Origin of the sequence: Arthrobacter sp. Soil763, from assembly GCF_001428365.1 — a bacterium.
Taxonomy (GTDB): Bacteria; Actinomycetota; Actinomycetes; order Actinomycetales; family Micrococcaceae; genus Arthrobacter.
Window position 1 is genome coordinate 288,357 of the sequence record NZ_LMSH01000004.1, and the last position, 56,482, is coordinate 344,838.

Consider the following 56,482-nt stretch of genomic DNA (forward strand, 5'->3'; position numbering starts at 1 on the left):
CCAAGGCCGAACTTAAGCGCAAGGGCGTCCAGTTCGGCGTCGCAGCGGCGTTCCTGGCTGTGGCCCTGATTTTCGTCGTCTTCCTGGTCATCGGCCTGATCGTCGCCGCCATCATGGGCCTGGCCACCATCATGCCGGCCTGGCTTGCGGCCCTGCTGGTCTGCGCCGCGTTCCTGGTGATTGCGCTGATCGTCGGCCTGATCGGCTACGGCCGGCTGAAGAAGGCCATGCCGCTGCTGCCGGAAGAGACCATCCGCGGCCTGAAGCACGACCTCGGCATCGCCAAGGAAGGTTCCTCGTTCGACCCCGCCGTGCTCGACCCCGCATCCCCGCAGGCGAAGGCCGCGAAGGCCGCGAAGGCGGCCAAGGACGAAGCCGCGGCCAAGGCCAAAGCCGAGAAGGCGGCCAAGAAGGCAGCGGAAACGCCCGACCTCGGCCCGGCCCCGACCGAGGCCGAACTCCGGCGCCGGCTCAACCAGCGCCGTGAGCACCTCACCGGTGTCCGCGATGACCTCGGACAGGAACTCGACGTCAAGACCCAGGCCCAGGCCCTGCTGGCCGCCACCGGGCAGCGGCTGGCCGAAGGCAAGGAGGCGGCGGACGCCGGTTTCCGCAGCCGTTCCGCCGCCGCCGGCTCCGCTGACCGTTCCGGAACCGCCAAAGGATCCGCCGCCGCGTCCGAGCTCGGCAAGCGCTGGAAGCCGCTGACCGCCCTGGCCGCCTCGGCCGCCGCCTTCGTGTTCCTGCTGCGCCGCCTGCTCCAAGGCTAGGTCCGCCCTGGACACCGACACCCACTCGTTGCCGGCTGAGGAAAGGGGGAGCGAATGAAGTTCATCGGCGCCGGAGCACGCCCCGGCCAGCCCCAAGTCCACTCCGACGTGGTCTTCACCGTGCCCAACCTCCTGACAGTCGTCCGGTTCCTGGGTGTCCCGCTTTTCATCTGGCTGGTCCTTGCCAAGCAGGAATACGGCACCGCCGCCCTGGTCCTGGCCATCATGGGCAGCACCGACTGGGTCGACGGCTACATCGCCCGCCGCTTCAACCAGCTCTCCAACCTGGGCCGGATCATGGATCCGGTCGCGGACCGGCTGTCCCTGATCGCCGTCGCGGTCACCCTCGTCATCGCCGGCGTCGTCGAATGGTGGTACCTGACCGCGCTGCTGGTACCTGACCTGGTGCTGCTGTGCCTGTCGCTGTACTACTTCCACAGCCACCCCGACCTGCCCGTCAGCCGGGTCGGCAAGATCCGCACGGCGCTGCTGCTGGTGGGTACTCCGCTGCTGGTGCTCTCCAAACTCCCCGTGGCGGGGACCGAGGTCTATTTCATCGCGGCCTGGCTCTTCCTGGGGCTCGGCCTCATCGGCCACTGGATCGCGGCCTACAACTACTTCTGGGCCATCATCCGCAAGGGCCGCGAGCACCGGGCCGGCCGCGCGGCCGCCGGCGCCACAGGCACAGGGGCCAACGACGACGACGGCGGTCCCCGCTGATGGTTTGGCTGGCAGTAGTTCTGGCGGTGCTCGGCGCCTTCTTCCTGGCGTTCGGCGCCCAGCGCCAGGGCAGCGCGGTCAAAGCGGACACGGGAGGCCTGGCCCTGAGTTCGCACGGGCTGCTCCGGCTGATCCGCAATCCGCGCTGGGTCCTGGGCCTTCTGCTGCTCGCCGCCGGTACCGCGATGAACGCCGTCGCCCTGGTCTCCGCTCCGCTGACCGTCGTGCAGCCGATCGGCGCGATCGCCCTGGTCATCACCACGATCATCAACGCCAAGGACCAGGGGCTGAGCATGAACCGGGCGACCGTGGTGGCCATTAGCGCCTGCGTCACCGGCTCGGCCCTGTTCGTGATCCTCGCCGTCAACGTCACGCAGGAGAACCACCACGTCAGCGCCGAGGACGAGCTCACGATCGTGCTCCTGCTGGCCCTGGCGGTAAGCCTCTTCGGCTCCCTGGCGCTGCTCTTCAAACACCGGATGAGCGCCTTCATCTACATCCTGGGAGCCGGCGTGCTCTTCGGCTTCGTGGCCGTCCTGACCCGCATCATCGGCAAGCACCTGCTCGATCCGAACGGCCAGTTCCTGCTCAACGTCCAGTGGTACACGCTCGTCGCGATCGCCGCGGCCGGCGGCCTCGGCTCCTGGTTCGTGCAGAGCGCCTACTCCGGGGGACCGCCCGACCTGGTGATCGCGGGACTGACGGTCATCGACCCGATCATCGGCATCGCGATCGGCATTCTGATCCTGGGCGAGCTGCGCCCCGACGTCCACGCCGTGACGGCGATTGCCATGGGCGCGGCCGGTTCGCTTGCTATCGTGGGAGTGATCGCCCTATCCAGGCACCACCCCGAGGTCACCAAGCGCAAGAAGGACGCGCGGAAGGCCGCTGGGCGGTTGTCGTAGGGCGGAGCCAGACTTCCGGCGCAGGCCAGGCGCCTGCACCGACGGCCAGCCGGCCACCATCAGCCCGCTGCCCGCACCGTGACCACCAGGAGCCATCCCCGTGACCATGCCCCAGAACGACAAACCCCTGACCATCCTGATCGCGGCGGACACTTACCCGCCGGATGTCAACGGTGCCGCCCAGTTCGGCTACCGCCTGGCCAAGGGGATGACCGGGCGCGGACACGACGTCCACGTCCTGGCCTGCCGTCCGAGCAAGGGCAAGAGCTTCAGCGAGTTCCGCGACGAGGCCACCGTCCACCGCCTCCGCTCGCACTCGGTGCCCACCCACGAGTACTTCCGGATCACCTTCCCCTGGGAGATCAAAAAAGAGATCGGCCTCCTGTTCGACCGGATCCAGCCCGACGTCGTGCACATCCAGAGCCACTACATGATCGGCGAGCACGTCCTGTACGAGGCGGTGAAGCGCGGCATCCGGATCGTCGCCACCAACCACTTCATGCCCGAAAACCTCAACCCGTTCCTGCCGTTCCCGCAGTGGTTCAAGGACATCGTCGGCCGGGTGTCATGGCGTGACATGGGCAAGGTCATGGGCCAGGCCGACGTCGTCACCACCCCCACGCCGCTGGCCGCCAAGGCGATGCACGAGCACGCGTTCCTGCGCAAGGTCCTGCCCCTGTCCAACGGCATCGACTCGGCAGCCTACGAACCGAAACCCGGCGAGGAGGTCGAGCGCCATGCCAGCCCCACGGTGCTGTTCGTCGGCCGGCTCGCCGAGGAGAAGCACATCGACGTGCTGATCGACGCCGTATCCCGGACGCCGGCCGCGCTGGACGTGCACCTGGAAATCGTCGGCGGGGGAGAAGTGCGTCCCTCGCTCGAGGCGCAGGTCGAACGCCTCGGCCTGCAGGACCGCGTCAAGTTCCTTGGCCTGGCCAGCGACGAGGAACTGCGCCGGGCGTACCTTGGCGCGGACCTGTTCTGCATGCCCGGCACGGCCGAACTTCAGTCCCTCGTGACGCTGGAAGCGATGTCCGCTTCGACCCCGGTGGTGCTGGCCGACGCCATGGCGCTGCCGCACCTGGTGCGCGACGGCGAGAACGGCTTCCTGTTCACTCCGAACGACAGCGCGGACCTGGCGGAGAAGATCGCCCGAGTGCTCTCGCTCCCGGCGGACGAGCGGGCAGCGATGGGCAAGGCGAGCCGCAGCATGGTGGAAAGCCACGGCATCGAACGGACGCTGCAGACCTTCGAGGACATCTACCGCGGCGCCAGCTACGACGACCTCGTCGTCTAGGGCCCTCGGGCCGGGCGCCACCGGAAGGGCGCGGGCGAGTACTATTGCTAGAGTGTGTTTTTGCCCGGGACGCGCCGGCCGGTCCCGGCCGGCCGCCCGGGCCATGGGGCTATAGCTCAGCTGGTTAGAGCGCGGGACTCATAATCCTAAGGTCCTCGGTTCAAGTCCGAGTAGCCCTACTCCACCGCGGAATTTCCTGGACAGCCGCCGTCCGAAGGGGCCGCAGCAGGCGTCGATACGCCGGCTGCGGCCCCTTTTGCGTGTCCGGGACCGCGTGGCCGCCATCACTTGCCACCGCCCCGGCACTGCGATATGTTACTGACGAGTAACATCTTTGCGGTGCGACGTCCCGCACCCTTTTGGTCGCTGCTGATCACGAGTGAAGGAACACCATGCCCAAGGCTGACACCGACATCAACAACCTGCCCTACGCCGACGGCGACTTCTTCGCCTTCGAGCAGCTGCTCAGCGCCAAGGAGCGGGACCGGCTCGCCGAGGTCCGCGAGTTCCTCGCCCGCGAGGTCAAGCCGATCGCCGTCGACTGCTGGAACCGCGGCGAGTTCCCGATGGACCTGATCCCGAAGCTGGCCGAAATCGATCTGGTCAGCCCGGTCAAGCGGCAGGGCTACTCGAACCTCTTCGCGGGAATCCTGCACGCCGAGGCCACCCGCGCCGACACCTCGATCGCGACCTTCATGGGCGTGCACGACGGACTGTTCACCGGCTCGATCGAAGCGCTCGCGTCGCAGGAGCAACAGGACGCCTGGCTGCCGGACATTTACTCCCTGAAGAAGATCGGCGCCTTCGGCCTGACCGAACCGCTCGGCGGCTCAGACGTTGCCGGCGGCACCCGCACCACGGCCCGGCGCGACGGGGACAACTGGATCCTCAACGGCGCCAAGCGCTGGATCGGCAACGCCACGTTCTCCGACTGGGTAGTCATCTACGCCCGCGACGTCGCCGACAACCAGGTCAAAGGCTTCCTGGTGGACACGAAGACGGAGGGCTACAGCGCCGCCAAGATCGAGAACAAAATCTCGCTGCGCACCGTGCAGAACGCGGACATCACCCTTGAGAACGTCGTCGTGCCGGACTTCTTCAAGCTCGCGAACGCCAACAGCTTCCGCGACACCAACAAGGTTCTCAAGGTCACCCGGCTGGCCGTCGCCTGGCAGGCGGTGGGGCAGCAGCTCGCCGCGTTCGACGTCGCCCGGCGCTACGCCGTCGAGCGCAGCCAGTTCGGCCGCCCGATCGCCTCGTTCCAGCTGGTCCAGCACCAGCTCGTCCAGATGCTCGGCAACGCCGTCAGCTCGATGGGCATGATGGTGCGGCTTTCCCAGCTTGAGGATGCCGGCGAGGCCAAGGACGAGCAGTCCGCGCTGGCCAAGGCGTTCACCACCGCACGGATGCGCGAGAGCGTCGCCATTGGCCGCAGCCTGCTCGGCGGGAACGGCATCGTCACGGACTACGAGATGGCCAAGGTCTTCTCCGACGCCGAAGCGATCTACTCCTACGAGGGCACCCACGAAATCAACACCCTGGTCACCGGCCGGGCCATCACCGGAATCTCGGCGATCGTCTAGGCGGACCCCGTCCCGGCGGCCGGCCGGATCCCGGCGCAGTCCCGCGGCCCTTCATCCTGGACCACCCCTTCCCGACCCGGGACGCAACGGTGGAAGCAGAACGGAGGGCCGCAGGTCTATCAGAAACCCCAGCGGATTGACGTAGTCCCTGCCCCGGCGGACGCCCCAGTGAAGGCACGGCGCCCGGCCGCAGTGCCCCGGGAGCACCCGACCCAGCACCGCACCCCGGGCTACGGCGGCGCCCGTCCGCAAGGTGCTGGCCACCGGCTCAAAACTGCTCCGCAGGCCGTTGCCATGGTCGATGGTGATCACCGGCCGGTCGACGACGACGCCGGCGAAGCTGACGGTCCCTGCCGCCGGCGCAGTCACCGGAACCCCAGCGGACGCGGCCGCCAGGTCCACCCCGCGGTGGCCGCTCAGCCAGGGCCGGGCCGGCGGATCGAAGGCGCGCAGCACCCTCGGCCTGGGGGAGAGCGGCCAACCCCACCGGCCGCCGTCGCGCGCCGGTGATGCCAGCCTCGCCTGCGTCTCCCGCCCGCCGGCGCCCGGCGGACCCGGCGCCCCGGCAGCGCCGGACGCGGGAGCCGCGCAAACCATCGCGGCCGTGATGACGGGAACCACTATGCGGAGCGCTGCACGAAAGCCTGCGCGGGCGGCACGAATAGCGGTACGAACGGCAGCCGAAACCGCAGCATCAAAGGTGGCGTGCACAGTGGCCCGAAGGGCGGCACCAGGCGGCGCGAGGGACATCATGCATCCACCCTGCGAGCGGCGTGCGGCGCGGGGAAGGCACCGGTCCGGCTATGTGGACAACGCACCGCCCGGGGCCGGCCCCGGTCCGGCCATGTGGACAACGCACCGCCCGGGGCCGGCCCCGGTCCGGCCATGTGGACAACGCACCGCCCGGGGCCGGCCCCCGGCATGGAGAAGACGGCCCCCAGGCCACCCCTGGGGCTCCAACAATCCGGTCACCGGCGCGGGTCTGCTGTAGTACACTTGGTGGAGCAGTTTGCTGTGCCCTCACGCCCAAAACCTGTCCCTGCCCCTGGCCGGACCAGGCCAGCGGGCAGCACGTCTCATTCAGGAGTGCGGGAGCAGCGGCTGACTACGCGTATCCAGCCCTCCCTGTCCGAAGCCCGGCTTCCGGGCGCGGAGGACTGCGCCCCTTTCGGTCCGGCCCACCAGCCGGTGGAGGAGCGCAGTGGATGCCAGGAGGAACGCCCGCCTTGGGTGTTGCTAAACAACCGTCAACTATTGGCAGGGTAAGAGAGCCCACGGCTTTCTCATGAATGACCTGCCGGAAGGAGCGTCGGCATGCCCGTCGTAACCATGCGCCAGCTGCTTGACAGCGGCGTCCACTTTGGACACCAGACCCGTCGTTGGAACCCGAAGATGAAGCGTTTCATCTTCACGGAGCGCAACGGCATCTACATCATTGACCTGCAGCAGTCGCTGTCCTACATCGACCGTGCCTACGAGTTCGTGAAGGCCACCGTTGCACACGGCGGCACCGTCCTCTTCGTCGGCACCAAGAAGCAGGCGCAGGAAGCCATCGCCGAGCAGGCCACCCGCGTCGGCCAGCCCTACGTCAACCAGCGTTGGCTCGGCGGTATGCTGACCAACTTCCAGACGGTTTCCAAGCGCATCCAGCGCATGAAGGAACTCGAAGAGATCGACTTCGACGACGTCGCCGGTTCCGCTTACACCAAGAAGGAACTGCTGCTCCTGCGTCGCGAGCTGACCAAGCTGGAGACCAACCTCGGCGGTATCCGCAACCTGACCAAGGCGCCTTCGCTCCTCTGGGTTGTCGACACCAAGAAGGAACACCTCGCCGTTGACGAGGCCAAGAAGCTGAACATCCCGGTTGTTGCCATCCTGGACACCAACTGCGATCCGGACGAAGTCGACTTCCCGATCCCGGGCAACGACGACGCCATCCGCTCCGTCAACCTGCTGACCCGCGTTGTCGCCGACGCCGTGGCTGAGGGCCTGATCGCCCGCAACCAGCGCGCCACCGGCACCACGGAAGCTCCGGAAGAGCCGCTGGCCGAGTGGGAGCGCGAACTCCTCGAGGGCAGCAAGGCTGAAGCCGCCGCCGAAGCTCCGGCTGCCGAGGCTGCTCCGGCCGCCGAAGCCGCTCCGGCTGAGGACGCTGCTCCGGCCGCCGACGAAGCCAAGTAGTCAGACAAATAAATCTGGATTTCCCCGGGCGCTGCATGCAGCGCCAGGGGTACCGACAGGATGGTTGCCCGCTTTGGCGGGCGACCGTCCTGTCGGTCCGTACACCACACAATTTCTAGACAGAGGGGTTCACATGGCGAACTACACTGCTGCTGATATCAAGGCTCTGCGTGAGCGCACCGGCGCCGGCATGATGGATGTCAAGAAGGCTCTCGACGAAGCCAACGGTGACGCCGAGAAGGCCATCGAAATCATCCGCATCAAGGGCCTCAAGGGCGCTACCAAGCGTGAAGGCCGCTCCACCGCGGAAGGCCTGGTTGCTGCCAAGGTCGACGGCGGCGTCGGCGTGATGATCGAGGTCAACTGCGAGACCGACTTCGTCGCCAAGGCTGACAAGTTCATCCAGCTCGCCGACAAGGTGCTGGCCGTTGCTGTTGAGTCCGGCGCTGCCGACCTCGACACCCTGCTGGCCACCGACGTTGACGGCAAGCCGCTGTCCGAGGTCGTCATCGAAGAGGGCGCCGTGCTGGGCGAGAAAGTTGTCGTCCGCCGCATTGCCCGCATCGAGGCCCCGACGGTCGACGCGTACCTGCACAAGACCTCCAAGGACCTCCCGGCCCAGGTCGGCGTGCTGTTCGCCGTCGACGGTGAAGGCGAAGCCGCTACCACCGCCGCCCACGACGTCGCCGTGCACATCGCCGCGATGGCCCCGAACTACCTGACCCGCGAGGACGTCCCGTCCGAGCTGGTCGAGTCCGAGCGCCGCATCGCCGAGGAAACCGCCAAGGCCGAGGGCAAGCCCGAAGCTGCGATGACCAAGATCGTCGAAGGCCGCGTCACCGGCTTCTACAAGGGCGAGGTCCTCGTCGACCAGGCATTCGCGAAGGATGCCAAGAAGTCCGTCGCGCAGGTCCTCGAAGAGGCCGGAGTCAAGGCAACCGCTTTCACGCGCTTCCGCGTCGGTTCCTAACTAAGTCACGCGAAGGGGGTGGTCACTGCGGTGGCCACCCCTTTCGCATGCATCCGGCCCGTCGGCCGAATGCGGCCTTTGGTCCACGGCACGATAATCTTTTCAAAGCTCACCAACGGGAAGGCACCATGGATACCGTCAACAACTCCGCCCAGCCAACAAAGACCCGGCGCCGCGTGCTCCTGAAGCTCTCCGGCGAGGTCTTCGGCGGCGGGAAACTGGGCGTTGACCCGGATACCGTCCGCGGCGTGGCCAAGCAGATCGCCGCCGCCGTTCCCGACGTCGAAGTCGCCATCGTGGTCGGCGGCGGAAACTTCTTCCGCGGCGCCGAACTTTCCCAAAGCGGCATGGACCGCTCCCGCGCCGACTACATGGGCATGCTCGGCACCGTGATGAACTGCCTGGCCCTTCAGGACTTCCTGGAGCAGGCCGGTGTGGAAACCCGCGTCCAGAGCGCCATCACCATGGGCCAGGTGGCCGAGGCCTACATTCCGCGCCGCGCCATCCGCCACATGGAGAAGGGCCGCGTCGTGATCTTCGGCGCCGGCGCCGGCCTGCCGTACTTCTCGACCGACACCGTCGCCGCGCAGCGCGCCATGGAGGTGCACGCCGACGTCGTCCTCATGGCCAAGAGCGGGGTCGACGGCGTCTACACCGCGGACCCGAAGAAGGACCCCACCGCCGAGAAGCTGCACACCCTCAGCTACGACGAGGCCCTCCGCCGCGACATCCGGGTCATGGACCAGACCGCGATGACCATGTGCAAGGACAACAACCTCACCATGGTCGTCTTCGGCATGGAAGGCGAGGGCAATGTCACCCGCGCCATCCGCGGCGAGGAACTGGGCACCGTAGTCACCCCCTAGCTCCGGCTAGGATGTTTTTTAGGACAGATCCGCTCCCCGGGCAATGGGGTGCGCACAAATTCTGAGGAGTGAACGTGATCGAAGAAACCTTGCTCGAAGCCGGGGACAAGATGGACAAGGCCGTTGAGGTAGCCAAGGAAGATTTCGCCTCGATCCGCACCGGCCGCGCCACCCCGGGCCTGTACAACAAGGTCATGGTGGACTACTACGGTTCGCCCACCCCGCTGCAGCAGCTGGCCTCCTTCGCTGTTCCGGACGCACGCACCATCCTGATCACGCCCTTCGACAAGACCGCGCTGCGGGACATCGAACGTGCGCTCAGCGACTCCGAGGTCGGGGCCAACCCGTCCAACGACGGCAACGTCATCCGGATCACCATCCCGGAGCTGACGAAGGAACGCCGCAAGGAATACGTCAAGATCGTCAAGTCCAAGGGCGAGGACGCCAAGGTGTCCATCCGCAACATCCGCCGCAAGGCCAAGGAGACCCTGGACCGCCTGGTCAAGGACGGCGAAGCCGGCGAGGACGAAGGCGCCCGCGGCGAGAAGGAACTGGACGCCCTGACCAAGGCGCACGTCGACGGCATCGACGAGCTGCTCAAGCGCAAGGAAGCTGAGCTGCTCGAGGTCTGATGGTGGCCGACGAACGGGTGCCCGGACCCAGCGTCCGGGCACGGGGGAAAGAACGGCGCAACCCGACGCCGAAGGCCGGCAGGAACCTCCCTGCGGCGACGGCGGTCGGGCTCGCCATGCTCTTTGCCGTGCTCGGCGGGCTGCTGTTCCTTCCTCTGGCGTTCGTCCTGACCGTCACGGCCTTTGCCGTGTTCGGTGTGTGGGAGGTGTTCCGGGCGCTGGAGGCCTCCGGCACCCGCCTGCCAATCGTGCCGGCCATGACCGGCACGGTCGCCATGCCCCTGGCGGCCTACTTCGGCGGTCCGGAGAGCCTGCTGTTCGCGCTGCTGGTCAGCAGCGTTGCTGTGCTGCTCTGGCGCTCCCTGGAGGGGGCAGCAGGGTCGGCGCGCAGCATCTTCGCCGGCGTGTTCACCCTGGCCTGGGTCCCCTTCCTGATCAGCTTTGCCGTGCTGCCGCTGCACGCCTCCGGCGGCGTCACCCCGATCGGCCTCTGGCCCGGCGGGGTGGTGCCCATCGGGGCGTGGCAGATCGGCACGCTCCTGCTGCTCGTGGTCTCCAATGACACCTTTGGCTACCTCGTCGGTGCCTCGCTCGGCAAGCATCCCATGGCCCCGAAAATCAGCCCGAAGAAATCCTGGGAGGGATTCGGTGGGTCGATCGCCGGCGCCGTCCTGGTGGGCGTCCTGGCCAGCATCTACGTGCTGGGGGAGCCGTGGTGGTTCGGCGCCGCCCTGGCGGTGGGCATGGTGGCGGCCGCCACCGCAGGCGACCTGGCCGAGTCCATGGTCAAGCGCGAACTAGGGATCAAGGACATGGGCAACAGCCTGCCGGGCCACGGCGGCGTGATGGACCGGCTGGACTCCATCGTTTTCGCCTCACCGGTGGCCTTCATGATTTTCTCCGCCGGTGCCGGCGGCTAAGGCGACGCCCCGCCACCTCCCGGTGCCTAGAATGGTGCCGGTAAACCAGCCCGTACCCGGCGCGTGCCGCGCCGGACGGCATCGAAGGAAACAAAGAAACAGTGGACATTCAACGGCAGATCCCCGCCTCTTTTGACCGCGTGCAGCGGAACCAGTACGGCTACAACGCCAAGCAGGTGGACCAGTTCCTGCAGCGCGCACGGGTGTCATTCGAAACGCCGCACGCCGCCTCACGCTCGGTCAAGAGCGCCGACGTCCGCGCAGTGTCCTTTGACCCGGTCAAGGGCGGCTACTCGGCGGCGGGCGTCGACGCCGCACTGGACCGACTGGAGGATGCCCTGGCCCGCCGCGAACGGGACGAACTCGTCGAGGAACGCGGCGAGGAAGCCTGGCTGCGCGAGATCGGCCGCCTCGCCGGCCTGCTCCGCGGCCGGTTGCACCGCCCGGACGGAGAGCGCTTCCGGCGCCCCGCCAAGGCAAAGGCGCGCAGCTACAACACCGCCGACGTCGACGACCTCTGCCACGACCTGATCGGTTACCTCGAGGAAGACCAGCCCTTGAGCGTGGACAACGTCCGCCGCGCCGTCTTCCGCCCGGCCGTCGGCCGCGAGGGATACGAGGAAAACCAGGTCGACGCCTTCCTGGACCGCGTCGTCGAACTGATGGCCGCGATCGACTAAGCCGCCGGCACCCCGACGTCCTTCAACACCGGGCCCACCCTCCCGGCCGGCGGGCCGGGGGCTTGCCGGGCCGGTTGGGTCAGCGCTCGGTCGCGAGCGGCCGCTCCGGGGTGTGCAGCCTCGTCATCAGCCGGGTGATCGTCCGCGGCACCCGGCCACGGGTGGCCCGCGACACCGCAACCATCACCGCGAAGGCCGCCGGCACCGTCCAGGCGGCCGGCTGGGCCAGCCAGGGCGGGGTCCCGGCGCCGCCAAGGACGGCGCCGGCCAGCATCGAGCCGCCGCAGAGCACCGCCCCGGTCAGCATCCCGGCGATGGCGCCGGCGTCGGTGAGGCCCCGCCACCAGATGCCCAGCAGCAGCACCGGGCAGATCGTCGAGGCCGTGAAGGCAAAGACCAGGCCCACGCTCCCGGCCAGGGCGGTGGAGTCGGTCATGCTCGCAATGCCCAGCGGCACCACCGCGGAGATGACGGCGGCGAGCCTGAACCCGCGGACACTGCCGCCGAGCACGTCCTGGCTGATGACCCCGGCCAGCGACACCACCAGGCCCGAGGTGGTGGACAGGAACGCGGCGAAGGCGCCCGCCACGACCAGGGCGGACAGCATGTCCCCGGCGGGCCCGCCGACCAGCCGGCCCGGAAGGAGCAGCACCAGGGCGTCGGCCTGGCCGCTCTTGGCCAGTCCCGGCGCGAAGACGCGCCCGATCAGCCCGTACGCCGTCGGGAACAGATAGAAGACGGACAGCAGCCCCAGCACGATCAGCGTGGTCCGCCGGGCCGACTGGCCGTCCGGGTTGGTGTAGAACCGGACCAGCACGTGCGGCAGGCCGAGCGTGCCGAACAGCAGGGCCACCAGCAGCGAGATGTTCTGGTACGGCCCGGCAGGCGCCAGGGCCGTCGGATTGACGGCCGCCCCGGCAGCGGCGGGCGCGCCGGCGCCCGCGAGCGAAAACAGGATGAACAACGCAGGTACGGCCAGCGCCGTCAGTTTCAGCCAGTACTGGAACGCCTGGACGAAGGTGATGGACCGCATCCCGCCGGACACCACGGTCACGCAGACGACGGCGACCACGGCCGCCTGTCCCACCCAGGCCGGCAGGCCGGTGGTGATCCGGATCGCCAGCGCCGCGCCGTGGAGCTGCGGGACGATGTAGAGCCACCCGACCACGACCACTACGAAGCTCGTCACCCGGCGGACCGCCCGCGAGTCCAGCCGGGCCTCGGTGAAATCCGGGATGGTGTACGCGCCGGAGCGCCGCAGCGGGGCGGCAACGAACAACAGCAGCATCAGGTATCCGGCGGTGTAGCCGACCGGAAACCACAACGCGTCGGTGCCCGAGAGCAGGATGAGGCCGGCGACGCCGAGGAAACTCGCGGCGGAAAGGTATTCGCCGCCGATGGCCGAGGCGTTCCACCACGGGCGCACCGTGCGGGAGGCGACGTAGAAGTCGCCGGTGGTCCGCGAAATCCGCAGGCCGTAAAAACCGATTACGGCGGTGGCCAGCGAGACAGCAACGAAGGCGGCGACGCCGACGACGGGATTCACGCCCCGCTCACCGGTCCCCGGCCAGGTCCCGGTAGCGGGACTCGTTCCGCGCCGCCGTCCGCACGTACAGCCACGCGCTGAGCCCGATCACCGGGTAAATGCCGGCGCCCAGCAACACCCAATCGAAGGGCAGCCCGGCGATCCGCAGCTCGGCCAGCCCCGGCACCACCCCCAGCAACAGCGCGAAGGCCAGCAGAATCAGCAGGAACCCCGCGGCCACGACGATCCCGAGACGCAGCTGGGAGCGGATCAGGGCCTGGACGAACACCTGCCCGGCGTCGGATTCCTCGGCGGCCTCACGCGCGTCGACGGCCGTGCGCAGCCCGGCGCCGCTGCCCGCGGCAGCCCCGCCTGCGGCAGCCCCGCCTGCGGGAACGCTGCCGGCCGGGGGATGTCCGGTGACCCCGGCTGCCTGGGCCCCTCCTGCGGGGCGGCCGCGCGGGGCCGTGACGCGGACGCGGGTCATGCCTGCGGCCGGATCCGGGTGGCGCCGAGTTTCTCCCGGACCGGAGGCAGGTGCCGCCGGCTGATCGGCAGTTCGGCCCCGGCGACGGTGACGCTGGGACGGGCCGCGGCCAGTTTGAGGTGGCCCACGTGGTTCAGGGCGATCAGGTACGACCGGTGGATCCGCAGGAAACCGGCGTCGGCCCACTGCTGTTCGAGGTCCGCCAGGGGCACCCGGATCAGGTAGCTCGCATCCGCCGTGTGCAGGCGGGCGTAGTCGCCCTGAGCCTGGACGTAGGTGACGTCATCCCGCCGGATCATCTTGGTGGTTCCGCCCAGGTCCACAGTGATCATCTCCGGCGCCGGCGCGCCCTCCCGGATCAGCTCGCTGATCCGGCCGATCGATCTGGCCAGCCGCTCCGCGCGGACCGGCTTGAGCAGGTAGTCAACGGCGGCCAGTTCGAAGGCCTCCAGGGCGCAGTCCTCGTCGGCCGTGACGAAGACGACGGCGGGCGGCTTCGGGCTGCGGGAAATGACCCGGGCGATGTCCAGCCCGGAGAGGGCCGGCATGTGGATGTCGAGGAAGACCGCGTCGATGTCCTCCGCTTCGAGCGTACGCAGCGCCTCGGCGCCGGAGGACGCGCGGTGGATGGCCCCGATCCGCTCATCCCGGCCGAGCAGGAAGGCCAGCTCTTCGACAGCGGGCAGCTCGTCATCGGCGACGAGGACGTTAATCATGGTTCTAGGGTACTGCCGGGTAGGGGCGGGGCCGCTCAGGCGTCGTGCATCGGCTGGGACTTGGGCACCCGCAGGGTGATCAGCGTGCCCTCGCCGGGGGCCGTCTCGATGACCAGGCCGTTGTCCTCGCCGTAGACCTGCCGCAGCCGGGCATCCACGTTCCGCAGGCCGACGTGGTCGCCGTCGCCGTGTCCGGCCAGCATGGCCCGCAGTTTCTCCGGATCCATGCCGACGCCGTCGTCCTCGATCGTGACCTCGGCGAAGGCCCCGGAGTCGTTGGCGGTAATCGTGATGTGCCCCGGGCCTTCCTTGGCCTCGAGGCCGTGCCGGACCGCGTTTTCCACCAGCGGCTGCAGGCTCAGGAACGGGATCACCGTGCTGAGTACCTCGGGCGCGATCCGCAGGCTCACCTGCACCCGGTCGCCGAACCGGGCCCGCTCCAGCAGCAGGTAGCGGTCGATGCAGCGCAGCTCCTCAGCCAGGGTCGTGAAGTCCCCGTGCCGGCGGAACGAATAGCGGGTGAAATCGGCGAACTCGACCACCAGTTCCCGCGCGCGGACCGGGTCGGTGTTGATGAAGGAAGCAATCGCGTTCAGCGAGTTGTAGATGAAGTGCGGGCTGATCTGGGCCCGGAGTGCCCGGACTTCGGCCTCCATCAGCAGGGTCCGGGAGGCGTCCAGCTCGGCCAGCTCCACCTGCGTCGCCACCCAGTCGGCCACCTCGCTGGTCGCGCGCACCAGCCCGGACCCGGCGGCCGGGGCAAACGCCGCCACCACCCCCACCACCCGGGTTCCGGCCTTGATCGGGGCGATCACAACGGCGCGCTCCGCCCCGGGGGCGGTCGGTGCCGCCTTTCCATTGGCGAGCAGCTGCAGCTCGCCGGCCGGGATGACGGCGGTGTGGCCGCCCTCGAGCACCCGGGCGGCCAGGCCCATCAGGGCAGGCTTCAACTCCTCGGCCGAGCCGTCCCAGGCCAGCACCCCGGCGGTGTCGGTGATGGCCAGCGCGTCGCAGCCGAGCAGGCTGCGCAGCTGCCGGCTGGCCTTCGCGGCGCCGGCCGGGTTGAGGCCGGTGCGCAGGTACTGGCCCGCCCGCGAGGCGGCGTGCAGGGTCTTGTACGTCGCCCGTTCCGCGTCGGTGCCCAGCTCCCGGAAGGAACGCAGGACCTTGAGTCCGACAGCGACGACGACGGCGATCGCCAGGGCGATCACGGCGATCGCGGCGGCGGTGAAGAGGGGGGAGTCCGGCATGCTGCCAGCGTAGCGCCCGGACGCGGCGCGGCGCCGTTGGGCGCAGCAGGGCGACCGTTGAGCGACAGGAAACGCGGCGGTGCTGGAATGTAATGCACGTCACGGTGCACAGTGATTGCTGTCACATCGTGCCGGAAGTCTCTTTCCCGGAGCCCGGGCAGCCGGGGTGGCGCGCCAGTCTCAATGAGGAGGAACAATGGGTCACGACGCCCAGGGAACGGACGCAGCGGCGTCCGTGGACTTCAAGGAAGTCCAGTCGACGGAGCAGTTCCAGGAACTGCGCAAACGTCACCGCAGCTTTGTCTTTCCGATGGCCATCGCATTCCTGCTGTGGTACTTCGCCTACGTCCTGCTCGCTGACTACGCGGTGGGCTTCATGTCCACAAAGGTCTGGGGCAACATCAACATCGGCCTGATCCTGGGGCTGCTGCAGTTCGTCTCCACCTTCGCCATCACCGGCTGGTACGTCAGCTACTCCAACCGGAAGCTGGATCCGATCGCCTCGGAGATCCGCCACGGGATCGAAGGCCACGAGTTCGACAAGCACGGCAACCCAGTGAGCGGAACGGCAAAATGACACTTATGGTACCTGCGGTCAACGTTGCCGCCCTCAAAGACACCACCCTGCTGAACATGGGCATCTTCGCCCTGTTCGTCGCGGTCACCATGGTGATCGTGTTCCGTGCCAGCCGCAACAACAAGACGGCGGCCGACTACTACGCCGCCGGCCGCTCGTTCACCGGCTCGCAAAACGGCACTGCCATCGCCGGCGACTACCTGTCCGCGGCGTCGTTCCTGGGCATCACGGGCGCCATCGCGATCAACGGCTACGACGGCTTCATGTACTCCATCGGCTTCCTCGTCGCCTGGCTCGTCGCCCTGCTGCTGGTCGCGGAACTGCTCCGCAACACCGGCAAGTTCACCATGGCCGACGTCCTGTCCTTCCGGCTGAAGCAGCGTCCGGTCCGGATCGCCGCCGCCATCTCCACCCTGGCGGTGTGCTTCTTCTACCTGCTGGCGCAGATGGCCGGTGCGGGCAGCCTCATCTCGCTGCTGCTGGGCATCAGCGACTGGGGCGGCCAGGCCCTGGTGATTATCGTCGTCGGCGCCCTGATGATCATGTACGTCCTGATCGGCGGCATGAAGGGCACCACCTGGGTCCAGATCATCAAGGCGATGCTGCTGATCGCGGGCGCTGCGGTCATGACCTTCTGGGTCCTGGCGATCTACGGCTTCAACCTCTCCGACCTGCTCGGCGGTGCGGCGGAAACGGCCAAGAACCCGGCCGTGCTGAACCCGGGCCTGCAGTACGGCAAGTCCGACACGACCAAGCTGGACTTCATGTCCCTGGGCCTGGCCCTGGTGCTCGGCACCGCGGCACTGCCGCACGTGCTGATGCGCTTCTACACGGTCCCGACCGCCAAGGAAGCCCGCAAGTCCGTGGTCTGGTCCATTTGGCTGATCGGCCTGTTCTATCTGTTCACCCTGGTGCTGGGCTACGGCGCCGCGGCCCTCGTCGGCGCGGACACCATCAAGGGCGCCCCGGGCGGGGTCAACTCGGCCGCTCCGCTGCTGGCCTTCCACCTCGGCGGCCCGCTGCTGCTGGGCTTCATCTCGGCGGTGGCCTTCGCGACCATCCTCGCCGTCGTTGCCGGCCTGACCATCACGGCGGCGGCGTCCTTCGCCCATGACATCTACGCCAACGTCCTGGCCAAGGGCAACGCGGACCCGGACACCGAGGTACGGGTGGCCCGCCGCACGGTGATCGTGATCGGCATCCTGGCGATCGTCGGCGGCATCTTCGCCAACGGCCAGAACGTGGCCTTCCTGGTCGCGCTGGCCTTCGCCGTCGCGGCGTCCGCGAACCTGCCGACGATCATCTACTCGCTGTTCTGGCGCAAGTTCACCACGCAGGGCGCCATCTGGAGCATGTACGGCGGGCTCGCGTCCGCGATCATCCTGATCGCCCTCTCGCCGGTGGTCTCCGGCGCGAAGACGTCGATGATTCCCGGGGCCAACTTTGCGATCTTCCCGCTCAGCAACCCCGGCATCGTCTCCATCCCGCTCGCGTTCTTCCTGGGCTGGCTGGGTACGGTGCTGGACAAGAAGACCGAAGACACCACCAAGCAGGCCGAGATGGAAGTCCGCTCCCTGACCGGTGTGGGCGCCGAAAAGGCCACCAACCACTAAACGGCCCTGCCGTCGAAAAGAGAACCCCCGCGCCACGGCGCGGGGGTTCTTTTTTGTCCTGCGGGCTGATTGGGCCGTGCCGGCTGTGCCTGTGCCCCCGGCTACGCCTCCGCAGCCGGGCCGCGCTCGAGCAACGGCTGGATCCGGAAGGGGATCAGTTCGCCCATGGCGAGGGCGGTGTCGGTGCGGTCGACGCCGTCGCACCCCAGGATCTTGCCGTTGATCCGGAACAGATCCTCGGCGTCGAGCGCCACCACCCGCAGCAGCAGGTCCGCCGAGCCGGTGAGGCCGTAGCCTTCCAGGATCTCCGGGATTCCGGCCAGTTCCTCCGCCAGGGTGCCCAGCTTCTGCTGCTGGACGTGCACGGAGATGAAAGCCATCAGCGGGTAGCCGAGGGCCGCCGGGTTGATCCGGCGCTCGAAGGAGAGGAAGGCGTGCTTCTTCTCCAGCCGGGCCATCCGGGCCTGCACCGTGTTCCGGGACAAGCCCAGCTTCTGCGCCAGCGCCACGACGGTGCGGCCGGGATCACGGGCCATGGCCGAAAGCAGGCGGGTGTCCGTGCCATCCAAAGCTTGCATAATGCGCAAGATTAGCACGGTCCAGGAGGACTCAGGCGTGCACAATGCTCAACTTCTTCCGGGGTGGTTGTACCCTCTGGCACTTGTGAGTAGGGTCACAATTATCCGGGGCAACGGCGCCCGGGTGGCCTTCGCGCGCTGGGATCACGAGTTCCGCGGGCCGGGTCAGACGACGTCAGAAGGTTGCGGACAAACTGTGTTTACCGACGACGCGGGCAAGGGCGGCATGGCCGCCGGCGGGCCCGGGAACAGTGCAGATTCAAACAGGCGCTCGGGCGGGGATCTCGTCCAGCTCATCACCCCGGGGGGTGAACGCGTCAGCCACCCTGAGTTCGACACCTGGGTCCAGGACATCAGCGACGAACAGCTCGCGTCCCTCTACGAAGACATGGCGGTCATCCGCCGCATCGACGCGGAAGCCACCGCCCTGCAGCGCCAGGGCGAGCTCGCCCTCTGGCCGCCGCTGCTGGGCCAGGAAGCTTCGCAGATCGGCTCGGTGCGGGCACTCCGCGACGACGACTTCGTCTTCCCCAGCTACCGGGACAACGGCGTTGCCTACTGCCGCGGCGTCAAGCCCTCGGACATCGTCAAGGCCTGGCGCGGCAATGCCCTGGCCGGCTGGGACCCCTACACGGTGAACGTCGCGACCCAGCAAATCATCATCGGCGCCCAGTCGCTGCACGCCACCGGTTACGCCATGGGGATCCAGAACGACGGCGCCGACTCGGTGGCCGTGGCCTACTTCGGCGACGGCGCCACGAGCGAAGGCGACGTCAACGAGGCCATGGTCTTCGCGGCGAGCTTCCAGGCCCCGGTGGTGTTCTTCTGCCAGAACAACCACTGGGCCATCTCCGAACCCGTCCGTTTGCAGTCCCACATCCAGATCGCGGACCGCGCCTCCGGCTTCGGCATCCCGAGCATGCGGGTGGACGGCAACGACGTGCTCGCCGTCATGGCCGCCACCCGGATCGCCCTCGACCGGGCCCGCCGCGGCGGCGGACCCAGCTTCATCGAAGCCGTCACCTACCGGATGGGGCCGCACACGACGGCGGATGACCCCACCCGCTACCGCGACGCCAACGAACTCGAGGACTGGGCCGCCAAGGACCCGATCAGCAGGCTCAAGGCACTGCTCGAGCGCAAGGGCCTGCTCACCGAAGAGCTCGAGGCCGCCGTCGCCGCGAAGGCCGACGCCGTCGCGAAGGAACTGCGCGCCGGCACCATCAACATGCCCGGACCGCAGCCGCTGGACATCTTCAAACACGTCTACAGCACCCCCAACTCCTGGCTGGACCGCCAGGAGGACCACTACACCCGTTACCTGGCTTCCTTCGGCGATCCCGCAGGTGCCGCTTCCGAAGAAGGTGCACGCTGATGACGCAGATGACCTTTGCCCGGGCCATTAATTCGGGCCTGCGCAAGTCCCTTGAAAACGATCCCAAGGTGATTCTCATGGGTGAGGACATCGGAACCCTCGGCGGCGTCTTCCGCGTCACCGACGGACTGCAGAAGGACTTCGGTAAGCACCGGGTCGTGGACACCCCGCTGGCCGAATCCGGCATCCTGGGCACCGCCGTCGGCCTGGCCTACCGCGGCTACCGCCCGGTCGTGGAGATCCAGTTCGATGGCTTCATCTACCCGGCCTTCGACCAGATCGTGAGCCAGGTCGCCAAGATGCACTACCGCACCCAGGGTGCGGTGAAGATGCCGATCACCATCCGCGTACCCTTCGGCGGCGGCATCGGCTCGCCGGAGCACCACTCCGAATCACCCGAGGCCTACTTCACCCACACCTCGGGCCTGCGCGTGGTCAGCGTCTCCAACCCGCAGGATGCGTACACGATCATCCAGCAGGCCATCGCCTCGGACGATCCGGTGCTGTACTTCGAACCCAAGCGCCGCTATCACGACAAGGGCGAGGTCGATGAGTCGCTCGTGCCCGGCGCAGCCCAGTCCATGGAGCAGGCGCGCGTCGTCACCGAGGGCACCGACGTCACCCTGGTCGCCTACGGCCCGCTGGTGAAGACCGCCCGCGACGCCGCGCTCGCAGCCGCCGACGAAGGCGTCTCCATCGAGGTGATCGACCTCCGATCGCTGGCCCCGCTGGACTTCGCCACCCTCGAGGCCTCGGTGCGCAAGACCGGACGGCTCGTCGTCACGCATGAGGCCGGCCAGTCCGGCGGACTCGGCGCCGAAGTGGCCGCCAGCATCACCGAGCGCTGCTTCTACCACCTGGAGGCCGCGCCCGTCCGGGTCACCGGCTTCGACGTTCCTTACCCGTATTCAAAGCTTGAAATGCACCACCTGCCGGGCCTGGACAGGATCCTCGACGGCGTCGACCGTGCCCTGGGCCGCCCCAACTCCCTGAGCGGGCTGGAAGGATGAGCGCCACCATGATCAAGGAATTCCGCCTTCCGGACCTCGGCGAGGGCCTGACCGAATCGGAAATCGTCGCCTGGAAGGTCGGCGTGGGGGACACCGTCACGCTCAACCAGATCATCGCCGAGGTGGAAACGGCCAAGGCCGTGGTCGAACTGCCGTCGCCGTTCGCCGGCGTCGTGACCGCGCTGCACGAGCAGCCGGGCACCGTGGTGGAGGTCGGCAAGCCGATCGTCTCGTTCGAGATCGAGGGCGACGACGGCGGCGCCGACGGCGGGCCGGAAAGCTCCGCCAAGCGCGAGCCGAACCTCGTGGGCTACGGCGCCGTGCTCGAAGGCTCCGGCCGTCCCGCGCGCCGCGCCCGCACCTTCGCCGCTGCCCCTGCGCCGGCCGCTGCGCCGGCGCCCGCCGTCGAACCGGCCGTTGCACCGGAACCTGCGCCCGCACCTCAGCCGGCGCCGGTAAGCGAGGCCGCCCCGGCGCCCGAGGACACCCGGCCGGCAGAACGGCCCCGGTCCACGCCGCCGGTGCGCAAGCTGGCCAAGGATCTCGGCGTCGACCTCGCGGCGGTCACCGGCACGGGGGAGCGGGGCCTCATCACCCGCGACGACGTGCGGAACTTCGTCGGCGGCGGCGACCTTCCGGTCGCCCCGCAGGAACTCGCCGGCGTGCAGCCCGGCGCTCCGGCGGGCGCAGCCGCGCCGGCCGAACGGGAGACCCGGACCCCCATCAAGGGGGTGCGGAAGTTCACCGCCACAGCCATGGTTTCCAGCGCCTTCACCGCGCCACATGTCACCGAGTTCCTCACCCTGGACGTCACGCCCACCATGGAGCTGCTGGCCCGGCTGAAGGCCAGCCGGTCCTTCGCTGGCTACAAGCTGACCCCGCTGACGCTCGTGTCCAAGGCCGTGCTGATCGCGCTGCGGAGCCACCCGACGCTCAATGCCCGGTGGGACGAGGCCAACCAGGAAATCGTCCAGTTCAACTACGTCAACCTCGGCATCGCGGCCGCGACGCCGCGCGGGCTGACCGTGCCGAACATCAAGGACGCGGACCGGATGTCGCTGCTCGAGCTCTCCACGGCGCTGACTGAACTGACCGACACCGCCCGGGCCGGAAAGACCGCCCCGGCGGACCTCTCCGGCGGAACCATCTCCATCACGAACATCGGAGTCTTTGGCATCGATGCCGGAACCCCCATTCTCAACCCGGGCGAGGCCGCTATCCTGGCCGTCGGCGCGGTGCGGAAGATGCCGTGGGAGCACCAGGACGAGGTCGCGCTGCGCCAGGTCATGACGCTCAGCCTGTCCTTCGACCACCGGCTGGTCGACGGCGAACAGGGTTCCCGGTTCCTGCAGGACCTCGGAGCCATCCTCGCCGACCCCGGCATGGCGCTGGCCATGGTCTAGTCAACGCACCCGGGAGGCCGGGCATCCATCCGTAGGGTGGATGCCCGGCCTTTGCCGTCCAGGGGCACTTTCCGACGTCGGGTTCCTCGGCGTCGCCGTCCGGGGGCATTTTGGGGCCACTAACCGACGTCGGGGCTTTGGCTAGCGGCGTGTCCGCGCCAAAGTGCCCCGGAACGCGGGACAGGTCCACGGAGTGCAGCCGACGGGGCGCCGACGACGGCCGGGTGCCGGCGTGCGGCCGGTCAGCCGCGGCCCGGGGGAGCCGCCGGAGCCAGCAGGGCGGCCAGTGCCATGCTTTCGAGCAGGGGCCGGGCACGCTTCAGGGCCATCCGGCGGCCCTGGGTGCGGACCGAGTGCGGGGTGGAGTTGATCAGGCCGAACGTGGCGTGCGCGCGCATCCTCAGCTCGGCCGGGTCGGTGTCCGGATGCAGGCCGGCCAGTACATCGACCCAGAGTTCGACGTAGCTGCGCTGCAAGGCACGCACCTCGGCCTGCTCGCCGTCGTCGAGATTGCTGAAGTCCTGGTCCTGGACCCGGATGACGTCGGGGTTGCTGAGCGCGAAGTCGACGTGGAACTCAACCAGTCCCGCCAGCGCCGTAGCCGCATCGTCGGATCCGGCCACCACGGTGCGTCCGCCTTCCAGCAGATCCTGGCTGACGCTGAGCAGCAGCGCGCCCAGGACCGCCTGCTTCCCGGCGAAATGGCGGTAGACCGCCGGTCCGCTGACTCCCGCCGCCGCGCCGAGGTCCTCCAGCGAGACGCGGTTGAACCCGTCCGCGGCGAAGAGCGCCGCGGCGGCGGTGAGGAGCGCTTTGCGGCGGTTCTCCTTGGCCTGGCTCCGCTGGGTTGGCTGGCTGGTCTCGGTCACCGGCGCGCCCTTCTTCTCGGCTGTTCTGTGCGTGAAGCCCGCAGCCCGTGGGCGGGCGGTCCTGTGTTGGACATCACAGTTAATAGAGACTAACCTAAATCTCAGTTATGCGTTACTAACCGAAATTGCCGGATGCCCCAGGGCGGACCGGCTCAGCGGCCGAGGACGGAAGCAGTCAATGGAGACAATTGCCAGCCAGGTGAACGCCGGAAGCCCCGGCTTCGCCGCTAACCACGAGGCGCAGCTCGGCCTGGCCCGGGAACTGAAGGAACGGCTCGCCGCCGCGGCGCTGGGCGGTCCCGAGAAGTCCCGGGAACGGCACGTCGCCCGGGGCAAGCTCCTCCCGCGCGAGCGGATCGACCGGCTGCTGGACGACGGAAGCCCCTTCCTGGAAATCGCCCCGCTCGCGGCCAACGGCATGTACAACGACGAGTCGCCCGGCGCCGGCGTCATCGCCGGGATCGGCCTGGTCCACGGCCGGCAGGTCCTGGTCATCTCCAACGACGCCACCGTCAAGGGCGGCACCTATTACCCAATGACCGTCAAGAAGCACCTCCGCGCGCAGGAAATCGCCCTGGAAAACCGCCTGCCCTGCATCTACCTCGTGGACTCCGGGGGCGCGTTTCTGCCCAAGCAGGACGAGGTCTTCCCGGACAAGGAGCACTTCGGCCGGATCTTCTTCAACCAGGCGAAGATGTCCGCTGCGAAGATCCCGCAGATCGCCTCCGTCATGGGGTCCTGCACCGCCGGCGGCGCCTACGTTCCCGCGATGAGTGACGAAACGGTGATCGTCCGCAACCAGGGCACCATCTTCCTGGGCGGCCCGCCGCTGGTGAAGGCCGCGATCGGCGAAATCGTCACCGCCGAGGAGCTCGGCGGCGGCGACGTGCACTCGAAGATTTCCGGGGTCACCGACCATCTGGCCGAGAACGACGAGCATGCCCTGCAGATTGTCCGGGACATTGTCTCCACCCTGCCCCGCCCGGCCGCCCCGGCCTGGGAGATCGACACCGTCGTCGAACCGGCAGCGGACCCGGACGAGCTCTACGGCGCCGTCCCCACAGACGTCAACGCCCAGTACGACGTCCGCGAGGTCATCGCCCGGCTGGTCGACGGCAGCCGCTTCCACGAGTTCAAGAAGAACTACGGCACCACCCTGGTCACCGGCTTCGCGAAACTGCACGGCCACCCGGTGGGCATCGTTGCGAACAACGGCGTGCTCTTCAGCGAGTCCTCACTCAAGGGCGCGCACTTCATCGAACTCTGCGACCAGCGCGGCATCCCACTGATCTTCCTGCAGAACCTCTCCGGCTTCATGGTCGGCAAGGACTACGAGCAGGGCGGCATCGCCAAGAACGGCGCCAAGATGGTCACCGCCGTTGCCACCGCCCGCGTGCCCAAGCTGACTGTGGTGATCGGCGGGTCCTTCGGCGCGGGCAACTACTCGATGTGCGGCCGGGCGTACTCGCCGCGGTTCCTCTGGATGTGGCCGGCCTCCCGGATCTCGGTGATGGGCGGCAACCAGGCCTCCAGCGTGCTCGCCACCGTCAAACGGGACCAGTACGAGGCCCGCGGCGAGGAATGGTCCGCCGCGGATGAGGAAGCTTTCAAGGCCCCGATCAAACAGCAGTACGAGGATCAGGGCAGCCCCTATTACTCCACCGCCCGCCTCTGGGACGACGGCGTGATCGACCCCGCGGACACCCGCACCGTCCTGGGACTGGCGCTCGACGTCGTCTCCCGCACCCCGCTGCCGGAGACCTCCTTCGGCCTCTTCCGGATGTGAGCCCCGCTGTGACTGTTACCCCCACCCCCGCCGCTTCAACCCCCAAGCCGCTCTTCGGCACCGTCCTGGTCGCGAACCGCGGCGAGATCGCCTGCCGCGTGATCCGCACCCTGCGTGCCTTGGGCATCCGTTCGGTCGCCGTCTACTCCGACGCCGACGCCGGCGCCCGCCACGTGCGGGAGGCCGACGTCGCCGTCCGGATCGGCCCGGCGGCCGCCACCGAGAGCTACCTCAAAATCGAGGCCATCATCCAGGCCTGCCGCGAGACCGGCGCCGAGGCCGTGCACCCGGGCTACGGCTTCCTGAGCGAGAACGTCGAGTTCGCCCGCGCCCTGGAGCAGGCCGGCATCACCTTCATCGGCCCCGGCGTCGAATCCCTGAACATCATGGGCGACAAGATCCGGTCCAAGAACCACGTCACCGGCTACGGTGTCCCGGTGGTCCCGGGCGTCGCCGAACCCGGCATGAGCGATGCGCAGCTGATCGAGGCCGCGGCCGGCGTCGGCTATCCGCTGCTGATCAAGCCCTCCGCCGGCGGCGGCGGCAAGGGCATGCACGTTGTCGAACGGCCCGAGGACCTGGCGGACACCCTCGCCACCGCCCGGCGGGTCGCGGCCAGCGCCTTCGGCGACGACACGCTGTTCCTGGAGCGGCTGGTCACCACCCCGCGGCACATCGAGGTCCAGGTCCTCGCCGACAACCACGGCAACGTCATCCATCTCGGCGAGCGCGAGTGTTCCCTGCAGCGCCGCCACCAGAAGGTGATCGAGGAAGCCCCGTCCCCGCTGCTCGAAGGCCTGCCCGACGGCGCCGCCATCCGCGCCCGGCTCGGCGAGGCCGCCTGCAACGCCGCCCGCAGCGTCAACTACTCCGGCGCCGGCACCGTGGAGTTCCTGGTCTCGGACAACGCCCCGGACGAGTTCTTCTTCATGGAGATGAACACCCGCCTGCAGGTCGAGCACCCGGTCACCGAGATGGTCACCGGCGTGGACCTGGTTGAGTGGCAGGTCCGCATCGCCGCCGGAGAAGAACTCACCGTGACGCAGGACGACGTCGTCCTCACCGGTCACTCCGTGGAGGCCCGGGTCTACGCAGAGGTCCCGGAGAAGAACTTCCTGCCGTCCATTGGGCGGGTCCTTGTGCTGGACGAGCTGCCGGACGCCGCGGACGGCAAGGTCCGGGTCGACTCGGCGCTCCTGGAGGGCCTCCAAATCTCCAGCAGCTACGACCCCATGATTTCCAAGGTCATCGCGTGGGGGGAGGACCGGGCGGAGGCTTTGGAGACCCTCGACCGGGCGCTCGCCGGCTACACCGCGCTCGGCATCGACACCAACGTCGAATACCTGCGGCTGCTGATCAACGACGCCGATGTCCGTGCCGGACGGCTCGACACCGGCCTGATTGAACGCAAGATGCCCGAGTTCACGTTCCGGCACGCCGGCGACTTCGAAGTGGCCGCGGCCGCCGTCTTCGCCGCGGCGATGCGGGAGACCGATGCGCGCGACGCCGGGGAGGGACCCTGGCAGCGGCGTGACGGGTGGCGGCTCGGTGCAGCTGCCCCGCGCCGGATCAGTCTCGGAACCCCTGACGGTGGAATTGCCACCGTTGAGGTCTCCGGTTCGGTAGGGCAGGGCGCGGCTACTGTCAGCGTCGATGGCGGCCCGCAACGTACGGCGTCATTGAGGTTCGCCCGGCGCAACCAGGCGGAAGTGACTCTAGGGGGCGAAGCCCGGCTCTTCTCCCTCGCGCAGGTGACTTTGGGAGCATATGGCCCGGGCCCGGAAAGCCCGGCACCCACAGAGTTTTTCCTCGGCAATGACGGCTGGTCCTGCCGGCTCGAGGTGCTCACCCGGGAGGCCCGGCTCGCCCGGGTGCTGGCCGCCGTCGAGCGCGAGGAAGGCGCTGCCGACCCGGCGGTGCGCTCGCCGATGCCCGGCACCGTGGTGTCCGTCTCGGTCGGCAACGGCGACGCCGTGACCGCCGGCCAGGTCCTGCTTTCGGTGGAGGCCATGAAGATGGAGCACCAGCTCGTGGCACCCCTCGACGGGACCGTCCACCTCAGCGCAGGCACCGGAGACCTCGTCAAGGCCGACCAGGTCCTCGCCACCATCCACCCCGCCCAGTCGCCGGAGTCCTCCAACGCCGAGGACACCGTCGAAGAATCCGTCATCGCCATGGGCGCGGCGGACTAGCAACCACCAGCTTCAGCACCACACCAGAACAGCCACCAGACACAGGAGTCACCCCATGCCGGATTTTGAACTCAGCGAGGACTACCAGGACCTCAGCGACACCGTCCGCGAATTCGCCGACCAGGTCGTCGCCCCGGTCTCCGCCAAGCACGACGAGGAACACAGCTTCCCCTACGAGGTCGTCTCCCAGATGGCGGACATGGGCCTCTTCGGCCTGCCGTTCCCCGAGGAGGTCGGCGGCATGGGCGGGGACTACTTCGCCCTGGCCCTCGCCCTCGAGCAGCTCGGCCGGGTGGACCAGTCGGTCGCCATCACCCTCGAAGCCGGCGTCTCGCTCGGCGCCATGCCGATCCACCGCTTCGGCAACGAGGCCCAGAAGCAGGAATGGCTGCCGCTGCTCGCCTCCGGCAAGGCCCTCGCCGGCTTCGGCCTGACCGAGCCCGAAGCCGGCTCCGACGCCGGCGGCACCAAGACCACCGCCCGGCTCGAGAGCGTCGGAGACGCAAAAAACTGGGTCATCAACGGCAACAAGGCGTTCATCACCAACTCCGGCACAGATATCACCAAGCTCGTCACCGTCACCGCGGTCACCGGCCAGGAGGAACGCCCCGACGGCAGCATCAAGAAGGAAATCTCCACCATCCTGGTGCCCACCAATACGCCGGGCTTCACCGCGGAAAAGGCCTACAACAAGGTCGGCTGGAACGCCTCGGACACCCACCCGCTGACCCTCGACAATGTCCGCGTTCCGGAGGCCAACCTGCTCGGCACCCGGGGCCGCGGTTACGCCAACTTCCTCTCCATCCTCGACGAGGGCCGGATCGCCATCGCCGCGCTCGCCGTCGGCGCCGCCCAGGGCTGCGTGGACCAGTCGGTGAAGTACGCCAAAGAACGCAGCGCCTTCGGCCAGAACATCGGCAAGTACCAGGCCATCGCTTTCAAGATCGCGCGGATGGAAGCACGGGCGCACACCGCCCGCCTGGCCTACTACGACGCGGCCGCCCGGATGCTCGCCGGCAAGCCGTTCAAGACCCAGGCCGCCATCGCTAAGATGATCGCAGGCGAGGCAGCCATGGACAACGCGCGGGACGCCACCCAGGTGTTCGGCGGCTATGGCTTCATCAACGAGTTCACCGTGGCGCGCCACTACCGCGACTCCAAGATCCTCGAGGTCGGCGAGGGCACCACGGAGGTCCAGCTGATGCTGATCGCCCGCGAACTGGGACTGTAGCCGGCCGGAAGGATCCCCAGATGATCAACAAAGTCGTTGCCAGCGCCGCCGAGGCCGTCGCGGACATCCCCGACGGCGCCTCGCTCGCCGTCGGCGGTTTCGGACTGTGCGGCATCCCGGTGGCGCTGATCGCGGCCCTGCACGAACGCGGCGCGACGGACCTGGAAACCGTCAGCAACAACTGCGGCGTGGACGACTGGGGCCTGGGCATCCTGCTCAAGGACGGCCGGATCCGGCGCACGATCAGCTCCTACGTGGGCGAGAACAAGGAGTTCGCCCGGCAGTACCTGGCCGGCGAACTCGAGGTGGTCCTCACCCCGCAGGGAACCCTGGCAGAAAAGCTGCGCGCCGGGGGAGCGGGCATCCCCGCGTTCTACACGCCCGCCGGGGTCGGCACGCAGGTCTCCGACGGCGGCCTGCCGCAGAAGTACGACGCCGACGGCACCATCGCGGTCGCCTCCGCGCCGAAGGAGGTGCGCAGCTTCCACGGTGCCGACTACGTGCTGGAGGAGGCGCTGACTCCGGACTTCGGCCTGGTCCACGCCTGGAAAGGTGACCGGCACGGGAACCTGGTCTTCCACGCCGCCGCGATGAACTTCAACCCGCTGTGCGCCATGGCCGGGAAAATCACCATCGCCGAGGTCGAGGAAATCGTCGAACCGGGCGAGCTGGACCCGGAACACATCCACGTCCCGGGCATCTTCGTCCAGCGCGTCGTGCTCGCCCCGGAGGCGGAGAAACGCATCGAAAAGCGCACCGTAGCGGAACAGCCGGCCGGCACGTCCGGCACCACCCGCACCACCGAGCAGCAAGGAGCGTAGCCGTGGAGTCGAACAACACCCAAGGCGCCCCGCCCCGTCCAGAGGCGGTCCGCCACGAGTACCGGCCGCCCGCCGTCGACCACGGCCCCGGCGTCCAGGGCAAGGGGTGGACCCGGAACGAGCTGGCCGCCCGGGTCGCCCGGGAACTGCGCAACGGCCAGTACGTCAACCTCGGCATCGGCATGCCCACGCTGATCCCCAACTACATCCCGGACGGGGTCGAGGTGGTGCTGCACTCCGAAAACGGCATCCTCGGCGTCGGACCCTACCCAACAGAGGACCGGGTCGACCCCGACCTGATCAACGCGGGCAAGGAAACCGTCACGGTCAACAAGGGCGCCGCATTCTTCGACTCCGCCGCCTCCTTCGGGATGATCCGCGGCGGGCACGTCGACGTCGCCGTCCTGGGGGCGATGGAGGTGGCCCAGAACGGGGACCTGGCCAACTGGATGATCCCCGGCAAGATGGTCAAAGGCATGGGCGGCGCGATGGACCTGGTCTTCGGGGCGAAGAAGGTCATCGTGATGATGGAGCACGTGGACCGCAACGGCAACCCGAAAATCGTCGAGCGCTGCACCCTGCCGCTCACCGGAAAGGGCTGCGTCGACCGGATCATCACCGACCTGGCCGTGATCGACGTCGTGACCGAGGGCGGGACCTCGCGGCTGGTGCTGCGGGAACTTGCCCCCGGCGTCACCGCGGAGGACGTGGCCGCCGCGACCGGTGCGGAACTATTCGAGGAAGACCAGGAACTGACCGTATGAGCACGAACGCAACCTCCGAACCCGCCACCGGCCCCCGGGTCATCGAACAGCGCGGCCTGTATTTTGACGAACTCGAAGAAGGCGTCCTCTACGCGCACCGGCCCGGCCGGACCGTGACCGAGACGGACAACGTCCTGTTCACCACCATGACCATGAACACCCAGGCGCTGCACCTTGACGCCGCGTGGAGCGCCGGGCAGCCGTTCGGCCAGCGGCTGATGAACTCCATGTTCACCCTCGCCACGCTGGTGGGCCAGTCGGTGCCGCAGCTGACCCAGGGCACCATCATCGCGCAGCTGGGACTGACCGACGTCTCCTTCCCGCACCCGCTCTACCACGGCGACACGCTGTACACCGAGACGGAGGTGACCGGCAAGCGGCTCTCCTCCTCACGGCCAGGCCAGGGGATCGTGACCATGCAGCACACCGGCCGGAACCAGGACGGCACGGTGGTGGCCCTGGCGACACGGAGCTGCCTGATGTGGACCCGGGAGGCGCACGCCGCGCAGCAGGACGGTGCAGAAAAGGGGACAATCGAAGCATGAGTTTCCTGATGGGTCCCGCCCTGCTGTTCTGCCCCGCCGACCGCCCCGAGCGCTATCAGAAGGCCGCCGAGCGCGCCGATGCGGTGATCCTGGACCTGGAGGACGCCGTCGCGCCCGCGGACAAGCAGCGCGCCCGAGGCGCCATCCTTGCCCAGCTCGGCTCCGCCGGGGACGTCCCGGAGCTTGACCCGAGCCGCACGATCATCCGCGTCAACCCGGCCGGCACGGAGGAGTTCGAAAAGGACCTGCACTGCCTCAAACACACCCCCTACCGCCACGTAATGCTCGCCAAGGCCGAGAGCGCCGCCCAGCTGAAGGAGCTTGAGGGCTACGGCGTGATTGCCCTGTGCGAGACGGCGGCCGGCATCGTCAACGCTGCTGCGATTGCCGCGGAGCCCAACGTGGTGGCCCTGATGTGGGGCGCTGAGGACCTGCTCGCCTCCCTCGGCGGAACCTCCAGCCGGGGCGATGACGGCGGCTATCGCGCGGTGGCACTGCACGCCAGGTCCACGGTCCTGCTCGCCGCGCGGGCCGCCGGCAAGGAAGCTGTCGATTCGGTCTATGTCAACATCCCCGACCTTGAGGGCCTCGCCGCTGAGTCCCGGGACGCCGTCGCCTCAGGCTTCGGCTCCAAGGCCTGCATCCACCCGAACCAGGTGGCCGTGGTCCGGGAGGCCTACGCCCCGTCCGAGGCCGACGTCGCCGCGGCCACCGAACTGCTCGCCGCCGCCGCTGCGGCCGGCACGGGGGTCTTCCAGTACAAGGGAAAGATGATCGACGGGCCGATCCTCAAGCACGCCGAGGCCACGCTCCGCCGCGCCGCCCGCTAGGGCTCCCCACCAGGGCGGGGCCTGCTCAGCGCTTCCACAGGTACCGGTTCTCCGGACGGCCCGCCGCACCGTAGCGCGGGGTGAGCCGGGCGAAGCCGTTGACCACGAGATACTCGAGGTAGCGGCGGGCGCTGACCCTGGACAGCCCCAGCTGCTGCGCCAGCCCGGCCGCGGAAACATCCTCCGGGCTGGCCTGCAGCGCGTCGATCACCGCGTCCAGGGTGGGCCGGGACAAACCCTTCGGCAGCCTCGCCGGCGGGCCGCCGGCAACCGCCGGGTCGGGGCTTTCCGGAGCGTCCGGAACCGCCCGCGGCGCCACCAGCCGGTCGATCCGCTCCTGGTCCAGCGGGCCGCCCGTCGCGCCGGCGGCGAGCTCGTCCCGCAACGCCACGTACCCGTCCAGCCGCTCGTTCAGCGCCTTCGAGGTGAAGGGCTTGACCAGGTAGTGCAGCACGCCGCCGGCCATGGCCGAGCGGACAGTCTCCAGCTCGCGGGACGCCGTGATGACCAGGACGTCGACGGGCTGCCGGGGCCGGTTCCGGAGCGACTGCAGCACGTCCAGGCCGGACATGTCCGGCAGGTGGATGTCCAGCAGGACCAGTTCCGGCTGCAGCTCCGCCGCGAGGTTCAGGCCCTGCTGGCCGGTGTGGGCCATGCCCACCACGTCGAAACCGCCGCGGGCCAGCAGGAAACCATGATGGATCCCGGCCACTGCCACGTCATCGTCGATGATGAGGGTGCGAATGCCGCTCATAGCTGTTCCAGTACCGCCTCTTCGGTTGTGGGCCGGGCCGCCGCGGGTCCGGCCGACGCTTCCGCGGTCCCGGACCCCGTCGTCCTCAAAACAACGGTAAAGCAGGCGCCGCCCAGCTCCGAACGGGTGACCGTGGCCGAGCCTTCGCGGCGCTGCGCCACCCGCCGGACCAGGGCCAGGCCGAAGCCGCGCGTATTGATCCCGTCCGGTTCCTTACTCGTCACCCCGGCGTCGAACACCGCCTCCCGCTCCGATTCGGGGACACCGGGGCCGCCGTCATCCACCGTGAGGGTGCGGCCGGCAGGCCCCTCGGCGAGGGCGACGGCGATCGTGCTGTCGTAGCCGACGGCGTCCACGGCGTTGTCGATCAGGTTGCCGAGGACCGTGATCGCGTCGTCCGTGCCGTCCGGGGTGCACACCGACGCAGCATCCACGTCGATGTCGATGCCCCGCTCGGCGCACACCGTGGACTTGGCGATCAGCAGCGCCCGCACGCCGTCGTCGGTGATCCCCGGCGCCAGCGGGCGGTCCACGAACGCGGCGTCGTTCTGGCTCCGGCCCAGGTAGTCGACGGCCTGGGCCTGCTCGCCGAGCTCGAGCAGCCCGGAGATCACGTGCAGCTTGTTAGCGAACTCGTGCGCCTGGGCCCGAAGCGCCTGGGTGACGTCCAGGGCGCCGTCGCGGTCCCGCAGCATGGTGTGCAGCTCGGTCCGGTCCCGCAGGATCAGCACCTTGCCCACCTCCCGGCCGTCCACGGTGGCCGCGTTGACCTTGCCCAGCAGGATCCGTTCCCCGGACAGCACCAGTTCCTCGGTCGCGGACCCGGAGGCCAGCAGCCGGTGGATGCCGGGCTCCAGCGAGTCCGTGGCGGCGGTGCCGAGGATCTCCTCGCCCACGCCCAGCAGCCGGCGGGCCTCGTCGTTCACCAGCGCCACCCGGCCCTCGGCGTCGACGGCCACCAGGCCCTCGCCCAGGCCGTGCAGCATGGCGTCGCGGGTCTCCAGCAGCGCGGCGATGTCCTCCGGTTCCAGCTTGTAGATCCGCCGCCAGACCAGCTTCGAGACGTACATGGCGCCGAGCGAGCTCAGCAGCGCCGCGCCCAGGAGCCAGCCGAAGAGCAGCGGCAGGTCCTCATTCAGGTCCGCGGCCAGGGTGCTTTCCAGCACCCCCACCGACGCCGATCCGATCACCGTGCCGGAGCGGTCGAAGATCGGCACCTTGACCCGCCAGGACTCACCGAGCGTGCCTGTCTGCGTGCCGACGTATATATCCCCGGAGAGCGGCACGGAGGGATCGGTGGAAACGTGCCGGCCGATCTCCGCGGGATTCGGGTGGGACTGCCGGACGCCGTTGCGGTCCGTCACCACCACATAGGTGACGTTGGAGGCCTGGCGGATCACCTCGGCGATGGGCTGGATGGTCTGTTCGGGGGCGCTGGTGCTGAACGCCTGGACCACGGAGGGCAGCCGGGCGACGCTTTCGGCCACGCCGATCATGCGGCCCTTGTACGCGTCCCGCAGCTGCTGCTCCTGCATCCGGATCGTCACGGCCCCGACGACGGTGAGCACGGCCAGGACGATGCCGAGCTGGAGCGCGACCAGCTGGAAGCGCAGCGGAATCCTGTGAACCATGTCACAAGTGTCCCATCCGGTCCCGGCAAGGACGGCCCGAACAGGGGCCTGCGGCCGTGACCAATATGACCACTACTACCTCTACGTCCTAATGCTGTGCCGGCCGGAAGCCCGCCCCTAGGGTCGGGGAAGTGATTCCAATGATGTGCATCACATTCTTCCAAGGAGAGATCATGACGTCCCACCTCAACTTCAGCCGCCGCGCAGCCCTCGTCGCCGGCGCCGCCGGCCTCGTACTCGCCGCCTCGGCCTGCGGCGGCGGCGCTTCCGCCGGGTCCAGCAGCAGCGACTCGCTCAAGAAGCTCAGCATCATCGTCCCCGCCAACCCCGGCGGCGGCTGGGACCAGACCGGCCGCGCCCTGCAGGCCGACCTGCAGTCCAACAAGCTCGTCACCTCGGCCCAGGTGACCAATATCGGCGGCGGCGGCGGAACCAACGGCCTGGCCAAGCTCGCCACCGAAAAGGACGCCAACACCCTGATGGTGATGGGCTACGTTATGGTCGGCGCCGTCGAGACCAACGGGGCCAAGACCCGGCTCGAGGACACCACCCCGATCGCCCGGCTGACCGAGGAGCCGCTGGTGCTGGTGGTCCCGGCGTCGTCGAAGTACCAGACGGTGCAGGACCTCGTGGCCGACATCAAGGCCAACGGCAAGGGCGTCGCCATCACCGGCGGATCCGCGGGCGGCGCGGACCACATCCTGGCCGGGCAGATCCTGAAGTCCCAGGGTGTCGAGGCGGACAAGCTGAACTACATCGGCTACTCCGGCGGCGGGGAATCCATCGCGGCACTGCTGGGCAACAAGGTCCAGGCCGGCATCTCCGGCGTCGGCGAATACGCCGAACAGGTCAAGGCCGGCAAGGTCCGCGCGCTCGCCGTCTCCGGCAAGGCCGAGGCCCCGGCGCTGCCGGGCGTCAAGCCGCTCAAGGATCAGGGGATCGACGTCGTGCTGACCAACTGGCGCGGCGTGGTCGCGCCCGGCTCGATCGACGACGCCCAGAAGGCCAAGCTCACCGACGTCGTGACCAAGCTGCACGACACGGAGGCCTGGAAGTCCACCCTGAAGAAGAACAACTGGGACGACGCCTTCCTCGCCGGCGACGGCTTCAAGACCTTCCTCACCGAGGACATCACCAAGGTCAAGACCACCCTGTCGGAGATCGGCCTGGTCAAGTAGAAATGTCTTCGCACGCTCTTACGCCCGCCAGACGCCCAACGGGGGAGATCCTCTTCGCCCTGTTGTTCGTCAGCGTGGGCGCGGCTGGCCTCCTGACGGCGGGGTCGATCCCGATCCCGCCGTCGGAGACCGGCATCGGCCCCCGGGCCTTCCCGTACATCGTCTGCATCATGCTGGTCCTCGTCGGCACCGGGATCGTGGTCCAGGTCCTGCGCGGCAAGGTCGGGCAGGCCGAGGAGGGGGAGGACCTGGACGTCACCGCCAAGACCGACTGGGCGGCGCTGGCCAAACTCGTCGGCTTCGTGGTGCTGCACATCTTCCTGATCGAACCCGCCGGCTGGCCGGTCGCGGCCGCCGTGCTGTTCACCGGGTCCGCCTGGACCCTGGAGGCCAAGCCGCTGTGGAAAGCCGCGCTGGTCTCGGTGATCATGGCGCTGGTGCTGCAGTACGTCTTCGGCGGCCTGCTGGGCGTCTCGCTCCCGCCGGGCCCGCTGCTTGAGGGGGTGCCGTTCTTCCATGGATAGCTTCATGCTCCTGCTCGAAGGCTTCACAACGGCCCTCCAGCCGGTGTACCTGCTGTACGCACTTGGCGGCGTCTTTGTCGGCACCGCCGTCGGGGTGCTCCCGGGCATCGGGCCGGCCATGACAGTGGCGCTGCTGATGCCGATCACCTACGCCCTGGACCCGGCGGCGGCCCTGATCGTCTTCGCCGGCATCTACTACGGCGGCATGTACGGCGGTTCCACCACCTCCATCCTGCTCAACACCCCCGGTGAGTCCTCCTCGATCGTCACCGCGCTCGAGGGCAACAAAATGGCGAAGGCCGGCAGGGGAGCCGCGGCGCTGGCGACGGCGGCGATCGGTTCGTTCATCGCCGGCACCATCGCCACCGTGCTGCTGTCCTTCCTCGCCCCGGTGGTGGCCGAGCTCGCCGTCGGCCTCGGCCCGGTGGACTACGTCGCCCTGATGGTGGTGGCCTTCCTGACGGTCGGCGCACTGCTGGGCGCCTCGGTGCTCCGCGGCCTGGCGTCCCTGGCCCTAGGCCTGTTCATCGGCCTGATCGGCATCGACGACAGCACCGCGCAGCAGCGCTTCACCTTCGACAACCCCAACCTGGTGGACGGCATCGACATGGTGCTGGTCGCGGTGGGGCTCTTCGCCCTCGGCGAGGCCCTGTACGTCGCGTCCAAGCTGCGGCACGGCCCGGTGGAGGTCATCCCGGTCAGCAAGGGCAAGAACGCCTGGCTGTCCAAGGAGGACTGGCAGCGGTCCTGGAAACCGTGGCTGCGCGGGACGTTCATCGGCTTCCCGATCGGCACCGTGCCGGCCGGCGGCGCGGACGTGTCCACCTTCCTGTCCTACGCGGCCGAGCGGAGGCTCGCCAAGGGTCCCCGCAAGGCGCAGTTCGGCAGGGGCGCGATCGAGGGTGTCGCCGGACCGGAAGCGGCCAACAATGCCGCCGCCGCCGGTGTCCTGGTGCCGCTGCTGACCCTCGGCATCCCGACGACGGCGACCGCCGCCATGATGCTGACGGCCTTCCAGCGTTACCAGATCCAGCCCGGACCGCTCCTGTTCGAAAACCAAGGTGCGCTGGTCTGGACCCTAATCGCCTCGCTGTACGTGGGCAACCTGATGCTGCTGGTGTTGAACCTGCCGCTCGTGGGGCTCTGGGTGAAAATCCTGCAGATCCCGCGGCCCTACCTGTACGCCGGCATCCTGGTCTTCGCAGCGCTCGGCGCCTTCTCGGTGAACTTCTCGCCGAGCGACGTCGGCGTCCTGCTGGTCGTCGGCGTGCTGGGGTACTTCATGCGCCGCTACGGCTACCCCGTGGCGCCCATGGTGGTGGCGATGATCCTCGGCCCGATGTTCGAAGTGCAGTTGCGGCGCTCGCTGCAGCTCTCCCAGAACGACCCCACGGCCCTGCTCTCGACGCCGTTCGCCGTCGTGGTCTACGCGACCATGGCGCTGATCTTCCTGGGTTCCTGGTGGCTGCGCCGCCGGCAGGCCGCCCTGGAAGCGACGACCGAGAAGGAATCGGTGTCCGTCTAGGGTCCAAGGGGCGCTGATTTGCCGCAGATGGCCGGAATGGTACCCACCATTCCGGCCATTTGTGTCAGATGGCGCTCAGTTCTCCGGCCAGTCCTCCGGCGGCAGGGAGAGCGGCGGAATCGACTCGTGCAGCGGAATCCGGATCCAGCGCTGGCCGGTGGCGCGGAACTCCGCCCGGGTGGCGAAGCGGTAGAGGAAGCTGCGGGCCCGCACCCAGCGGGGGCGGGCGCCGCCGAACGGATCCTGCCGCAGCAGGCGCAGGGTCGGGCGGTCGGCCTCCAGCAGTTTGCCCAGGAACGCATAGAACCATTGTTCGTGCACGCTGCGCAGCGGCAGGAACCACATCAGCCAGTCCAGACGCAGGTGGTACGGCGCCCACTGGCGGGGCACGCGCCGGACATCCCCGGGCTTGCCGCGGAAACCGTACTCGCGCCAGTCCGCCGCCTCGTCCGGCTCCGCGGAGAGCGTTCCCTCCACCACGATCTCGATCCGCTGCTTCGTGACGGAGCCGAATGCCCCGTAGGCGTTGACCAGCTGCCAGCGGTTGAAGGCGGCATTCATCAGCTGGTAGTGCGAGAAGAGGTTCTCGGCCGGGCGGTAGCTGAGCACCAGCAACAGCACCGTGGCCAGCCCCACCACGACCAGCCACGCCACCGGTGCCTGGCTGCCGGCGGCCTGGCTGCCCGCACCGGTGGCCGCACCGGCGGCCGCGGCGTGCCAGTCCAGCGGGATGGCGGGCACCAGGGCGTGTGCCACCGGGTCGCTGACCGCGGCGAAGGCCAACAGGATCGCCATCCAGTTCAGCCACGCGAAGTTGCCGCTGGCGACCAGCCAGAGCTGGGTCACGATGATGACCGCCGCGGCCGCACCGGCCAGCGGCTGCGGGGCAAAGAGGAAGAACGGCACCACCAGCTGGGCGGCGTGGTTGCCCAGCACCTCCAGCCGGTGCCAGGCCTTGGGTAACAGGTGGGCCTGCCGGCTCAAGGGCCCCGGCATGGGCTGGGTCTCGTGGTGGTAGTACAGCGCGGTCAGGTCGCGCCATTCCCGGCCGCCGCGGATCTTGATCATGCCCGCACCGAACTCCAGCCGGAACACCAGCCACGCCAGCAGGATCAGGATGGTCCACGGCGGGGGAGTCTGGTCGGAGCCGAGGAACGCCACGGTGAAACCGGCCTCGAGCAGGAGCATCTCCCAGCCGAACCCGTAGAACGTCTGGCCCACATTGACCACCGACATGTACAACAGCCACAACGCCAGGAAGGCCAGCAGCGGCACCCACGGCGGCCCCTGCTGCGGCAGTCCCAGCACGAGGAGGCCGGCAATCACCAGGCCGGTGACGCAGACTGCCCGCAGCAGCCCGTCCGAGTAGCGCCAGCTGAACAGGGTCGGCCGGACCCTGCGGCCCGCGCGGGCCAGGAACTCCGGTACCGGCAACAGCCCGCGCTCGCCGAGGAGCGCCGGAAACTGGTTCAGGGACGACAGGAAGGCCACGAAGTAGACGGCGGCGATGCCGCGCTGCAGCACCTGCCGGGCGAACTCGTACTCCGGCGCGTCAAACCAGGCCGTCCACTCCACGAACCCCACGTTACGCCTGCGGCCCGCGGCGTCAATGAGCGGCGTCGTGCGGCCCCGGGACTGCCCCGAGATGACAGTTCGCGGCAGTATTCCGCCCGGACACTGCCGCGACCTGTCATCTCGCGCCGGAAGCAACGACCCGGCCGGTGCGGGATACTGGATGCATGCAGCCGCGCACAATCGTCCTCCTCGGGTCCACCGGGTCCATCGGCACCCAGGCCATCGACGTCGTCGACGGCGCCCCGGACCGCTTCGAGATCGTGGCCCTTAGCGCCGGCGGCGGCAACCCCGAACTCCTCGCCCGCCAGGCCGTGCACACCCGCGCCCGGGCCGTCGGAGCCGCCAGCGGCGACGCCGCGGCGCTGCGGCAACTGATCGGCGACGCCGCCCGCGCGGCCGGCGTCGCCGGGTACCGTCCGGAGATCTTCACCGGCCCGGAGGCGTCCACCAGAATCGCGGAGATCCCGGCGGACGTTGTCCTCAACGGCATCACCGGCTCGATCGGCCTCGCGCCCACCCTGGCCGCGCTGAAATCCGGCGCCACCCTGGCCCTTGCCAACAAGGAATCCCTGATCGTCGGCGGCGCCCTGGTCAGGGCGGCGGCGCGCGAAGGCCAGATCGTCCCGGTCGACTCCGAACACTCAGCCATTGCCCAGTGCCTGCGCTCCGGGACCGCCGCCGAGGTTGACCGGCTGGTCCTCACCGCCTCCGGCGGACCGTTCCGCGGCATGTCACGGGACCAGCTGCACGGCGTCAGCCCGCAGGACGCCCTGGCACACCCCACCTGGGACATGGGCCTGATGGTCACCACCAACTCCGCCACCCTGGTCAATAAGGGTTTGGAAGTCATCGAGGCCCACCTGCTCTTCGACATTCCGCTCGAGCGGATCGACGTCGTCGTGCACCCGCAGTCCGTTGTGCACTCAATGGTGCAGTTCGTCGACGGGTCCACCATTGCCCAGGCGTCCCCGCCGGACATGCGCCTGCCCATCGCGCTCGGGCTCGGCTGGCCGGACCGCGTACCCGGCGCCGCACTGCCCTGCGATTGGAGCGCGGCCACCAGCTGGACGTTCGAACCGCTGGACACCGAAGCGTTCCCCGCCGTCGGCCTGGCCAAGGAGGCCGCCCGGCGCGGCAGCACCTTCCCGGCGGTCTTCAACGCCGCGAACGAGGAGGCCGTGACCGCCTTCCACGCCGGCCGGATCCGCTTCACCGACATCGTCGACACCGTCGAGGCCGTCCTCAGCGGACACTCAGGGTCCTCCGGGCTGACGGTCGAATCCGTGCTGGATGCTGAACGATGGGCACGCGCGCGGACCCTCGAGCGTTTGGCCGTGGGAAGTGCCTAGCAAGTAGCCGACCGAATGCCCAGGAAGTAGCAAAGCCCAGCATGAGCCCCGTTGTCCTCTTTATCCTCGGCGTCGTCTTCGTCGTGATCGGCGTCGCCGTGTCCATCGCCCTCCATGAGGTGGGCCACCTGGTCCCGGCCAAGCTCTTCAAGGTGCGCGTCACGAAGTACATGATCGGCTTCGGCCCCACCCTCTGGTCCCGGCGCCGGGGCGAAACCGAGTACGGCCTCAAGGCGATCCCGCTCGGCGGCTTCGTGTCCATGATCGGCATGTACCCGCCGAACAAAGAGGACGGCAGCGTCCGCCCCTCCAGCACCGGGATGTTCCAGTCCCTCGCGGCCGACGCCCGTTCCCTGGCGCACGAGGAAATCGGCCCGGGCGATGAAAACCGGGTCTTCTACCGGCTTCCGGTCTGGAAGAAAATCATCATCATGCTCGGCGGCCCGGCGATGAACCTGCTGATCGGCCTGGTGCTCACCGCCGTGCTGTTGATGGGCTTTGGCGTGTCCGAGTCCACCACCACGATCGCCGATGTCTCAAAATGCCAGGTCAAGGCCGGCGAGACCGTCGATCCGAACTCCGCAGACTGCAAACCCACCCCGGCCGCCGCGGCGGGCCTCAAACCGGGCGACCGCATCACCTCCTTTGACGGCAAAGCCGTCACCAGCTGGGACGAACTGACCGGCTGGATCCGCGCGTCCGCGGACCGGCAGGTCAGCATCACGGTCGAGCGCGACGGCGGTCCGGTCACCACCTCGGTCACCCCGGTGCTCTCGGCCCGTCCGGTCGTCGGCGCGGACGGCCGGCAGGCCAAGGACGCCGAGGGCAAGCTCCAGTACCAGGACGTCGGCTTCCTCGGCATCGGCGCCCAGACAGCGCTCGTGCAGCAGCCGGCGTCGGCCGTGCTGCCCATGGCCGGGGAAAACATCAAGCAGATCGCCGGCGTCGTGCTGAACCTGCCGGCGCGGGTGGCAGGGGTGGCGCAGGCGGCCTTCAGCGAGGAGCCCCGCGACCCGAACGGCCCCATCAGCGTGGTGGGCGTGGGCCGGGTCGCCGGTGAGGTCGCCGCCATGGAGCAGGTGCCGCTGCAGAGCCGCCTCGCGGCGCTGGTCGGGCTGCTCGGCGGCCTGAACTTCGCCCTCGCCGTGTTCAACCTGGTTCCGCTGCTGCCGCTCGACGGCGGCCACGTCGCCGGTGCGCTCTATGAGGGCGCCCGCCGACAGATCGCCCGGCTGCTCGGCCGCCCGGACCCCGGAGCCTTCGACATCGCCAAGCTGCTGCCGGTCACCTACGTGGTGGCCGCCCTGCTGATGGGCATGGGCGCCCTGTTGATCTACGCCGACATCGTCAAGCCGGTAAATCTGTTCGGCTAGCCGGGGCCTAGTTGGCAGTTGATGCGATCGTTCCCGCCCGGTTACTCGTGCCGGCCTTCCGTATCGGAGCCGCTGGCCCGCGCAGTTCCGCGGGTGCCGGGCTGACAGAGCCGGAGTAACTTGGCTGGAGCGTTGGACGCGCAGCAGCCCGTTCTGGCAAATCAGCTAATTTCGGCTTATTTCAAATAATCAGTTGCAAATGGTTGATTCGACAAAATCAGCCCCTTAGGGTGGGGCTATGTACGTGATGACCATTGACCAGCGCGGCAGCAGCACCGACATCGACCGCGTCCCCGGCCTGCTCACCGAACTGCAGAAACTCTCGCCGGGAGGGCATTTCGAGCGTTCGGTCGGCGATGAGGTCCAGGGCGTAGTGAAGCACCCCGAGGACGTCGTCGGGATTGCCTTGCACGCCCTGCGCAGCGGCCGCTGGTACGTGGGAATCGGAGTGGGCCCGGTGGACCTGCCGCTGCCGTCCAGCCCCAGGGAAGGATCCGGACCTGCCTTCGTGGCGGCGCGGGCAGCTGTCGAGAGCGCCAAGTCCGGATCCGCGCACGTGCCGGTCGCCGTCGTCTCCGGCGGGCTGCGCAGGGGAGAGGTTGCGCCCTCGGCCGCAGGATCAGCCGGCGCCCGCGCCTGTGCCAATGCCGAAGCGGTATTGCGCCTGATCGGCCGGCTCGTCCAGGAACGGACTGCCGCCCAGTGGAAGGTGGTGGACGCGTTGCGTTCGGTACAGCACGGCCATGCCGGTACCCACGGCACGCAGAAAATCGCCGCCCAAAAACTCGGAATCACGGAGCAATCGGTGAGCCGTGCGCTGCTTCGCTCGGGATGGCAGGAAGAATGGGCGGCGAGGCCGGCGGCGGAAATGCTGCTGTCCTTCGCCCACGGACTCATCACCGGCAACCCCGACGCCGGCGAGCAGTCGGATTCCCGCCCCCGGGACAGCACAGAAGGAGACCGGTGAACGCCCTCTGGATCACGCTGGCGCTGCTGGCCTCCGGATTCGCCGGGTGGCCGGTGACCGCCCTGGTGTTCCGGCTGGCCCGCACCATTGACGACCGCTCGGACACCAGGGCGGCAGGCGCTGCCCCAGACGCCACAAACGCCGCGCCCGGCGCCGCACCAAGCGGAGCCGCTGCGGTCGACGGCGAGATCACCCTGGCGGAACCCGGCCCCGGCGCGGCGGCGCCGGCGGCCCGCTCGGCTGACGGCGCCCCTGCGCCTGACGCGGCCTCCGGGACCGCCCCCGCCAGCGCCGGGCAGGCCGTCCCGGTCTCCGGCACCCGCATCCTTCGCGGCGGCGCCATTATCGGTGTGTTGGAACGCCTCGCCGTCAGCCTGGCCATCCTCACCGGCCAACCGGTCGCGATCGCCTACGTGGTGGCGATCAAGGGGCTGGGGCGCTTCGCGGAGCTGAAGGAAACCCCGGTGGCAGCAGAACGGTTCATCATCGGCACGCTCACCTCGCTGCTCTGGGCGGCCGGGGTGACGGCCCTGGTCAAAGTGCTTTTCCTCGGCTGACCGCCGGGCGGCCAGGCCGGCCCGCACGCCGTCACCCCGCCGCTTCCGCCCGTGCGCCCCCGGCGGAACGGATGGGAACCTGGCGGGCAGGGCGATAGGGTATCGGTATGACTGTTTTTGCTGTGGAGTACGTTTACGACGCCGAATCTGCCCAGACCCGCGACGCCGCCCGTCCGGCGCACCGCGAATGGACCGCCAACCTGGCCCAGGAGGGCACCCTCCTCGCCAGCGGCCCGTATTCCGACGGCGCCGGCGCCCTGCTCATCTTCAAGGCGGCCGACGAGCAGGCCCTGAACGAACTCCTCCGGGAGGATCCCTTCGCCGGCGCCGGCGCCATCTCCGGCACCCGCACCATGGCCTGGGCCCCCGTCACCGGCCAGCTGGCCGGCCACGCAGGCTAGCTCCACCCGCCAGCCAACCATCGGTCCTCCGACCTAGAAATCCGATCCATAGAGGAGTCCACGTGACCTCGGTCAGCCTGGGAATGCCGTCGGCACCGCCCCCCGTTCTCGCCCCGCGCCGGAAAACCCGCCAGATCAAGGTCGGCTCGGTCGGCGTCGGCTCCGACTTCCCGATCAGCGTGCAGTCGATGACCACGACCCCGACGACGGACATCAACGCGACCCTCCAGCAGATCGCCGAACTGACCGCCTCCGGCTGCGACATCGTCCGGGTGGCCTGCCCGTCCGCCGACGACGCCGAGGCCCTGCCGATCATCGCCAAGAAGTCGCAGATCCCGGTCATCGCCGACATCCACTTCCAGCCGAAGTACGTCTTCGCCGCGATCGAGGCCGGCTGCGCCGCCGTCCGGGTGAACCCGGGCAACATCCGCAAGTTCGATGACCAGGTCAAGGAAATCGCCCGCGCCGCCAAGGACCACGGCACCTCCATCCGGATCGGCGTCAACGCCGGCTCGCTGGAACCAGGCATCCTGAAGAAGTACGGCAAGGCCACCCCGGAGGCCCTCGTGGAGTCCGCGGTCTGGGAGGCGTCCCTGTTCGAGGAACACGGCTTCCACGACTTCAAGATCTCGGTCAAGCACAACGACCCGGTCATCATGGTCGCCGCCTACGAAATGCTGGCGGAGAAGGGCGACTGGCCGCTGCACCTCGGTGTGACCGAGGCCGGCCCAGCCTTCCAGGGCACGATCAAGTCCGCCACCGCGTTCGGCGCCCTGCTCTCCCGGGGCATCGGCGACACCATCCGGGTCTCGCTGTCCGCCCCGCCGGTGGAGGAGATCAAGGTCGGCAACCAGATCCTCCAGTCGCTGAATCTGCGCCCGCGCAAGCTCGAAATCGTCTCCTGCCCGTCCTGCGGCCGCGCCCAGGTCGACGTCTACACGCTGGCCGAGCAGGTCACCGCCGGACTCGAGGGCATGGAGGTTCCGCTGCGGGTCGCCGTCATGGGCTGCGTCGTCAACGGTCCCGGCGAAGCCCGGGAAGCGGACCTTGGCGTGGCATCCGGCAACGGCAAGGGCCAGATCTTCGTCAAGGGCGAGGTCATCAAGACCGTGCCCGAGGACCAGATCGTTGAGACACTGATCGAAGAGGCCATGCGCATCGCCGAAGAGATGGGGGAGTCCGATGGCGAAGATGCTGTCAAGGGTAGCCCCGTGGTTAGCGTCTCGTAGGGAGCCCGGCGCCGGCGTCCGGGTCCTGACCGGCGCCGAGACGCAGGCGCTGCTGGACCTGGCGCGCCAGGACGACGTCGCCAACGTCTTCATCCTCTCCCACCTTGAGACGGCCGGGACGGCGTCGCCCACCGCGGGCGGGGCCAGGATTTTCGGGGTGTTCGACGGCGAGGTGCTGCTTGGCGCCTGCTGGGCCGGGGCTAACCTCGTCCCCGTCCAGCTCGCCCCGGACCTGGCGCCCCTGGTCGCGGCCGCCGTCCACCGGGCCGGCCGCCGGTACGCCTCGATCTTCGGGCCGGCCGAGTCCGTCCTGGCCCTGTACGCAGCCCTGGAACCGCTGGGCCACCACGCCCAGGAAATCCGTGCGGACCAGCCGCTCCTGACCATCAGCACGGCTCCGCTCGTCACGCCGAATCCCGCCCTGGGGTTCGGCCGGCTGGCGGACTTCGACGCGATCCTGCCCGCCTGCGCCGCCATGTTCGAGGAGGAAGTCGGCTACTCGCCCTACCTCGGCGGCCGGGAACACTACAGCCGCCGGGTCAAGGGCCTGATCCAGGCCGGACACTCGCTGGTCCACCTCGGCCCCGACGGAGCGGTGGTCTTCAAAGCCGAACTGGGAGCGGTCACCGCCGGCGTCACCCAGGTCCAGGGCGTCTGGATGAATCCGGCCCACCGGGGGCAGGGCCTCAGCGCCGGTTATATGGCCGCCGTCGTAGTCCTCGCCAGGACCTTGGCGCCGGTCACGAGCCTCTATGTCAACGATTTCAACACCCGCGCCAGGGCCAGTTACGAGCGGGTCGGTTTCGGCCAGGTGGGAACTTTCGCGACCGTGCTGTTCTGACAGTTTCGTGACATGCGTCATCGACAAAAATCTGGGTGGCAACTCTTGTTTAAGCGACCGGGATCACATAGGTTCTAGCTAGCCGCGCCGAGCAGGCGCGTGCGGTCTCAGGGAAGAACCCACCATTGGCTGCGGATGCCGGCCCTTCGGGCAGGAACAGGCACACCGCGCCTTGGACTTAGCGGCGCTGGGGTCGCAGGGGCCACGCCATTGCGGGATGACCAGCCGGAAACGGCCAGGGGCTTCCCTGATGGCGTGGCTCTTTCCCGTTTCCGGGGAAAGCGGTGCCGCCGCTTGGCGGTAGATTAGTTCCCGGACATTCTTCGCAATGCCCGCACCGCCCGTACGTCCTCAGAAACGGATACCTCCCAGTGGTCCTTCGACTTTCCCAGCTGTTCCTGCGCACCCTGCGTGAAGACCCCGCCGACGCCGAGGTGGCCAGCCACCGGCTGCTCGTCCGTGCCGGCTACATCCGGCGCGCGGCTCCCGGGATCTACACCTGGCTGCCGCTGGGACTCAGCGTGCTGCGCCGGGTGGAGCGGATCATCCGTGAGGAAATGTCCGCGATCGGCGCGCAGGAAGTGCACTTCCCGGCGCTGCTGCCCAAGGAACCCTACGAGGCCTCCAACCGCTGGACCGAGTACGGCGAGGGCATCTTCCGGCTCAAGGACCGCAAGGGCAACGACTACCTGCTGGCGCCCACGCACGAGGAAATGTTCACCCTGCTGGTCAAGGACCTGTACTCCTCGTACAAGGACCTGCCGCTGAGCATCTACCAGATCCAGAACAAGTACCGCGACGAAGCCCGTCCCCGGGCCGGCCTGCTCCGCGGCCGCGAGTTCATCATGAAGGACTCCTACTCCTTCGACGTCGACGACGCCGGCCTGGACGCCAGCTACGCCGCGCACCGCGCCGCCTACCTGAAGATTTTCGAACGTCTGGGCCTGGAAGTCGTCCCGGTCGCGGCGACCGCCGGCGCCATGGGCGGGTCCAAGAGCGAGGAATTCCTGCACCCCACGGAGATCGGCGAGGACACCTTCGTCCGCTCGCCCGGCGGCTACGCGGCCAACGTCGAAGCCGTCACCACCGTGGTCCCGGCGGACGTTGACTTCTCCAACGCCCCCGCCGCCGAAGTCCGCGACACCCCGGACACCCCCACCATCGAGACCCTCGTCGACGCCGCCAACGCCCTGGCGCCCCGTTCCGAGGCCGACGGCGGCGCATGGACCGCCGCTGACACGCTCAAGAACGTGGTCCTCGCTGTCACCCTGCCCACCGGCGAACGCCAGCTCGTCGTCCTCGGCGTACCCGGCGACCGCGCCGTGGACCTCAAGCGCGTCGAGGCCAACATCGGCGCGTTCCTGCCGATCGCCGGCGAGATCACCCTGGAGGCCGCCAACGAAGAGGACCTGAAGAAGCAGGCCCTGTTGGTCAAGGGCTACATCGGCCCGGGCCTGTCCCTGGACGCGCCGCTGCTCGGCGCCGAAGCCGCCTCGAAGCTCCTCTACCTGGTCGACCCCCGCGTGGTCCGCGGCACCGCCTGGATCACCGGCGCCAACGAGGCCGGCAAGCACGTCTTCGGCCTGGTCGCCGGCCGCGACTTTGGCTGGGACGGCGTGATCGAAGCCACCGAGGTGCGCGCCGGCGACGAGGCCCCGGACGGCTCCGGCCCGCTGGAGACGGCCCGCGGCATCGAAATGGGCCACATCTTCCAGCTCGGCCGCAAGTACGCCGAGGCCCTGGACCTCAAGGTCCTGGACCAGAACGGCAAGCAGGTCGTCGTGACCATGGGTTCCTACGGCGTCGGCGTCACCCGCGCCGTGGCCGCCCTGGCCGAATCCAACCACGACGACAAGGGCCTGGTCTGGCCCCGCGCCGTCGCCCCGGCCGACGTCCACGTCGTCGCGGTCGGCCGCGGCGAGGAGATCTTCGCCGCCGCCGAGCAGCTCGCCCGTGCACTGCAGGCCGCCGGCCTTGAGGTCATCTACGATGACCGGCCCAAGGTATCCCCGGGCGTCAAGTTCGGCGACGCCGAACTTATCGGCGTCCCGACCATCCTCGCGGTCGGCCGCGGGCTGGTGGACGGCGTCGTGGAGATCAAGGACCGCCGCAGCGGCAACGCCGAGAACGTCGCCGTGGACAAGGCCGTTGATTACGTGGTCAACGCCGTCCGCAGCAACTGACCCGCGTTGCAGGGGATGGTCTCCGGGCTTGAGTCGATCCAGCTCGCCACCCTGGTCCTGGTCGTCGTCGCCGGTTTCGCCGCCGGCTGGGTCGACGCCGTGGTCGGCGGGGGCGGGCTGATCCAGCTCCCGGTCATGCTCCTGGTGCCCGGGATCACCCCGGTGCAGGCCCTCGCGACGAACAAGATGGGCTCGATCTTCGGCACCACCACCAGCGCCGTCACCTTCTACCGGCGCGTCGGGCCCGACCTGCGCACCGCCGTGCCGATGGCGGTGATCGCCCTGGCCGGCAGCTTCGGCGGGGCGGTACTGGCGGCCAGCCTGCCGGCCAGCGTCTTCAAACCGATCATCGTGGCGGCGCTGGTCGCCGTCGCGCTGTTCACCGCGTTCCGGCCCAACGTGGGGGAGCTGACCCGGCTGCGGCATGACGGCCACCGGCACTACATCATCGCCTGCCTGATCGGCGCCGTGATCGGTTTCTACGACGGCATGATCGGGCCCGGTACCGGGTCCTTCCTGATCATCGCGCTGGTGTCCGCAATGGGTTACGCCTTCCTCGAGGCCAGCGCCAAAGCCAAGATCGTCAACATGGCCACCAACGCCGGCGCCCTGCTGTTCTTCCTGCCGCACGGCTCGCTGCTGTGGGGGCTCGGGCTGGTCCTGGGCGCCGCGAACATGGCCGGCGGCTACCTCGGCGCCCGGACCGCGGTCAGCCGGGGCAGCAAGTTCATCCGGATCGTCTTCCTGGTGGTCGTCGCCGCGCTGATCATCAAACTCGGCTCCGATGTCTGGCACGACACCTTCGGGTAACGCCGGAGAGCCCCGGCCCCGCCGGGCACCGTCAGCGGGGGACTGCCGCGGGCATCGGCGCGGGCGTAGCATGCAGCTATGTCAGCACCGGAAGAGCGTTACCGCGACGCCCTGGCCGCCGCCGCCCGGCATGCCCGCGCATGGCTGGAGAGCCAGGACACCCGGCCCGTCGGACCAGCGACGACGGCGGCCGGGCTCGCCGCCGATTTCGGCGGACCGTTGCCCCGGGAGGGCACCCCGGCGGCCGAGGTGGTGGACTACCTCGCCGCGAAAGCCGAACCAGGGCTGATGGCCATGCCCTCGGGGCGCTTCTTCGGCTGGGTGATAGGCGGCACCTTGCCCGCCGCACTGGCCGCGGACTGGCTGGTCAGCGCCTGGGACCAGAACGCCGGGCTCCGGTTCGCCACCCCGGCGACGGCGGCCATCGAGGAGGCCGCGGGAGCCTGGCTGCTGGAGCTGCTCGGACTGCCGGCCGGCGCCGACGTCGGCTTCGCCACCGGCGCCACCATGGCCAACTTCACCGGCCTGGCCGCGGCCCGGTGGCGGCTGATGACCGACGCCGGCTGGGACTTGGATGCCGACGGCCTGGCCGGCGCGCCCCGGATCCGCTGCTTCGTGGGACAGGAACGGCACGACACCATCGACCTCGGACTGCGCTACCTGGGCCTGGGCCGGCCCACGGTGGTGCCCGCCGACCGCCAGGGCCGCATCGACCCGGCGGCCCTGGGCGCCGCCCTGGACCGCGCCGCCGCGGAGGGGACGGGGCCGGTCCCGCTGCTGGTCTGCCTGCAGGCCGGCAATCTCCACTCCGGCGCCTTCGACCCGTTCCGTGAGGCCATTGCCGTCGCCCGGGCGCACGGCGCCTGGGTCCACGTCGACGGCGCCTTCGGCCTGTGGGCCGCCGCCGTCCCCGAACTCGCAGCCCTCACCGACGGGCTGCAGGACGCCGATTCCTGGGGCACCGATGCGCACAAGACGCTCAACGTCCCCTACGACTGCGGCATCGCGGTGGTCCGGGACGCCGCGGCGCTCCGCGCGGCCATGGGCGTGCACACCAGCTACCTGATCCAGGCCGCCGACGGTGCGGCCGATCCCTTCGAAAAGGTGCCCGAGCTCTCCCGCCGCGCCCGCGGGGTGCCGGTCTGGGCGGCCTTGAAGTCGCTGGGCCGGGACGGTGTCGCAGCCCAGGTGCGGGGGCTGGTCGGTCATGCCCGGGAGCTGGCGGAGCGGCTGGCCGCACTCGACGGCGTCGAGGTGCTCAACGATGTCGGCTACACCCAGGTCTCGCTGGCCTTCGGTGACGACGCCACGACCCGCGCGGTGACGGCGAGGATCATCGCCGACGGCCGGGTCTGGATGTCCGGCTCGCGCTGGCAGGGCCGGGACATCCTGAGGATCTCGGTGAGCAACTGGAGCACGGACGCAGCCGACGTCGGGGTCGCCGTCGACAGCGTCCGGGAGGCCCTGGCGGCTGTCCGGGGTTAGCGTCTCCGCCGGGCGCTGCGTCAGCGCGGCGCGCTCATCACCTGGACGGCGCCGCCGGGCGCCGGCAGGTCCGGTCCGGCCGGCAGGCCGGGAAGCGTGTCCCCGGCCAGGGTGCTGGCCACCCACAGGGAGCGGGCCACGTCCCCGTCGTGGTGCCGTTTGGCCGCGTACCACAAGGCGTTCTCCACTTCGCGGACCACCGCCCACTGCCGGGCCACCTCGCCGTCCAGGCCGGCAGCAGCGGCCAGGGCCGCGCACCGCTCCAGCAGGGCCCGGGGCGCGCCGGTGCGCGGCAGTTCGGCCAGCCGGTTCCACAGCAGCGGTGCCACCGCGAACTCGGCTTCCCCGACCAGCGGGTGCGGGTCGATCGCCTTGAAGCCCGCCGTGCCGACGTCCGCGGACGCACCCGAGGCCCCGCACGTCGGCGTGGCCAGGACATTGAGGAAATGCAGATCGGCGTGGACCAGGACATCCCTGGCCGAGCGCCGGCCCACGGCGCCGCGGGTCTGGCAGACTTCCAGGGCGGCCTCCAGCAACCAGCGCGGAAAGGGCCGGCCCAGCCGCTCCCAGCTTTCCGGAAGCTCATCGCTCCACTGTTCGGCCTGGGCCGCCACATGCCCGAACTCGCGCCACTGCGGCCGGTCATCGGGCTGCAGCGCCAACTGGCGGACCAAGCTGCCCCAGATATTCACGGCCTCGTCCAGCGGAACGTCCTGCAGCGAACGCCCGCCGTCGAGCCGTTCGAGCAGCAGGGCACCGGACGCCGGTTCCGCGTCCAGCAATTCGACGGCGCCGCGGCCGCCCCACAGGGCCAATGCGTGGCGTTCGGCCAGGCTCTCGTCGTGCGGGAAGGCGAGCTTCAGCACTGCCGCTTTGCCGTCGGCGGAGCGGCGGACGGGGACCACGACGGCGCCGTGGCCGTTCCACGGCCTGCCGCCCGGGGCGAGGTCCGGTTCAAGGCCCCATCGTTCCAGGCACTGGCCGATCCGGCCGGGGAGGGCGGACAGCCAGGCCCGTCCCTCGGAGTTGCCGCTGTAGCGGCGGCCGAGGTCGGGCGGGATCGGCACTGCTGGCGGGGAAATCATCGCCTCCAGCGTAGTCGCATCAGGTCAGGCAGTGATGCCGCTGGCGCCGAGCCAGCTGCCGATCAGGAAGGTGGCCACGAGCGCCGCGGCGCCGCCGACCACCACCCGGATGGCGGCCTTCAGCTTGGAGCCGCCACCGATCCAGGCGCCAATGGCGCCGGTCGCCGCGAGGGCCACGAGCACGGCCACGAAGGTCAGGGGGACGCGGATGTTTTCGGGCGGCAGCAGGATCGCCAGCATCGGCAGGATGGCGCCGATCAGGAAGGCCATGGCCGAGGCGAAGGCAGCGTGCCACGGGCTGACGATATCCGTCTCGTCAATGTGCAGTTCGGCGGACAGATGCGCGGCCAGGGCGTCGTGGGCGGTCAGTTCCGTGGCGACCTGGTGGGCGGTTTCCGGGCTGAGGCCCTTGCCCTGGTAGATCGCGGCGAGCTCCGCGAGTTCCTCTTCGGGCTGTTCCTCCAGCTCACGGCGTTCTTTCTCGACCAGTGCCTGCTGGCTGTCCTTCTGGCTGCTGACCGAGACGTATTCGCCCAGGGCCATCGAGATGGCGCCGCCGACGACGCCAGCGGCGCCGGCGATCAGGATCGGGCCCGAATCCGTGGTCACACCGGCGACGCCCACCACGATGGCGGCGACGGAAACGATGCCGTCGTTGGCGCCCAGGACGCCGGCGCGGAGCCAGTTGAGCCGGTGCGCGATGTCGTTGTGGTGGGGTTCGTTGTCGTGAAGGGCTGCTGCGCTGCTGGGTTCCATGACTACAGCAAACCACCGGCCACCCCGGCAGGCCAGCATTGCAAGGCTAAACAACCTAAGCCCGGCCTTAGCTGACCGGCGTGCGCTGGTGGCTCAGGCAGGCGGCAGGGTGGGCAGCGACGCCGGATCGAGGGCCAGGCCGGGGAACGGACCGGGTGCTGCGCCCCAGGCCGCGGCGCGGCGGGCGGCGCCCAGCAGGCCGGCGACAGCCCACTGCCGGGTGGGTCCTTCGCTCAGGGCAACGAGCTCGCCGTAGGCCGTCAGGGAGGCGGCCTCCAGACTGGCCAAGCCGCGTCCGGGGCTGGCCAGGAAGGCCTGGTCAAGGGCGTAGCCGGGCTCGCGCGGAGGAACCGCCGCGCACTGCGCCCGGCCCAGCGTGTCGGCACCGGTCACCAGCGCCTCGTGGTGGGCCAGCCGGGCTTTGGCCGCGGCAGCCGGGGCGCCGTCCAGGCGGGTCAGTGCCACCTGGTAGCCGTAGACGGCCTCCAGCTCGGCCTGCATTACCGCCGCCAATGCCTCGGGGAGCCCGGCGGCAAGGGGGCCGGGGGTCCCGTCTGCAGGCGATCCCGTCGCGGGCGGGCAGGAGCCGGCGGCGGGAACCTCGGGCCCAGGAACTTCGGCGGTCGCCTTCTCCGGGAAACCCGCCGCCGGGTCCCGGGTGCCGGCCGCAGCGGCCAGCGCGGAGGACTGCAGCAGCTGGGCGGTCCCCACACTGGCCAACAGCCTGGCCATACCGCCGTCGGAGGTGCGGGCGTCCGCCAGCCGCTGCCGTCCGCTGCTGGCAAGGTCCGCAGCCAGGCGGGCCGCGGTGGGCGGCGCCGGCGTCGCGGGGGCGGTGGTTGCCGGGGCCGCGGTGGCGGAGGCTTCGGGGGAGGGGCCGGGTCGCAGCAGCGCCCTGGCCTGGGTTGTCAGCAAAGTCACAGCGGCCTGAACCGCGGTCCCGGCAGCGGCCGGGGATGCCTTCCGGTCCGCGGCCCGGGAGCCTTCCGTGGCGGTTGCCTGCAGTTGTTCGGCCCGGGTCCGCAGGCTCAGGGCGTCGGCCAGGGCCGAGGCGCGGGCACGCTCGCTCACGGAGGGCGCCGCCGGTTTCGGCGGATTTCCGGGCACAAAGACAAATCCCAGGCTCACCACGACGGCGGCGAGGCAGGCGAGCAGGGCGATGCGGGGCAGGTCCCGGGGCAGCCGGAACCGCCGCCGCTGGGTCCCGCCGTCGTCTTTCACAACAGACCATGTTGTCATGCCGGCCGGAAACTGGGGTGCACCATGTCGGCCCGAATATCGCTAGGCTAGTAGACACAACATCATCTAGCAGGAGGCGGGCGGCATCATGACCAACGCAGAAGCCACGACTTCGACAGACCGGACCGGGACGGGGAAGGCTGACGCCGCCGCCCACAACCTGGAGGCCGAGCGCCTGTACGCGCTCCTTGCGCCTGCAGTGCAGGCCAACCGGCTGTTCCTGGAGGACGTTTCGATCCACATCGCCGGAGCGAACCGGGTGGTCCACGTTGTGGTGGACCTGCCCCAGGAGGAAACCGGCGGCGTCAGCCTGGACGTCATCGCCGAGATTTCCAAGACCCTCTCCGACATCCTGGACAACGATCCCAGCACCGACTCCCGCCCGTACGACCTTGAGGTCTCCTCGCCCGGCGTCGGCCGTCCGCTCACCGAGGAGCGCCACTGGCACCGCGCCCGCGGCCGCATGGTCACCGTCAACGTGATCCAGGGCGAGAACGTCACCGGCCGCATCCAGTCCGTCGACGACGGCGGCGTGACCCTGGTCCCGGAGCTGGCGGTCAAAAAGGGCATGAAGCCCAAGCAGGGTGAACCCGTCAAACTTCCTTTCGACAGGATCCGCAGTGGAAAAGTCGAGATAGAGTTCAGCCACCTCGATGAGGCCGGTCTGGAGAACGACAATGGACCTTCCGAGGAGGCCTAATGGATATTGACATGAGCGCACTGAGACTCCTGGAGCGTGAGCGCGAAATCCCGCTGGATCTCCTGATTCCGACCATCGAGCAGGCCCTGCTGGTGGCCTACCACAAGACGCCCGGCGCCTTCGAAAAGGCCCGCGCCGAACTCGACCGCAAGAGCGGCCACGTCACCATCTGGGCGACCGAAATCGACGACGACGGCGCGCCGATCGGTGAGTTCGAGGACACTCCGGCCGGCTTCGGCCGCATCGCGGCGAGCACCGCACGGCAGATCATCCTGCAGCGGCTGCGCGACGCCGAGGATGACAACGTCCTGGGCCAGTTCAAGGGCCGCGAGGGCGAACTCGTGGCGGGCACCATCCAGCAGGGCAACAACCCGCACATGATCCAGGTAAACCTCGGAACGGTTGAGGCGCTCCTGCCGCCGCCGGAACAGGTTCCCGGCGAGAAGTACACCCACGGCAGCCGGCTCCGCGCGTTCGTGATCGACGTGCACCGCGGCACCAAGGGCCCGTCCATCACCCTCTCCCGGTCCCACCCGGGCCTGGTGCGCAAGCTGTTCGAAATGGAGGTCCCGGAAATCGCGGACCGCTCCGTGGAGATCGTCGCACTGGCGCGCGAGGCGGGGCACCGGACCAAGATCGCGGTCAAGGCGAATATCCCCGGCGTCAACGCCAAGGGCGCCTGCATCGGCGAGATGGGTTCCCGCGTCCGCGCCGTGATGAACGAGCTGAACGACGAGAAGATCGACATCGTCGACTACAGCGAGGACCCGGCCACGTTCATCGCCAGCGCACTGTCGCCGTCGCGGGTGAATTCGGTCACGATCACGGACGAAGCCACCCGCTCCGCCCGCGTCGTCGTCCCCGACTACCAGCTGTCCCTCGCCATCGGCAAGGAAGGCCAGAACGCGCGGCTGGCCGCCAAGCTCACGGGCTGGCGGATCGACATCGTCTCCGACGCCGTCGACAACCGCGGCAAGTAGCTCCGGCGAGGCCGGGTTCCGGCTCCGCTGCCGGGGCCCGGCGGGCGCCTGCCCCCGGCGTCGTTTCGGGGGAGAGGGGCCGAAGGGGCTAGAATGGATACAACCGCGCCTAACGGCCGGTGTCCGTTTGCTTCAGCTGTTCCGGTTCCGTGCCGGCCGCCGGAGCCGCGGCAGGTGCAGATCGGCAGGAAGTTACTCGTAGTGGCAGCAGTGCAACACCTCGGGAACCAGCCGGAGCGTACCTGCATCGGATGCCGGAAGAAGGGACCGCGGTCCCAGTTGCTCCGGCTCGTCGCCGGCGCCGGCGGATCATCCGCCGTCGTGGTCGATGAACGACGCCGGATGGCTGGCAGGGGAGCATGGCTGCACCCCAGTGAAAAGTGCCTGGCACTGGCGGTCAAACGTCGAGCGTTCGGACGCGCCCTCAACGGCGCCGCCGGAACCCAAGACGTCGAACGCCGGATTCTGGCAGGCATGCCAGCGGCGGACACCCCGGTGACCGCCGCAACAACCGTCCAACCTGAAAGCGGGTCAGAAAACTGATGGAAACCCGATGAGTTCCCAGCGATGAGTGCGCAACGATGACAACTTTGTTGCGCTCTGCAATGGGCCTTTCAGCTGCACTCGCGGCGGAGGCCCGCAGTAAGAAGTAGACGGTTCGTGCCTGGCTCGGTGCGGACCGAGACAGGAGAAATGTGGCCAAGGTCCGCGTACATGAGCTCGCGAAAGAGCTCGGTATTACTTCCAAAGATGCAGTAACCAAACTGCAGGAACTGGGCGAATTCGTTCGCTCCGCCTCTTCCACCATTGAGGCCCCGGTGGTGCGGAAACTCCGCAACGCCTACCCGGATGCGCCTGCCGCTCCGAAGACAGAAGCGCCCGCCTCGGCCCCCGCGGCCACCCCGGCCGCAACCCGTCCTTCGCCCGCGCCGGCTCCGGCCGCGCCGAAGGCTGCCGAAACCAAGGCTGAAGCACCGGCTCCGGCCGCTCCCGCAGCGGCACCGGCACCCGCCGAGACCGCAGCCCCCGCGGCTCCGTCCACCGGCGCCAAGCCCGGTGCCCGTCCGGCACCCAAGGCCGAAACCCCGGCAGCCCCGGCACGCCAGGGCGGCTCCGCCCCGCGCCCCGGTGGTCCGCGTCCGGGCAACAACCCGTTCGCCACGTCCCAGGGCATGCCCCGCGGCCGCGGCGGCGACTCCGAACGTACCGCCCGTCCGGGCAACAACCCGTTCGCACCGTCCCAGGGCATGCCCCGTCCGGGCGGCAGCCGCACCGAAGGCGACCGCCCCGGCGGCCCGCGTCCTGCAGCAGGTGCCGGTGGCCCCCGTCCGGGCGCTCCCCGTCCGGCTGGCGCAGCCGGTCCCCGTCCGGGCGCTCCGCGTCCGGCCGGCGCTCCCGGTGCCCGTCCCGGTGCCGGTGGAAACCGTCCGACTCCGGGCATGATGCCCAACCGCACTGAACGTCCCGCACCCGCCGGTGCAGGCCGTCCCGGTGGCGGCCGTGGCCCGGGCCGTCCGGGTGCTCCCGGCACCGGCGGTCCCGGTGGCGGCGGCGCCCCGGCCGGCGGCGGCTTCGGCAAGGGTGGCCGCGGTCGCGGTGGCACCCAGGGCGCCTTCGGTAAGGGCGGCGCAGGCCGCGGCAAGCAGCGCAAGTCGAAGCGTGCCAAGCGCCAGGAACTGGAGCAGATGAGCGCACCGTCGCTGGGTGGCGTGAGCGTACCCCGCGGCGACGGCAACACTGTGATCCGGCTCCGCCGCGGTTCGTCCATCACGGACTTCGCCGACAAGATCGAGGCAAACCCCGCCGCACTGGTAACCGTCCTGTTCCACCTCGGCGAAATGGCCACGGCGACCCAGTCGCTGGATGAGGAAACCTTTGCCCTGCTGGGCGAGGAGCTTGGCTACAAGCTCCAGGTTGTCTCGCCGGAAGACGAGGAGCGCGAGCTGCTCTCCGGCTTCGACATCGACTTCGATGCCGAGCTGGAAGCGGAGGGCGACGAGGAACTTGAGGCACGTCCTCCGGTAGTCACCGTCATGGGCCACGTTGACCACGGTAAGACCCGGCTGCTCGACGCCATCCGCAAGTCCGACGTCATGGCGGGCGAGCACGGCGGCATCACGCAGCACATCGGTGCCTACCAGGTCACCCACAACCACGAGGGCACCGATCGGAAGATCACCTTCATCGATACCCCGGGCCACGAGGCGTTCACCGCCATGCGTGCCCGTGGTGCGAAGGTCACCG

53 protein-coding genes and 1 tRNA gene (2 of these 54 only partly in view) are annotated in these 56,482 nt (G+C 69.3%); 41 read left to right on the plus strand and 13 right to left on the minus strand.

Annotated features, from left to right (window positions below; genetic code table 11):
* The 6 genes from ASG71_RS14320 to ASG71_RS14345 form a co-directional block, all read left to right on the plus strand.
* Nucleotides 1-770, plus strand: the 3' portion of a protein-coding gene (locus tag ASG71_RS14320) for a phage holin family protein (protein WP_056740454.1). It extends 118 nt beyond the left edge of the window; 770 of the gene's 888 nt are visible here — the last part of the coding sequence; its start codon lies off the left edge, out of view; the stop codon is at nt 768-770.
* 54 nt (nt 771-824) lie between these two features.
* The gene (locus ASG71_RS14325) at nt 825-1,490 is read left to right on the plus strand and encodes a CDP-alcohol phosphatidyltransferase family protein (protein WP_082575192.1); all 666 of its coding nucleotides are present in this window, start codon (nt 825-827) and stop codon (nt 1,488-1,490) included.
* On the plus strand, nt 1,490-2,395 hold the full coding sequence (locus ASG71_RS14330; protein ID WP_056740456.1) for a DMT family transporter: 906 nt from the start codon (nt 1,490-1,492) through the stop codon (nt 2,393-2,395). The genes ASG71_RS14325 and ASG71_RS14330 overlap by 1 nt, the downstream gene beginning before the upstream one ends.
* A gap of 106 nt (nt 2,396-2,501) precedes the next feature.
* Nucleotides 2,502-3,692: a glycosyltransferase gene (locus ASG71_RS14335; protein WP_414826680.1), complete on the plus strand. Its 1,191-nt coding sequence runs from the start codon at nt 2,502-2,504 to the stop codon at nt 3,690-3,692.
* A gap of 105 nt (nt 3,693-3,797) precedes the next feature.
* Nucleotides 3,798-3,871 (plus strand) — tRNA-Ile (locus ASG71_RS14340).
* 213 nt (nt 3,872-4,084) lie between these two features.
* Nucleotides 4,085-5,275: an acyl-CoA dehydrogenase family protein gene (locus ASG71_RS14345; RefSeq protein WP_056740459.1), complete on the plus strand. Its 1,191-nt coding sequence runs from the start codon at nt 4,085-4,087 to the stop codon at nt 5,273-5,275.
* A 51-nt stretch (nt 5,276-5,326) separates the two neighbouring features.
* On the opposite strand, the gene ASG71_RS16460 is transcribed toward ASG71_RS14345, so the two are convergent.
* A complete protein-coding gene (locus ASG71_RS16460; protein WP_082575230.1) occupies nt 5,327-5,872 on the minus strand; it encodes a M23 family metallopeptidase in 546 nt (181 codons plus the stop codon).
* Between the two features lie 717 nt (nt 5,873-6,589).
* On the opposite strand from ASG71_RS16460, the gene rpsB reads away from it, so the two are divergent.
* The 6 genes from rpsB (at nt 6,590) to ASG71_RS14375 (ending at nt 11,524) form a co-directional block, all read left to right on the plus strand.
* Nucleotides 6,590-7,456, plus strand: a complete 867-nt coding sequence (rpsB, locus tag ASG71_RS14350) for a 30S ribosomal protein S2 (protein ID WP_056740461.1) — start codon at nt 6,590-6,592, stop codon at nt 7,454-7,456.
* A gap of 133 nt (nt 7,457-7,589) precedes the next feature.
* Entirely contained in the window at nt 7,590-8,426 is an 837-nt protein-coding gene (gene tsf / locus ASG71_RS14355) for a translation elongation factor Ts (RefSeq protein ID WP_056740463.1), read from the plus strand.
* A gap of 128 nt (nt 8,427-8,554) precedes the next feature.
* Nucleotides 8,555-9,292 (plus strand): UMP kinase, encoded by a 738-nt coding sequence (gene pyrH, locus ASG71_RS14360; RefSeq protein WP_056740466.1) that lies wholly within the window; start codon nt 8,555-8,557, stop codon nt 9,290-9,292.
* Nucleotides 9,293-9,366: 74 nt separating this feature from the next.
* A complete protein-coding gene (gene frr, locus ASG71_RS14365; protein WP_056740467.1) occupies nt 9,367-9,924 on the plus strand; it encodes a ribosome recycling factor in 558 nt (185 codons plus the stop codon).
* Nucleotides 9,924-10,844, plus strand: coding sequence for a phosphatidate cytidylyltransferase (locus tag ASG71_RS14370; RefSeq protein ID WP_056740469.1), 921 nt, complete (start codon nt 9,924-9,926; stop codon nt 10,842-10,844). The genes frr and ASG71_RS14370 overlap by 1 nt, the downstream gene beginning before the upstream one ends.
* Nucleotides 10,845-10,945: 101 nt before the next feature.
* Entirely contained in the window at nt 10,946-11,524 is a 579-nt protein-coding gene (locus ASG71_RS14375) for a DivIVA domain-containing protein (protein ID WP_056740471.1), read from the plus strand.
* A gap of 79 nt (nt 11,525-11,603) precedes the next feature.
* On the opposite strand, the gene ASG71_RS14380 is transcribed toward ASG71_RS14375, so the two are convergent.
* The 4 genes from ASG71_RS14380 to ASG71_RS14395 are packed head-to-tail and all read right to left on the minus strand — an operon-like array spanning nt 11,604 to nt 15,502.
* Nucleotides 11,604-13,070: a cation acetate symporter gene (locus tag ASG71_RS14380; protein ID WP_056740473.1), complete on the minus strand. Its 1,467-nt coding sequence runs from the start codon at nt 13,068-13,070 to the stop codon at nt 11,604-11,606.
* A 7-nt stretch (nt 13,071-13,077) separates the two neighbouring features.
* On the minus strand, nt 13,078-13,536 hold the full coding sequence (locus tag ASG71_RS14385) for a hypothetical protein (protein ID WP_414826678.1): 459 nt from the start codon (nt 13,534-13,536) through the stop codon (nt 13,078-13,080).
* The gene (locus tag ASG71_RS14390) at nt 13,533-14,252 is read right to left on the minus strand and encodes a LytR/AlgR family response regulator transcription factor (RefSeq protein ID WP_056740475.1); all 720 of its coding nucleotides are present in this window, start codon (nt 14,250-14,252) and stop codon (nt 13,533-13,535) included. The genes ASG71_RS14385 and ASG71_RS14390 overlap by 4 nt, the downstream gene beginning before the upstream one ends.
* 35 nt (nt 14,253-14,287) lie before the next feature.
* On the minus strand, nt 14,288-15,502 hold the full coding sequence (locus tag ASG71_RS14395; protein ID WP_056740477.1) for a sensor histidine kinase: 1,215 nt from the start codon (nt 15,500-15,502) through the stop codon (nt 14,288-14,290).
* Between the two features lie 196 nt (nt 15,503-15,698).
* Here ASG71_RS14395 and ASG71_RS14400 point away from each other — a divergent pair, with 196 nt between their 5' ends.
* Nucleotides 15,699-16,079 carry a DUF485 domain-containing protein gene (locus tag ASG71_RS14400; protein WP_056740479.1) on the plus strand — a complete coding sequence of 127 codons (381 nt, stop codon included), beginning with the start codon at nt 15,699-15,701 and terminating at the stop codon, nt 16,077-16,079.
* Nucleotides 16,076-17,692, plus strand: a complete 1,617-nt coding sequence (locus ASG71_RS14405) for a cation acetate symporter (protein WP_056740481.1) — start codon at nt 16,076-16,078, stop codon at nt 17,690-17,692. Before ASG71_RS14400 ends, ASG71_RS14405 begins: the two co-directional genes overlap by 4 nt.
* A 101-nt stretch (nt 17,693-17,793) precedes the next feature.
* On the opposite strand, the gene ASG71_RS14410 is transcribed toward ASG71_RS14405, so the two are convergent.
* Entirely contained in the window at nt 17,794-18,270 is a 477-nt protein-coding gene (locus tag ASG71_RS14410; RefSeq protein WP_056740483.1) for an Lrp/AsnC family transcriptional regulator, read from the minus strand.
* 196 nt (nt 18,271-18,466) lie between these two features.
* Here ASG71_RS14410 and pdhA point away from each other — a divergent pair, with 196 nt between their 5' ends.
* The 3 genes from pdhA to ASG71_RS14425 are packed head-to-tail and all read left to right on the plus strand — an operon-like array spanning nt 18,467 to nt 22,058.
* Nucleotides 18,467-19,645 (plus strand): pyruvate dehydrogenase (acetyl-transferring) E1 component subunit alpha, encoded by a 1,179-nt coding sequence (pdhA, locus tag ASG71_RS14415; RefSeq protein ID WP_056740485.1) that lies wholly within the window; start codon nt 18,467-18,469, stop codon nt 19,643-19,645.
* A complete protein-coding gene (locus ASG71_RS14420) occupies nt 19,645-20,655 on the plus strand; it encodes an alpha-ketoacid dehydrogenase subunit beta (RefSeq protein ID WP_056740487.1) in 1,011 nt (336 codons plus the stop codon). The genes pdhA and ASG71_RS14420 overlap by 1 nt, the downstream gene beginning before the upstream one ends.
* Nucleotides 20,652-22,058, plus strand: coding sequence for a dihydrolipoamide acetyltransferase family protein (locus tag ASG71_RS14425; RefSeq protein ID WP_056740489.1), 1,407 nt, complete (start codon nt 20,652-20,654; stop codon nt 22,056-22,058). Before ASG71_RS14420 ends, ASG71_RS14425 begins: the two co-directional genes overlap by 4 nt.
* Nucleotides 22,059-22,300: 242 nt before the next feature.
* Here the strand turns inward: ASG71_RS14425 and ASG71_RS14430 are convergent, their stop codons facing one another.
* Nucleotides 22,301-22,927 carry a TetR/AcrR family transcriptional regulator gene (locus ASG71_RS14430; protein WP_056740491.1) on the minus strand — a complete coding sequence of 209 codons (627 nt, stop codon included), beginning with the start codon at nt 22,925-22,927 and terminating at the stop codon, nt 22,301-22,303.
* Nucleotides 22,928-23,105: 178 nt separating this feature from the next.
* Here ASG71_RS14430 and ASG71_RS14435 point away from each other — a divergent pair, with 178 nt between their 5' ends.
* From ASG71_RS14435 to ASG71_RS14465, 7 genes are read left to right on the plus strand one after another with little or no spacing between them, the layout of a single operon-like run.
* Nucleotides 23,106-24,713, plus strand: coding sequence for a carboxyl transferase domain-containing protein (locus tag ASG71_RS14435; RefSeq protein WP_056740493.1), 1,608 nt, complete (start codon nt 23,106-23,108; stop codon nt 24,711-24,713).
* Between the two features lie 8 nt (nt 24,714-24,721).
* Nucleotides 24,722-26,905, plus strand: coding sequence for an acetyl/propionyl/methylcrotonyl-CoA carboxylase subunit alpha (locus tag ASG71_RS14440; RefSeq protein ID WP_235564120.1), 2,184 nt, complete (start codon nt 24,722-24,724; stop codon nt 26,903-26,905).
* A gap of 55 nt (nt 26,906-26,960) precedes the next feature.
* On the plus strand, nt 26,961-28,136 hold the full coding sequence (locus tag ASG71_RS14445) for an acyl-CoA dehydrogenase family protein (protein ID WP_056740498.1): 1,176 nt from the start codon (nt 26,961-26,963) through the stop codon (nt 28,134-28,136).
* A gap of 20 nt (nt 28,137-28,156) precedes the next feature.
* A complete protein-coding gene (locus tag ASG71_RS14450; RefSeq protein ID WP_056740499.1) occupies nt 28,157-28,957 on the plus strand; it encodes a CoA transferase subunit A in 801 nt (266 codons plus the stop codon).
* A 2-nt stretch (nt 28,958-28,959) separates the two neighbouring features.
* Nucleotides 28,960-29,721 (plus strand): CoA transferase subunit B, encoded by a 762-nt coding sequence (locus ASG71_RS14455; protein ID WP_056740500.1) that lies wholly within the window; start codon nt 28,960-28,962, stop codon nt 29,719-29,721.
* Entirely contained in the window at nt 29,718-30,266 is a 549-nt protein-coding gene (locus tag ASG71_RS14460; protein ID WP_056740502.1) for a MaoC family dehydratase, read from the plus strand. Before ASG71_RS14455 ends, ASG71_RS14460 begins: the two co-directional genes overlap by 4 nt.
* Entirely contained in the window at nt 30,263-31,096 is an 834-nt protein-coding gene (locus tag ASG71_RS14465) for an HpcH/HpaI aldolase/citrate lyase family protein (RefSeq protein ID WP_056740504.1), read from the plus strand. Before ASG71_RS14460 ends, ASG71_RS14465 begins: the two co-directional genes overlap by 4 nt.
* A gap of 25 nt (nt 31,097-31,121) precedes the next feature.
* Here the strand turns inward: ASG71_RS14465 and ASG71_RS14470 are convergent, their stop codons facing one another.
* The gene (locus ASG71_RS14470) at nt 31,122-31,850 is read right to left on the minus strand and encodes a response regulator (protein ID WP_056740506.1); all 729 of its coding nucleotides are present in this window, start codon (nt 31,848-31,850) and stop codon (nt 31,122-31,124) included.
* Nucleotides 31,847-33,481 carry a sensor histidine kinase gene (locus ASG71_RS14475; RefSeq protein WP_082575194.1) on the minus strand — a complete coding sequence of 545 codons (1,635 nt, stop codon included), beginning with the start codon at nt 33,479-33,481 and terminating at the stop codon, nt 31,847-31,849. The genes ASG71_RS14470 and ASG71_RS14475 overlap by 4 nt, the downstream gene beginning before the upstream one ends.
* Before the next feature lie 173 nt (nt 33,482-33,654).
* On the opposite strand from ASG71_RS14475, the gene ASG71_RS14480 reads away from it, so the two are divergent.
* From ASG71_RS14480 to ASG71_RS14490, 3 genes are read left to right on the plus strand one after another with little or no spacing between them, the layout of a single operon-like run.
* On the plus strand, nt 33,655-34,659 hold the full coding sequence (locus tag ASG71_RS14480) for a Bug family tripartite tricarboxylate transporter substrate binding protein (protein WP_056740509.1): 1,005 nt from the start codon (nt 33,655-33,657) through the stop codon (nt 34,657-34,659).
* A gap of 2 nt (nt 34,660-34,661) precedes the next feature.
* Nucleotides 34,662-35,183, plus strand: coding sequence for a tripartite tricarboxylate transporter TctB family protein (locus ASG71_RS14485; RefSeq protein WP_056740512.1), 522 nt, complete (start codon nt 34,662-34,664; stop codon nt 35,181-35,183).
* Nucleotides 35,176-36,708 carry a tripartite tricarboxylate transporter permease gene (locus ASG71_RS14490; RefSeq protein ID WP_056740513.1) on the plus strand — a complete coding sequence of 511 codons (1,533 nt, stop codon included), beginning with the start codon at nt 35,176-35,178 and terminating at the stop codon, nt 36,706-36,708. Before ASG71_RS14485 ends, ASG71_RS14490 begins: the two co-directional genes overlap by 8 nt.
* Nucleotides 36,709-36,783: 75 nt before the next feature.
* Here ASG71_RS14490 and ASG71_RS14495 read toward each other — a convergent pair whose 3' ends face one another.
* The gene (locus ASG71_RS14495) at nt 36,784-38,283 is read right to left on the minus strand and encodes a lipase maturation factor family protein (protein ID WP_056740796.1); all 1,500 of its coding nucleotides are present in this window, start codon (nt 38,281-38,283) and stop codon (nt 36,784-36,786) included.
* A 164-nt stretch (nt 38,284-38,447) separates the two neighbouring features.
* Here ASG71_RS14495 and dxr point away from each other — a divergent pair, with 164 nt between their 5' ends.
* The 10 genes from dxr to ASG71_RS14545 all read left to right on the plus strand — a co-directional run bounded on the left by dxr (nt 38,448) and on the right by ASG71_RS14545 (nt 49,478).
* Nucleotides 38,448-39,632: a 1-deoxy-D-xylulose-5-phosphate reductoisomerase gene (gene dxr, locus ASG71_RS14500; protein ID WP_056740515.1), complete on the plus strand. Its 1,185-nt coding sequence runs from the start codon at nt 38,448-38,450 to the stop codon at nt 39,630-39,632.
* A 41-nt stretch (nt 39,633-39,673) separates the two neighbouring features.
* Nucleotides 39,674-41,005 (plus strand): M50 family metallopeptidase, encoded by a 1,332-nt coding sequence (locus tag ASG71_RS14505; RefSeq protein ID WP_056740517.1) that lies wholly within the window; start codon nt 39,674-39,676, stop codon nt 41,003-41,005.
* Between the two features lie 238 nt (nt 41,006-41,243).
* Nucleotides 41,244-41,972 carry a hypothetical protein gene (locus tag ASG71_RS14510; protein ID WP_056740520.1) on the plus strand — a complete coding sequence of 243 codons (729 nt, stop codon included), beginning with the start codon at nt 41,244-41,246 and terminating at the stop codon, nt 41,970-41,972.
* On the plus strand, nt 41,969-42,529 hold the full coding sequence (locus ASG71_RS14515; RefSeq protein WP_056740522.1) for a hypothetical protein: 561 nt from the start codon (nt 41,969-41,971) through the stop codon (nt 42,527-42,529). The genes ASG71_RS14510 and ASG71_RS14515 overlap by 4 nt, the downstream gene beginning before the upstream one ends.
* Nucleotides 42,530-42,636: 107 nt before the next feature.
* Nucleotides 42,637-42,930: a YciI family protein gene (locus ASG71_RS14520; protein WP_056740524.1), complete on the plus strand. Its 294-nt coding sequence runs from the start codon at nt 42,637-42,639 to the stop codon at nt 42,928-42,930.
* Between the two features lie 62 nt (nt 42,931-42,992).
* Complete coding sequence (gene ispG / locus ASG71_RS14525) at nt 42,993-44,159, plus strand: flavodoxin-dependent (E)-4-hydroxy-3-methylbut-2-enyl-diphosphate synthase (protein ID WP_056740528.1); 1,167 nt, start codon at nt 42,993-42,995, stop codon at nt 44,157-44,159.
* On the plus strand, nt 44,122-45,000 hold the full coding sequence (locus ASG71_RS14530; RefSeq protein WP_082575196.1) for a GNAT family N-acetyltransferase: 879 nt from the start codon (nt 44,122-44,124) through the stop codon (nt 44,998-45,000). Before ispG ends, ASG71_RS14530 begins: the two co-directional genes overlap by 38 nt.
* Nucleotides 45,001-45,371: 371 nt before the next feature.
* On the plus strand, nt 45,372-47,183 hold the full coding sequence (locus tag ASG71_RS14535) for a proline--tRNA ligase (protein ID WP_056740536.1): 1,812 nt from the start codon (nt 45,372-45,374) through the stop codon (nt 47,181-47,183).
* A 15-nt stretch (nt 47,184-47,198) separates the two neighbouring features.
* Nucleotides 47,199-47,993 (plus strand): sulfite exporter TauE/SafE family protein, encoded by a 795-nt coding sequence (locus ASG71_RS14540; RefSeq protein ID WP_056740538.1) that lies wholly within the window; start codon nt 47,199-47,201, stop codon nt 47,991-47,993.
* 78 nt (nt 47,994-48,071) lie between these two features.
* Entirely contained in the window at nt 48,072-49,478 is a 1,407-nt protein-coding gene (locus tag ASG71_RS14545; protein ID WP_056740539.1) for a pyridoxal phosphate-dependent decarboxylase family protein, read from the plus strand.
* 20 nt (nt 49,479-49,498) lie between these two features.
* Here ASG71_RS14545 and ASG71_RS14550 read toward each other — a convergent pair whose 3' ends face one another.
* The 3 genes from ASG71_RS14550 to ASG71_RS14560 form a co-directional block, all read right to left on the minus strand.
* A complete protein-coding gene (locus tag ASG71_RS14550; protein WP_056740540.1) occupies nt 49,499-50,563 on the minus strand; it encodes an aminoglycoside phosphotransferase family protein in 1,065 nt (354 codons plus the stop codon).
* 24 nt (nt 50,564-50,587) lie between these two features.
* Nucleotides 50,588-51,319 carry a VIT family protein gene (locus ASG71_RS14555; protein ID WP_056740546.1) on the minus strand — a complete coding sequence of 244 codons (732 nt, stop codon included), beginning with the start codon at nt 51,317-51,319 and terminating at the stop codon, nt 50,588-50,590.
* Nucleotides 51,320-51,412: 93 nt separating this feature from the next.
* The gene (locus ASG71_RS14560; RefSeq protein ID WP_082575198.1) at nt 51,413-52,558 is read right to left on the minus strand and encodes a DUF4439 domain-containing protein; all 1,146 of its coding nucleotides are present in this window, start codon (nt 52,556-52,558) and stop codon (nt 51,413-51,415) included.
* A gap of 88 nt (nt 52,559-52,646) precedes the next feature.
* Here ASG71_RS14560 and rimP point away from each other — a divergent pair, with 88 nt between their 5' ends.
* The 4 genes from rimP to infB all read left to right on the plus strand — a co-directional run.
* Nucleotides 52,647-53,258 (plus strand): ribosome maturation factor RimP, encoded by a 612-nt coding sequence (gene rimP / locus ASG71_RS14565; protein ID WP_056740548.1) that lies wholly within the window; start codon nt 52,647-52,649, stop codon nt 53,256-53,258.
* Nucleotides 53,258-54,238 carry a transcription termination factor NusA gene (gene nusA, locus ASG71_RS14570; RefSeq protein WP_056740550.1) on the plus strand — a complete coding sequence of 327 codons (981 nt, stop codon included), beginning with the start codon at nt 53,258-53,260 and terminating at the stop codon, nt 54,236-54,238. The genes rimP and nusA overlap by 1 nt, the downstream gene beginning before the upstream one ends.
* A gap of 93 nt (nt 54,239-54,331) precedes the next feature.
* The gene (locus ASG71_RS16465) at nt 54,332-54,781 is read left to right on the plus strand and encodes a YlxR family protein (RefSeq protein ID WP_082575200.1); all 450 of its coding nucleotides are present in this window, start codon (nt 54,332-54,334) and stop codon (nt 54,779-54,781) included.
* 152 nt (nt 54,782-54,933) lie between these two features.
* Nucleotides 54,934-56,482, plus strand: the 5' portion of a protein-coding gene (gene infB, locus ASG71_RS14575; RefSeq protein WP_056740552.1) for a translation initiation factor IF-2. The gene runs 1,292 nt beyond the window's last position; 1,549 of the gene's 2,841 nt are visible here — the first part of the coding sequence; it begins with the start codon at nt 54,934-54,936; its stop codon lies off the right edge, out of view.

Bases quoted from the DNA above. Each gene is read 5' to 3' on its own strand.
- ASG71_RS14450 (WP_056740499.1), top strand. From the start codon at position 28,157: ATGATCAACAAAGTCGTTGCCAGCGCCGCCGAGGCCGTCGCGGACATC.
- ASG71_RS14510 (WP_056740520.1), top strand. From the start codon at position 41,244: ATGTACGTGATGACCATTGACCAGCGCGGCAGCAGCACCGACATCGAC.
- ASG71_RS14410 (WP_056740483.1), bottom strand. From the start codon at position 18,270: ATGCAAGCTTTGGATGGCACGGACACCCGCCTGCTTTCGGCCATGGCC.
- ASG71_RS14420 (WP_056740487.1), top strand. From the start codon at position 19,645: ATGACGCAGATGACCTTTGCCCGGGCCATTAATTCGGGCCTGCGCAAG.
- ASG71_RS14530 (WP_082575196.1), top strand. From the start codon at position 44,122: ATGCTGTCAAGGGTAGCCCCGTGGTTAGCGTCTCGTAGGGAGCCCGGC.
- ASG71_RS14370 (WP_056740469.1), top strand. From the start codon at position 9,924: ATGGTGGCCGACGAACGGGTGCCCGGACCCAGCGTCCGGGCACGGGGG.
- dxr (WP_056740515.1), top strand. From the start codon at position 38,448: ATGCAGCCGCGCACAATCGTCCTCCTCGGGTCCACCGGGTCCATCGGC.
- ASG71_RS14470 (WP_056740506.1), bottom strand. From the start codon at position 31,850: ATGAGCGGCATTCGCACCCTCATCATCGACGATGACGTGGCAGTGGCC.
- ASG71_RS14390 (WP_056740475.1), bottom strand. From the start codon at position 14,252: ATGATTAACGTCCTCGTCGCCGATGACGAGCTGCCCGCTGTCGAAGAG.
- ASG71_RS14395 (WP_056740477.1), bottom strand. From the start codon at position 15,502: ATGCCGGACTCCCCCCTCTTCACCGCCGCCGCGATCGCCGTGATCGCC.
- ASG71_RS14460 (WP_056740502.1), top strand. From the start codon at position 29,718: ATGAGCACGAACGCAACCTCCGAACCCGCCACCGGCCCCCGGGTCATC.
- ASG71_RS14425 (WP_056740489.1), top strand. From the start codon at position 20,652: ATGAGCGCCACCATGATCAAGGAATTCCGCCTTCCGGACCTCGGCGAG.
- ASG71_RS14445 (WP_056740498.1), top strand. From the start codon at position 26,961: ATGCCGGATTTTGAACTCAGCGAGGACTACCAGGACCTCAGCGACACC.
- ASG71_RS14550 (WP_056740540.1), bottom strand. From the start codon at position 50,563: ATGATTTCCCCGCCAGCAGTGCCGATCCCGCCCGACCTCGGCCGCCGC.
- tsf (WP_056740463.1), top strand. From the start codon at position 7,590: ATGGCGAACTACACTGCTGCTGATATCAAGGCTCTGCGTGAGCGCACC.
- ASG71_RS14405 (WP_056740481.1), top strand. From the start codon at position 16,076: ATGACACTTATGGTACCTGCGGTCAACGTTGCCGCCCTCAAAGACACC.
- ASG71_RS14385 (WP_414826678.1), bottom strand. From the start codon at position 13,536: ATGACCCGCGTCCGCGTCACGGCCCCGCGCGGCCGCCCCGCAGGAGGG.
- ASG71_RS14325 (WP_082575192.1), top strand. From the start codon at position 825: ATGAAGTTCATCGGCGCCGGAGCACGCCCCGGCCAGCCCCAAGTCCAC.
- ASG71_RS14345 (WP_056740459.1), top strand. From the start codon at position 4,085: ATGCCCAAGGCTGACACCGACATCAACAACCTGCCCTACGCCGACGGC.
- ASG71_RS14560 (WP_082575198.1), bottom strand. From the start codon at position 52,558: ATGACAACATGGTCTGTTGTGAAAGACGACGGCGGGACCCAGCGGCGG.
- ASG71_RS14485 (WP_056740512.1), top strand. From the start codon at position 34,662: ATGTCTTCGCACGCTCTTACGCCCGCCAGACGCCCAACGGGGGAGATC.
- rimP (WP_056740548.1), top strand. From the start codon at position 52,647: ATGACCAACGCAGAAGCCACGACTTCGACAGACCGGACCGGGACGGGG.
- ASG71_RS16460 (WP_082575230.1), bottom strand. From the start codon at position 5,872: ATGGTTTGCGCGGCTCCCGCGTCCGGCGCTGCCGGGGCGCCGGGTCCG.
- ASG71_RS16465 (WP_082575200.1), top strand. From the start codon at position 54,332: ATGGATACAACCGCGCCTAACGGCCGGTGTCCGTTTGCTTCAGCTGTT.
- pyrH (WP_056740466.1), top strand. From the start codon at position 8,555: ATGGATACCGTCAACAACTCCGCCCAGCCAACAAAGACCCGGCGCCGC.
- ASG71_RS14545 (WP_056740539.1), top strand. From the start codon at position 48,072: ATGTCAGCACCGGAAGAGCGTTACCGCGACGCCCTGGCCGCCGCCGCC.
- ASG71_RS14490 (WP_056740513.1), top strand. From the start codon at position 35,176: ATGGATAGCTTCATGCTCCTGCTCGAAGGCTTCACAACGGCCCTCCAG.
- ASG71_RS14465 (WP_056740504.1), top strand. From the start codon at position 30,263: ATGAGTTTCCTGATGGGTCCCGCCCTGCTGTTCTGCCCCGCCGACCGC.
- ASG71_RS14540 (WP_056740538.1), top strand. From the start codon at position 47,199: ATGGTCTCCGGGCTTGAGTCGATCCAGCTCGCCACCCTGGTCCTGGTC.
- ASG71_RS14520 (WP_056740524.1), top strand. From the start codon at position 42,637: ATGACTGTTTTTGCTGTGGAGTACGTTTACGACGCCGAATCTGCCCAG.
- nusA (WP_056740550.1), top strand. From the start codon at position 53,258: ATGGATATTGACATGAGCGCACTGAGACTCCTGGAGCGTGAGCGCGAA.
- ASG71_RS14435 (WP_056740493.1), top strand. From the start codon at position 23,106: ATGGAGACAATTGCCAGCCAGGTGAACGCCGGAAGCCCCGGCTTCGCC.
- ASG71_RS14505 (WP_056740517.1), top strand. From the start codon at position 39,674: ATGAGCCCCGTTGTCCTCTTTATCCTCGGCGTCGTCTTCGTCGTGATC.
- ASG71_RS14555 (WP_056740546.1), bottom strand. From the start codon at position 51,319: ATGGAACCCAGCAGCGCAGCAGCCCTTCACGACAACGAACCCCACCAC.
- ASG71_RS14475 (WP_082575194.1), bottom strand. From the start codon at position 33,481: ATGGTTCACAGGATTCCGCTGCGCTTCCAGCTGGTCGCGCTCCAGCTC.
- ASG71_RS14335 (WP_414826680.1), top strand. From the start codon at position 2,502: ATGCCCCAGAACGACAAACCCCTGACCATCCTGATCGCGGCGGACACT.
- ASG71_RS14480 (WP_056740509.1), top strand. From the start codon at position 33,655: ATGACGTCCCACCTCAACTTCAGCCGCCGCGCAGCCCTCGTCGCCGGC.
- rpsB (WP_056740461.1), top strand. From the start codon at position 6,590: ATGCCCGTCGTAACCATGCGCCAGCTGCTTGACAGCGGCGTCCACTTT.
- ASG71_RS14330 (WP_056740456.1), top strand. From the start codon at position 1,490: ATGGTTTGGCTGGCAGTAGTTCTGGCGGTGCTCGGCGCCTTCTTCCTG.
- ASG71_RS14400 (WP_056740479.1), top strand. From the start codon at position 15,699: ATGGGTCACGACGCCCAGGGAACGGACGCAGCGGCGTCCGTGGACTTC.